This window comes from Bradyrhizobium campsiandrae, assembly GCF_014529705.1.
GTDB lineage: Bacteria > Pseudomonadota > Alphaproteobacteria > Rhizobiales > Xanthobacteraceae > Bradyrhizobium > Bradyrhizobium campsiandrae.
Window position 1 is genome coordinate 1 of sequence record NZ_JAANIH010000026.1, and the last position, 57,671, is coordinate 57,671.

At 64.1% G+C, this 57,671-nt stretch carries 48 protein-coding genes (1 of these 48 running past the window's edge); 21 read left to right on the forward strand and 27 right to left on the reverse strand.

The annotated features are described in order from the left end of the window. On the forward strand, positions 1-719 hold a 719-nt coding region (locus tag G8O24_RS20080; RefSeq protein WP_188102284.1), incomplete at its 5' end, for a transposase. 280 nt (positions 720-999) lie between these two features. Here the strand turns inward: G8O24_RS20080 and G8O24_RS20085 are convergent. Continuing rightward, positions 1,000-1,935, reverse strand: a complete 936-nt coding sequence (locus G8O24_RS20085; protein ID WP_188102288.1) for a LysR family transcriptional regulator — start codon at positions 1,933-1,935, stop codon at positions 1,000-1,002. A 116-nt stretch (positions 1,936-2,051) separates the two neighbouring features. Here G8O24_RS20085 and G8O24_RS20090 point away from each other — a divergent pair, with 116 nt between their 5' ends. Genes G8O24_RS20090 through wrbA form a run of 3 tightly spaced genes read left to right on the forward strand, consistent with a single transcriptional unit; the run spans position 2,052 to position 4,178 of the window. After that, positions 2,052-2,804: an SDR family NAD(P)-dependent oxidoreductase gene (locus G8O24_RS20090; protein WP_188102290.1), complete on the forward strand. Its 753-nt coding sequence runs from the start codon at positions 2,052-2,054 to the stop codon at positions 2,802-2,804. A 32-nt stretch (positions 2,805-2,836) separates the two neighbouring features. Then, positions 2,837-3,535, forward strand: coding sequence for a pirin family protein (locus tag G8O24_RS20095; RefSeq protein ID WP_188102291.1), 699 nt, complete (start codon positions 2,837-2,839; stop codon positions 3,533-3,535). Between the two features lie 43 nt (positions 3,536-3,578). After that, a complete protein-coding gene (gene wrbA, locus G8O24_RS20100) occupies positions 3,579-4,178 on the forward strand; it encodes an NAD(P)H:quinone oxidoreductase (RefSeq protein ID WP_188102293.1) in 600 nt (199 codons plus the stop codon). Positions 4,179-4,484: 306 nt separating this feature from the next. Here wrbA and G8O24_RS20105 read toward each other — a convergent pair whose 3' ends face one another. The 4 genes from G8O24_RS20105 to G8O24_RS20120 form a co-directional block, all read right to left on the reverse strand. Further along, entirely contained in the window at positions 4,485-5,369 is an 885-nt protein-coding gene (locus tag G8O24_RS20105; protein ID WP_188102294.1) for a protein-L-isoaspartate O-methyltransferase family protein, read from the reverse strand. Between the two features lie 79 nt (positions 5,370-5,448). Beyond that, positions 5,449-6,594, reverse strand: a complete 1,146-nt coding sequence (locus G8O24_RS20110) for a GNAT family N-acetyltransferase (RefSeq protein ID WP_188102296.1) — start codon at positions 6,592-6,594, stop codon at positions 5,449-5,451. Between the two features lie 151 nt (positions 6,595-6,745). Next, on the reverse strand, positions 6,746-8,098 hold the full coding sequence (locus tag G8O24_RS20115) for an O-antigen ligase family protein (protein ID WP_188102298.1): 1,353 nt from the start codon (positions 8,096-8,098) through the stop codon (positions 6,746-6,748). Between the two features lie 39 nt (positions 8,099-8,137). Further along, positions 8,138-9,202, reverse strand: coding sequence for a glycosyltransferase (locus G8O24_RS20120; RefSeq protein WP_188102300.1), 1,065 nt, complete (start codon positions 9,200-9,202; stop codon positions 8,138-8,140). Between the two features lie 303 nt (positions 9,203-9,505). On the opposite strand from G8O24_RS20120, the gene G8O24_RS20125 reads away from it, so the two are divergent. Continuing rightward, entirely contained in the window at positions 9,506-10,399 is an 894-nt protein-coding gene (locus tag G8O24_RS20125) for a glycosyltransferase (RefSeq protein WP_311972364.1), read from the forward strand. 7 nt (positions 10,400-10,406) lie between these two features. Here the strand turns inward: G8O24_RS20125 and G8O24_RS20130 are convergent, their stop codons facing one another. Further along, entirely contained in the window at positions 10,407-11,435 is a 1,029-nt protein-coding gene (locus tag G8O24_RS20130; protein ID WP_188102304.1) for a glycosyltransferase family 2 protein, read from the reverse strand. Between the two features lie 413 nt (positions 11,436-11,848). Here G8O24_RS20130 and G8O24_RS20135 point away from each other — a divergent pair, with 413 nt between their 5' ends. The 5 genes from G8O24_RS20135 to G8O24_RS20155 all read left to right on the forward strand — a co-directional run bounded on the left by G8O24_RS20135 (position 11,849) and on the right by G8O24_RS20155 (position 17,600). Then, a complete protein-coding gene (locus tag G8O24_RS20135) occupies positions 11,849-12,634 on the forward strand; it encodes a class I SAM-dependent methyltransferase (protein ID WP_188102306.1) in 786 nt (261 codons plus the stop codon). Positions 12,635-12,931: 297 nt separating this feature from the next. After that, the gene (locus G8O24_RS20140) at positions 12,932-15,226 is read left to right on the forward strand and encodes a GumC family protein (protein WP_188102308.1); all 2,295 of its coding nucleotides are present in this window, start codon (positions 12,932-12,934) and stop codon (positions 15,224-15,226) included. Next, positions 15,219-16,025, forward strand: a complete 807-nt coding sequence (locus G8O24_RS20145; RefSeq protein WP_188102309.1) for a WecB/TagA/CpsF family glycosyltransferase — start codon at positions 15,219-15,221, stop codon at positions 16,023-16,025. The genes G8O24_RS20140 and G8O24_RS20145 overlap by 8 nt, the downstream gene beginning before the upstream one ends. A 17-nt stretch (positions 16,026-16,042) precedes the next feature. After that, positions 16,043-17,035 (forward strand): UDP-glucose 4-epimerase GalE, encoded by a 993-nt coding sequence (gene galE / locus G8O24_RS20150; RefSeq protein ID WP_188102311.1) that lies wholly within the window; start codon positions 16,043-16,045, stop codon positions 17,033-17,035. Positions 17,036-17,258: 223 nt separating this feature from the next. Beyond that, the gene (locus tag G8O24_RS20155) at positions 17,259-17,600 is read left to right on the forward strand and encodes a hypothetical protein (protein ID WP_188102313.1); all 342 of its coding nucleotides are present in this window, start codon (positions 17,259-17,261) and stop codon (positions 17,598-17,600) included. On the opposite strand, the gene G8O24_RS20160 is transcribed toward G8O24_RS20155, so the two are convergent. Further along, on the reverse strand, positions 17,574-21,689 hold the full coding sequence (locus tag G8O24_RS20160) for a bifunctional diguanylate cyclase/phosphodiesterase (protein ID WP_188102315.1): 4,116 nt from the start codon (positions 21,687-21,689) through the stop codon (positions 17,574-17,576). The two genes, G8O24_RS20155 and G8O24_RS20160, sit on opposite strands and share 27 nt — an antisense overlap. 293 nt (positions 21,690-21,982) lie before the next feature. Here G8O24_RS20160 and G8O24_RS20165 point away from each other — a divergent pair, with 293 nt between their 5' ends. The 3 genes from G8O24_RS20165 to G8O24_RS20175 are packed head-to-tail and all read left to right on the forward strand — an operon-like array spanning position 21,983 to position 25,225. Then, positions 21,983-23,035 carry an Ldh family oxidoreductase gene (locus G8O24_RS20165; RefSeq protein WP_188102317.1) on the forward strand — a complete coding sequence of 351 codons (1,053 nt, stop codon included), beginning with the start codon at positions 21,983-21,985 and terminating at the stop codon, positions 23,033-23,035. A 21-nt stretch (positions 23,036-23,056) separates the two neighbouring features. After that, on the forward strand, positions 23,057-24,424 hold the full coding sequence (locus G8O24_RS20170; protein ID WP_188102319.1) for an LLM class flavin-dependent oxidoreductase: 1,368 nt from the start codon (positions 23,057-23,059) through the stop codon (positions 24,422-24,424). Between the two features lie 15 nt (positions 24,425-24,439). After that, positions 24,440-25,225 carry a fumarylacetoacetate hydrolase family protein gene (locus tag G8O24_RS20175; RefSeq protein ID WP_188102321.1) on the forward strand — a complete coding sequence of 262 codons (786 nt, stop codon included), beginning with the start codon at positions 24,440-24,442 and terminating at the stop codon, positions 25,223-25,225. Position 25,226: 1 nt separating this feature from the next. Here the strand turns inward: G8O24_RS20175 and G8O24_RS20180 are convergent, their stop codons facing one another. Then, a complete protein-coding gene (locus G8O24_RS20180; RefSeq protein WP_188102323.1) occupies positions 25,227-26,147 on the reverse strand; it encodes a LysR family transcriptional regulator in 921 nt (306 codons plus the stop codon). Positions 26,148-26,226: 79 nt separating this feature from the next. Here G8O24_RS20180 and G8O24_RS20185 point away from each other — a divergent pair, with 79 nt between their 5' ends. Then, entirely contained in the window at positions 26,227-26,637 is a 411-nt protein-coding gene (locus G8O24_RS20185) for a hypothetical protein (protein ID WP_244645918.1), read from the forward strand. Between the two features lie 55 nt (positions 26,638-26,692). Beyond that, positions 26,693-27,196 (forward strand): DUF8737 domain-containing protein, encoded by a 504-nt coding sequence (locus G8O24_RS20190; protein WP_188102325.1) that lies wholly within the window; start codon positions 26,693-26,695, stop codon positions 27,194-27,196. A gap of 75 nt (positions 27,197-27,271) precedes the next feature. Here the strand turns inward: G8O24_RS20190 and G8O24_RS20195 are convergent, their stop codons facing one another. Further along, on the reverse strand, positions 27,272-27,727 hold the full coding sequence (locus G8O24_RS20195) for an Lrp/AsnC family transcriptional regulator (protein ID WP_188102326.1): 456 nt from the start codon (positions 27,725-27,727) through the stop codon (positions 27,272-27,274). A gap of 153 nt (positions 27,728-27,880) precedes the next feature. On the opposite strand from G8O24_RS20195, the gene G8O24_RS20200 reads away from it, so the two are divergent. Continuing rightward, positions 27,881-31,312, forward strand: a complete 3,432-nt coding sequence (locus tag G8O24_RS20200) for an indolepyruvate ferredoxin oxidoreductase family protein (RefSeq protein WP_188102328.1) — start codon at positions 27,881-27,883, stop codon at positions 31,310-31,312. A gap of 12 nt (positions 31,313-31,324) precedes the next feature. On the opposite strand, the gene G8O24_RS20205 is transcribed toward G8O24_RS20200, so the two are convergent. Further along, a complete protein-coding gene (locus G8O24_RS20205; RefSeq protein ID WP_188102330.1) occupies positions 31,325-32,236 on the reverse strand; it encodes a LysR family transcriptional regulator in 912 nt (303 codons plus the stop codon). 142 nt (positions 32,237-32,378) lie between these two features. Here G8O24_RS20205 and G8O24_RS20210 point away from each other — a divergent pair, with 142 nt between their 5' ends. The 3 genes from G8O24_RS20210 (at position 32,379) to G8O24_RS20220 (ending at position 35,756) form a co-directional block, all read left to right on the forward strand. After that, positions 32,379-33,530: an HlyD family secretion protein gene (locus G8O24_RS20210; RefSeq protein ID WP_188102332.1), complete on the forward strand. Its 1,152-nt coding sequence runs from the start codon at positions 32,379-32,381 to the stop codon at positions 33,528-33,530. A 117-nt stretch (positions 33,531-33,647) separates the two neighbouring features. Continuing rightward, the gene (locus tag G8O24_RS20215; RefSeq protein WP_188102334.1) at positions 33,648-35,267 is read left to right on the forward strand and encodes an MDR family MFS transporter; all 1,620 of its coding nucleotides are present in this window, start codon (positions 33,648-33,650) and stop codon (positions 35,265-35,267) included. A gap of 27 nt (positions 35,268-35,294) precedes the next feature. Beyond that, the gene (locus G8O24_RS20220; protein WP_188102336.1) at positions 35,295-35,756 is read left to right on the forward strand and encodes a carboxymuconolactone decarboxylase family protein; all 462 of its coding nucleotides are present in this window, start codon (positions 35,295-35,297) and stop codon (positions 35,754-35,756) included. Positions 35,757-35,892: 136 nt separating this feature from the next. Here G8O24_RS20220 and G8O24_RS20225 read toward each other — a convergent pair whose 3' ends face one another. The 6 genes from G8O24_RS20225 to G8O24_RS20250 all read right to left on the reverse strand — a co-directional run bounded on the left by G8O24_RS20225 (position 35,893) and on the right by G8O24_RS20250 (position 41,639). Further along, positions 35,893-36,753 (reverse strand): D-amino-acid transaminase, encoded by an 861-nt coding sequence (locus tag G8O24_RS20225; protein WP_188102338.1) that lies wholly within the window; start codon positions 36,751-36,753, stop codon positions 35,893-35,895. Positions 36,754-36,942: 189 nt separating this feature from the next. Further along, positions 36,943-37,674 (reverse strand): amino acid ABC transporter ATP-binding protein, encoded by a 732-nt coding sequence (locus tag G8O24_RS20230; protein ID WP_188102340.1) that lies wholly within the window; start codon positions 37,672-37,674, stop codon positions 36,943-36,945. Between the two features lie 12 nt (positions 37,675-37,686). Further along, positions 37,687-38,379: an amino acid ABC transporter permease gene (locus G8O24_RS20235; protein ID WP_188102342.1), complete on the reverse strand. Its 693-nt coding sequence runs from the start codon at positions 38,377-38,379 to the stop codon at positions 37,687-37,689. A gap of 3 nt (positions 38,380-38,382) precedes the next feature. After that, a complete protein-coding gene (locus G8O24_RS20240; protein WP_188102344.1) occupies positions 38,383-39,114 on the reverse strand; it encodes an amino acid ABC transporter permease in 732 nt (243 codons plus the stop codon). Between the two features lie 116 nt (positions 39,115-39,230). Next, a complete protein-coding gene (locus G8O24_RS20245) occupies positions 39,231-40,142 on the reverse strand; it encodes an amino acid ABC transporter substrate-binding protein (RefSeq protein ID WP_188102346.1) in 912 nt (303 codons plus the stop codon). Positions 40,143-40,241: 99 nt separating this feature from the next. After that, positions 40,242-41,639 carry a M20 family metallopeptidase gene (locus G8O24_RS20250; protein ID WP_188102348.1) on the reverse strand — a complete coding sequence of 466 codons (1,398 nt, stop codon included), beginning with the start codon at positions 41,637-41,639 and terminating at the stop codon, positions 40,242-40,244. Positions 41,640-41,913: 274 nt separating this feature from the next. Between G8O24_RS20250 and G8O24_RS20255 the strand changes: the two genes are divergently transcribed. Next, positions 41,914-43,293, forward strand: a complete 1,380-nt coding sequence (locus G8O24_RS20255) for an LLM class flavin-dependent oxidoreductase (RefSeq protein ID WP_188102350.1) — start codon at positions 41,914-41,916, stop codon at positions 43,291-43,293. A gap of 20 nt (positions 43,294-43,313) precedes the next feature. Here the strand turns inward: G8O24_RS20255 and G8O24_RS20260 are convergent, their stop codons facing one another. The 11 genes from G8O24_RS20260 to G8O24_RS20310 all read right to left on the reverse strand — a co-directional run bounded on the left by G8O24_RS20260 (position 43,314) and on the right by G8O24_RS20310 (position 56,919). After that, positions 43,314-44,501, reverse strand: coding sequence for a polysaccharide deacetylase family protein (locus G8O24_RS20260; RefSeq protein ID WP_188102352.1), 1,188 nt, complete (start codon positions 44,499-44,501; stop codon positions 43,314-43,316). Positions 44,502-44,518: 17 nt separating this feature from the next. Continuing rightward, positions 44,519-45,757, reverse strand: a complete 1,239-nt coding sequence (locus tag G8O24_RS20265; protein WP_188102353.1) for a lytic murein transglycosylase — start codon at positions 45,755-45,757, stop codon at positions 44,519-44,521. Between the two features lie 141 nt (positions 45,758-45,898). Beyond that, complete coding sequence (locus tag G8O24_RS20270; RefSeq protein ID WP_188102355.1) at positions 45,899-46,999, reverse strand: outer membrane protein; 1,101 nt, start codon at positions 46,997-46,999, stop codon at positions 45,899-45,901. Beyond that, positions 46,989-48,416: a S8 family serine peptidase gene (locus G8O24_RS20275; RefSeq protein ID WP_188102358.1), complete on the reverse strand. Its 1,428-nt coding sequence runs from the start codon at positions 48,414-48,416 to the stop codon at positions 46,989-46,991. Before G8O24_RS20275 ends, G8O24_RS20270 begins: the two co-directional genes overlap by 11 nt. Continuing rightward, positions 48,413-49,294: a hypothetical protein gene (locus tag G8O24_RS20280; RefSeq protein ID WP_188102360.1), complete on the reverse strand. Its 882-nt coding sequence runs from the start codon at positions 49,292-49,294 to the stop codon at positions 48,413-48,415. Before G8O24_RS20280 ends, G8O24_RS20275 begins: the two co-directional genes overlap by 4 nt. Before the next feature lie 153 nt (positions 49,295-49,447). After that, entirely contained in the window at positions 49,448-50,794 is a 1,347-nt protein-coding gene (locus tag G8O24_RS20285) for a L,D-transpeptidase scaffold domain-containing protein (protein WP_244645920.1), read from the reverse strand. Between the two features lie 171 nt (positions 50,795-50,965). Then, positions 50,966-52,627 (reverse strand): thiamine pyrophosphate-binding protein, encoded by a 1,662-nt coding sequence (locus G8O24_RS20290; RefSeq protein WP_188102363.1) that lies wholly within the window; start codon positions 52,625-52,627, stop codon positions 50,966-50,968. A gap of 108 nt (positions 52,628-52,735) precedes the next feature. After that, the gene (locus G8O24_RS20295) at positions 52,736-53,239 is read right to left on the reverse strand and encodes a GFA family protein (RefSeq protein ID WP_188102365.1); all 504 of its coding nucleotides are present in this window, start codon (positions 53,237-53,239) and stop codon (positions 52,736-52,738) included. Positions 53,240-53,424: 185 nt separating this feature from the next. Beyond that, the gene (locus G8O24_RS20300) at positions 53,425-54,552 is read right to left on the reverse strand and encodes an alkene reductase (RefSeq protein WP_188102367.1); all 1,128 of its coding nucleotides are present in this window, start codon (positions 54,550-54,552) and stop codon (positions 53,425-53,427) included. A 125-nt stretch (positions 54,553-54,677) separates the two neighbouring features. After that, positions 54,678-55,712 carry an aldo/keto reductase gene (locus G8O24_RS20305; protein WP_188102369.1) on the reverse strand — a complete coding sequence of 345 codons (1,035 nt, stop codon included), beginning with the start codon at positions 55,710-55,712 and terminating at the stop codon, positions 54,678-54,680. 25 nt (positions 55,713-55,737) lie between these two features. Continuing rightward, a complete protein-coding gene (locus tag G8O24_RS20310) occupies positions 55,738-56,919 on the reverse strand; it encodes an MFS transporter (RefSeq protein WP_188102370.1) in 1,182 nt (393 codons plus the stop codon). A 106-nt stretch (positions 56,920-57,025) separates the two neighbouring features. Here G8O24_RS20310 and G8O24_RS20315 point away from each other — a divergent pair, with 106 nt between their 5' ends. Next, a protein-coding gene (locus G8O24_RS20315) for a LysR family transcriptional regulator (protein ID WP_188102372.1) crosses the window boundary here: on the forward strand, positions 57,026-57,671 show its 5' portion. 314 nt of this gene lie beyond the right edge of the window; only the first 646 of its 960 coding nucleotides appear in the window; it begins with the start codon at positions 57,026-57,028; the stop codon falls past the right edge of the window.

Sequence of the window (57,671 nt, forward strand, 5' to 3'; positions counted from 1 at the left end):
GTGCCTATGGCACGTTCCATCAGCTGCTGGCCAAGAACGACAAGATCGACGCGAAGCTGATCGCGATGTGCACTGCTGCGGTCAGGACGATCCATGCCGCTCCGGATCCGCGCCTTCAGCCCTTTGCCGAGCATCTGACAATGATCGACCAGATCACGGAGGACATCGCAAGGCTGAAGAACCGGCTCGAGAGTTGCCGCGACAGGCGGATTCAAGGGGTTTGGAAGGCGCAGATCGCGCCCCTGGCCAAGTCCAAACGAGCCGAACTCAAGGCGCTGCTGGCGGCAATCCGCAAGCATCCTGATCTGGCCGCACGGCTCGATTTGATCAACAGCGTCGCCGGCTGCGGCCTGCCGACCGCGGTGGCCGTGCTGGTCAGGATGCCCGAGGTCGGCAACGTCACGCGCGAACAGGCCGCAGCGCTCAGCGGGCTTGCGCCCTACGACGATGACAGCGGCAATCGCGTCGGCGACCGTCACATCGAGGGTGGCCGTGAACGCCTGCGCCGGGCGCTCTACACCGCGGCTCTTCCGGCATCCTTCCGCTGGAATCCGCAACTCATGGCCCTGTACGGCCGGCTCATCGCCGCCGGCAAGTGCCACAAATCCGCGCTGATCGCCTGCGCCAGGAAGCTGGTCGTCATCATCAACGCCGTCGTCGCCCGCGGAACTCCCTGGCTGGCCGAGGTGCCTCAACTCGCCAAGCTGCCCGCCCTCTGACCCGCGTTTCTTTGTTCGATCAGGCGACCGTTTCTTCGTCCCGACCTGCCGCCTCAACGACGCCGCGCGCAGCGGCCGTCAAGGCTGGCCGTCGCTCATATCTCCTCACATCTGCTGTCCCCAGGCCACGCCTTGACGGCCGAAAGCGCGGCGTCATGCTCAACGGCAATCGGGGCGGCGCTTTAATGGTTGCTACGATAGCTTGCCCGGCCGATAGACTAGTGAGATCTCGTAGGGTGCGCAAAGGCGCTCCTCGCGCGCCGTGCTCCACCAGAATTCTCTACCCCGCCCTGCCGCCCGTCTTCGGCTTCCGCTTGCAGGTGCCCGGCAGCTTCGCGGCGAGGAAATCGCCGAGCGCCTCGACGCGCGCGGGGCGCGGGCCGCCGGGTGGAGTCACGAGATGCACCGCGCCTTCGGCCTGCTTCCAGTCTTTCAGAATGACTTCGACCTCACCGGAGGAAATGGCGTCCCCGACGATGAATTCAGGCAACTCGGCGATGCCGAGGCCCGCGATCAGCGAGGGCATCACGGCTTCGCCGTTGTTGACGCGAAGCTGGCCACCAGGACGAACGCTGGCCTGCTCGCCGGCGGAATTGGTGTAGTGCCAGACGTTGGGCGTCGAGAGATAGGCGTAAGCGAAGCATTTGTGCTCGGCCAGATGCATCGGATGCGTCGGCCGGCCATGCTTCTTCAGATAGGACGGCGCCGCCACGGTGAAGCGCGGCATGGTGAAGAGCCGCCGCGCGATCAGCGAGGAATCCGGCAGCCGTGCGATCCGCACCGCCATGTCGAAGCCTTCGCCGATCAGATCAACCGTCGCATCGCTCAAATGAAGGTCGACGGAGACCTCCGGATAGGCCTCGAAGAATTCCGGCAGCAGCGGCGCCACCGCCTTGTTGCCGAAGGTCATGGGCACCGCGAGCCGCACCAGGCCGCGTGGCGCGACCGATTGCGCCAGCGCCTCGTTCTCGGCCGCCTCGCCGTCGGCGAGCAGCCGTGTCGCCCGATCGGCGAGCTTGTGGCCGGCGTCGGTCAGCGCGAGGCGCCGCGAGGTGCGGTTGAACAGGCGGGCCCCTAACCGCTCCTCGAGCCGGGTGATGGCCTTCGACACCGTCGCCTTGGACATCGTGAGCTCGCTCGCAGCTCCCGCAAACGACCGCAACTCCACGACTTTCGCGAAAATCGCGAGCGCTTCGAAATCGGGCAGTTTTGCCATGGATCCATCCATACAGTCAATTCTGGGAAACAATGTGTTTCGACAGTTTCTATTTCTATACCACAGACGGGCGCTTATCCAAGCGTCATCAGAAATTCAGAACTGGAGAAATCCAAATGACCAGGAAGCTCTCAGGCAAGGTTGCCCTCGTGACCGGCGGCTCGCGCGGCATCGGCGCAGCCTCGGCCCGCGCACTCGCCGACCAAGGCGCCGACATCGCCATCAGCTACGTCGCTTCGCCGGAAAAGGCCGAAGCCGTCGTTGCCGAATTGAAGGCCCGCGGCGTCAAGGCCCGCGCCTACAAGGCCGACCAGGCTTCGGCCAAGGACGTGACGAAGCTCGTCAACGACGTCGCCAGGGAATTCGGCCATCTCGACATCCTCGTCAACAATGCCGGTGTCGCCAATGGCGGCGCGATCGACGACGCCAATGCCGACACGGCCGCGCTGGACCGGCAGGATCAGGTCAACGTGCATGGCGTGATCGCGGCGATCCGCGCCGCCTCGCAGTTGATGGGTGAAGGCGGCCGCATCGTCACCGTCGGCTCGATGCTGGCCAACCGCGCCTCGTTCCCGGGCCTTGCCGACTACGTCGCCACCAAGGCGGCGGTGGTGGGTTACACCAAGGGCGCGGCGCGCGACCTCGGCCCGCGCGGCATCACCGTGAATGTGGTGCAGCCCGGCTCGATCGACACCGACATGAACCCGAAGGATGGCGGCGAGTTTGCCGAGACCCAGCGCAAGCAGCACGCGCTGCAGCGGTTCGGTCGCCCTGAGGAAGTCGCCGCGGGCGTGGTCTTCCTTGCCAGCCCCGAAGCCTCCTTCGTCACCGGCACCGTGCTCAACGTCGACGGCGGGTTTGGCGCCTAACGCCAACCCCCTCCAGCAAAGGACACACTCCCATGATCGAACTCAGACCTTTCGACAAACTCGGCGGCGCCGATCACGGCTGGCTGAAGGCAAAACATCATTTCTCCTTCGCCAGTCACTATGACCCGAACAATATGGGCCACGGCGCCTTGCGGGTGTGGAACGACGACGAGATCGCACCGAACACCGGCTTTCCCGCCCATCCTCACGCCAACATGGAAATCATCACCTATGTGCGCGAAGGCGCGATCACGCACCAGGATAGCCTCGGTAACGAGGGCCGCACCGAAGCAGGCGACGTACAGGTGATGAGTGCCGGCAGCGGCATTCGCCACTCCGAGTACAATCTCGAGCCGACCAAGACGCGGATCTTCCAGATCTGGATCGAGCCGACGCTGCGCGGCGGCCAGCCGACCTGGGGCTCGAAGCCGTTCCCGAAAGCGGACCGCTCCGGCAAGCTCGTCACCATCGCGAGCGGCATCGCAGGCGACACCGACGCGCTGCCGATCCGCGCCGATGCGCGGGTGCTCGCCACCACGCTGAAGGCCGGCGAGAGCGCGGAGTACGAGCCGCAGCAGGCGCGGCATCTCTACCTCGTGCCGGCGGCCGGCGCGGTCGAGATCAACGGGGTGCGCGTCAACGCCCGCGACGGCGCCGCGATCCGTGACGAGGACAAACTGAAGATCACGGCGCTCGAAGATTCCGAGCTCGTGCTCGTCGACGCGGCGTGACCCAACGACCGCCAATCACATCAAATCTGAAACGGAGACCATCATGACCAAAGTTCTCGTCCTCTATTATTCCGCCTATGGCCATATCGAAGCGATGGCCAATGCCGTCGCTGAAGGTGCGCGCGAAGCCGGCGCCACCGTCGACATCAAGCGGGTGCCTGAGCTGGTGCCGGCCGAGATTGCCAAGGCCTCCTATTACAAGGTCGATCAGGCCGCACCCGTCGCCAAGATCGAGGACCTCGCCAATTACGACGCGATCATCGTCGGCACCGGCACGCGCTTCGGCCGCATGGCCTCGCAGATGGCGAACTTCCTCGACCAGGCCGGCGGGCTCTGGGCCAAGGGCGCGCTGCATGGCAAGGTCGGCGGCGCCTTCACCGCGACCGCGACCCAGCATGGCGGCCAGGAAACGACGCTGTTCTCCATCATCACCAACCTCCTGCATTTCGGCATGGTCGTGGTCGGCATGAACTATGGCTTCGCCGGCCAGATGAAGCTCGACGAGGTCACCGGCGGCGCGCCCTACGGCGCCACCACCATCACCGGCGGCGACGGCAGCCGCCAGCCCAGCGCCAACGAACTCGCCGGCGCGCGCTATCAGGGACGCCAGATCGCCGAGACCGCGAAAAAGCTGCACGGTTGAGCCCGGGCACAGCGACAAGCTGCATGGCTGATGCGACGCGGGCGGCATTCTCTCAAGAGAATGCCGCCCCATCTGTCTCGGCAGAAAGGACCGGACTTACGACACGCAGGACCTATTGGACGCAGGACTCATTGGACGCAGGACTCTTTGGACGCAGGACTCTTTGGACGTATGGCTTTCGAACTTCTCCTGATCGCGCAGATGATCCGCAGGCCAGCCCAGGCCCTTGCGCGACGCTGGTACTGCCGCAGCCTGTTTCGCGCTTCGCGCGGCCGGTTTCATTGCGCCGGCTGCACGGGATCGTGATCAGGCCTGCGTGATGTCGCCGTGGGGCGGGATATTGTCCGCCGGCACAGAGGCGGGCGCGGTTGAGAGCCACCAGCCGTCGCCGGCAAACCAGCAGGTCTCGTCGGGCGCGTCCCCTCGCCGCAATGACTGCACGCTCTCCCAGCCCGTTGCGAACGCCTCGGCGAGGCGCCGCGCGGTCTCCGAATCCTGGAGTCCCGCACAGCCGATGAACTGCGCCCGGCTCAGGAATTTGGCCGGCCAGGCCGTCCCCTGCTCCGGGCGCGTGATCATCAACATGCCGCCGAGCATGCCCTCGGGCGCCAGGGGAAATACCAGGCGGCCGCGGGGCCGCAAGGCCTCAAGCCATTCGCTAGCCGGCTGCGCCGCGCCGGCACAGACATAGATCACGTCGACAGCAGGCAGATCGGGCGCAATGCCGGAGCGCTCGCGCAGCTCGACCGTGGCGATGCCCTTCAAATTCTCGCGTGCAAGCCCGGCCAGGCGTTCGTCGATCTCATAGGCATAGACCCGGCCATTGAGCCCGGCGAGCTCGGCCAGAATGGCCGTGTAATAGCCGGTGCCCGCGCCGATCTGGAGTACGGTCTCGCCTTCCCTGATGCCGCAGCCGCTGAGCCAATAAGCGTGCGCGCCGGGCATGCCGATGTTGACGCCGCGCGCCGGATCCAGCGCCAGCAACGTGTTCTGATAGAGAAAGGCGGGATCGTCATCGGGCGTCGCGACGTAAGCGTGGCCGCCGAGCGTGATCGACCATGGTCCCGGCCCGGCAAACGGTTCGCGCCTGACGTTGCGAAACGCCTGCTCGATGCGCGGGTCGGTGGTCTTGGCCGCAGCGCAGATCAGCTGCGCAAAGAATGCGCGATATTTGGCTGAACGATCGTCCATGTCGTCTCCATCCGAGGCGACGATAGCACAATCATTGCGATATTCGAGTGACCCTGCAACCGCGGGCCGTCGGGAGGTTCTAGCGCGTGCCCTTGCCCAGCATTCGCGCGGCGAGCGCGGCCAGCCTTGGATGGCGGCGCAGGCCCTGCGCGGCATGGTCGCGCAGGACGTAAGGCAGCCCGCGCCAGGACAGCGCGACGCTGGCGTCGGTCAGCGGTACCGGTTCGGCGCCGAAGCGGCGCTTGTAATCGTGGTTGCCGATGCTGAGATCGAACCGCCGCACGCCCTGTTGGTGCAGCGCCGCCATGGTGCGCTCCGTCACCAGCAGCCCCGGCGAGCATTTCGCCCACGGCTTGCCGGCATGGCCGATCCGCAGCAGGAAATAGGTCGCGCCATATCTGACGCCGAGCGTGGTAGCGACGATGCCCTCGTCGCAGACCAGCGCCGAGATCACCGCATAGCCGTCCGCAACGCCCTGGCGGGCCACTTCGCGATAGAAGCGGGCATGGGCTTCGTCGTTGAGGACGAAGCGCGAGCCGAGCTGCTGCATGCGCTCCTGCTGCTGGACGTCCATGACGTCGAGCAGCTCGTGCGCATGAATCACCTCGGTGGCGATCTCGAATCGCGCGCCGGCATGGCGGCTGAACACACGCCAGCAGCGCGGCATCTGCATGCGCTTGATCGACGCCAGATAGTGCGCATAGTCGTCGCCGGTCAGCACGAGATTGCCGTTGAGCGAGGAGGAACCGGAGCGGCCGAGCGACACCAGCGGGTTCATCTTCGCGCCGACATGGGTCGGCATCTTCTTCAGACGAAGCAGGTCGAAGCGGTCTGGCGAGGCGCGCAGCGCATCGACCAGCGCTGTGCTGATCGCCTGTGCGCCGGCTGCATCGAAATTCGCGTCGCAGGCCAGGATCGGAGCGTTGTTGTCGGAGACGCCGAGATCGGCAAACTCGACGACACGGATGCCGCGCCTGACGTGGCTGAACATCGGCACCATGGCGATGTCCCTGCCGGTCGCCGCATCGGTGATGATGGCGATCAGCGGCGCGACGCCGCGAAAGGCCTCGTACCAGGCATCGAGCCAGTAACCATGCTGAAAGGCGGTGCGATGGCCCGCGTTCAGGCGCAAGGCCGCCTGTCGCCAGTCACGCAAGAAATCGACCGTGATTCCCAACGTGCTGGACACCCGACCATCTAGTTGCTCGACGCTAAGAAACGCCATTCGCTGGGCATACAGTTACTGAACGTGTCCAGATAGATTATGTTTTGTCGCAGACCACAAGTTACGTCGCTGCTTATCGTTAAGCCGATACCGCCGGGTTTACACGCAATGTCTGGTGTCCCGATCCGGAACGGGCCACTACGACAAGCTGTCAGCGGTCGGGTTCCATTTGCGCGACGCACTGGAACCTGGCCAGAAAGTGCAGGCCGGCCACGGCGAGCGCGAACATGAACCAGACCGGGTTCTGCCGCTCGAGCAGGAAGGTCTCGGTCGTCCCAAAATAGAGGCCGAACAGCCAGATGGTCAGGAACAGCTTGCCCAGCGCATTGCTGTGGTTGTGTGCCTGGGTTTCCTGGAAATTGCGCAGCGGCGCCCAAACGAAGATGAGAACGACCAGTAGCAGGCCCGGCAGGCCGATGGTGATGGCGAGATCGAGATAGCTGTTGTGGCTGTGGGCGGCCGTCACCGCCCATTCGGAGCCCTTCGCGGTCTGCCGCGCGGTGACATCGTCCCAGAACGCCGAATAGCCATGGCCGATGATCGGCTTTTCCGTGACCGCCGCGAGCGCGAAATCCCAAATGTCGGAGCGGCCGGTGAAGGTCGGATCGACCGGAAGCGCCCGCGTGATGTTGCCGAGCGCCGGGCTCATGACACTGCCGACCGTCAGCAGGTTCATCAAGATCAGCGGCGCGAAGCAGATGATCCGCTTCAGCCACAGGCTTCGCGTGACATAGATCAGCGAGGCCAGCGCATAGATGGCAAGACACAGCACCGACGACGTCTTGCCGCCGGTGAAGACCAGGAAGATGCCGGCCAGTATGGTAATCGCGGGCCCCATCACGAAGGAGCCGACGGCAGAGAGATAGATGCCGACATAGACCAGAAGGGTCATCACCGGCGAGGCCACGTTCTTGTGGCCGAAGCTGCCGCGCCAGTCGCCCGCGAGCAGCGGCTCGCTGATGTCGAGCGAGGTATGGGTCGCATATTGCGGGGCGAGGAAGACGCCGAGATAGCACAGCGCCAGCAGCATCAGCGCAGCGCCACCAAGGCACAGGTTGAAACTCCGCTGCGTCGGCGGCAGCAACGGCAGGATCACCGCCAGCGACGTCACGCTCGCCGCGAGCGCGAAGCGCTGGATCGAGACCTCACGGCTTTCGGACAGAACGACATTGACCAACATCCAGCCGACGAGGCAGAGATGTAGCGGCGTCACCAGCGTCTTCAGCGAGGTCGCATCGGAGGCGAGCACGAACAGCACGCCGAGCGCGGCGAGCAGGCCGAACGTGACGTAGTTCAGCGCCATGCGTCCGCCGACGACGTTGGCGACGTCCTCGCTACGCAGGTCGGGGAACGGATCGAGCGTGATCATGACCAGCAGTATGGCCGCCACCATGATCAGGCAACGCGCCACCTGCACGACGTTGAGCCTGGCAAGCTCGTCACGCAGCGCATGGCCGAGCGAGCGGGCCTCGACGTCGATCATGTCTGCGGCGGTGCGATCCATGCCTGAAGGCCTGACGGGACGGAGGGGACCCCTATAGGTCTACCCCGCCCGCGTTAACCATCCGTTAACCAGCATGCCGGCGGCGGCTCCCTGCTGCTGCCGCGCGACGCTGCGCGCGATCTCGTAATATTGCAGCGCCCGCTGCTCCAGCGTGAGATTGTCCAGGATGTAGCCGCGCGGATCGAATCGGGACGAAGCGCAGCCGGCCCAGAACTCGGTCCAGCGCTGCTCGAAGCCGGCGTGGTCGGTGAACTTGAGACCGCAGCGATCGTCCCAATAGGGCACCGACGACACCGGCTCGAACTGGACCCGGTGCGGATAGTAGTCGGGATCCGGCCAGGGGCCGCCGGGATCCCAGGCGAACACCGGCACGCCACAGGACAGCGCCTGCTGATAGGCGATGCCCTGGCTCTCGTTCTGGCACAGGAAGATCATCGCGCGCGAGCGCGCCAGCGCGGCCTGGTAGTCTTCCTCCTTGTAACTGCCGTAACGCAGCTCGGTGAACGAGCGGCCCTCCTTGATCAGTCGCGCGCGAATCGGCTCGAGCAGCTCGGAGACGTGGCGGTCGCGATCCCAGCTGACCTTGTCGTAGAGCAGGACATCGACTGTCTTGTCGCGCGGTCGCGACGGCGCCCACAGATCGGTGTCGATGCCCACGGGCCAGGCTTCCGTCTCAGGCCAATGCGGCCTGTACATCTCGGCATACCACGGACCGGGCACCAGGAATTTCTTCACCGGCAACCGCTTGAACAGGTCAGGATCGTCGAACGGATGGTTGTAGGCGGCAACGCCGAGCAGGATCGGGTTTTTCCATGCGAATTTGTTCAGCAGGAAGGCACGGCCGATGATGCACGCGACCTCTTCCGGATGCTGCGCGATATAGCGGTAATCGTTGACGCGGTAGCGAATGCCGAGTCGGTCGAGCCCCGCGCAGAGATTGAGGAACACGCGCAGCTGACCGCTCATGCGCGGCTCTCCGAACAACATCCTGCGCGCCATGCGCCGCAGATGGCGGTCGCCCGGGAACCAGCGATCGTCCTTGTCCTCGTAGAACAGGTTGAGGACCATGTCGTCGGGATCGTAGTCGAATGTCTTTGCGGGCACCTTCATCCATCCGCGGTATCGAGGCCTCCCATTCTCGCATGAGACCGGCGGCCGCACCTCTCGAAAGCTGCGACAGACTTAACGCCAGTCCGTTTAACGCTAATCTACGAAACCGCCGCTGCAGGCCGCCTTCGCAACAACGATCCGGTCGTTATGCTTGTATCATCCGCATCGACCTCGCGGTGCCGCCTGGTTAACGAAACCTTAAAGACGACGAGCCATCGCTTGCCCCTCGCCGACGCCACGCTCGATGCACCGACCGCCGCGCCTGCGCCGACGGAGACGCGCGCGGCGGCGTCCGGGGTGTCGGTCATCATTCCCGCGAAGAATGCGGCGGCCTATATCGGCGAGACCATCGCAAGCGCGCTGGCGCAAGATGACGTCACCGAGGTGATCGTCGTCGACGACGGATCGACCGATGACACCGTGGCCATCATAGGCTCCATCCGCGATCCCCGCCTGCGCCTTGCGACCAACGACGCCACCGGCGTGTCGGCCGCGCGAAACCTCGGCGCCCGAGGCGCGCGGGGCAACTGGCTGATGTTCCTCGACGCCGATGACCGCCTGCGGTCCGGCGCGGTGGCGACGCTGCTGGCGACGGCGAAGGCCGCGCCGCAGGCGGTGCTGGTCTATGGCGACTACAACACCATCGACAGCGCGGGCCGGCCGATCGGCCGCCGCGCTCTGCTGAAGGGACGCCTCAAGCCTTCCGGCCACGTGCTGGAACGCCTCGCCGGCGGCAATTTCATCGTCAATGGCGGCATCATGCTGGTTCGCCTCGATGCCTTCCGCGCGGCCGGGGGCTTCGACGTTTCGCTGCGCTATTGCGAGGACTGGCATTGCTGGTGCCGGCTCGCCGCGCTCGGCGAGTTTGCCTATGTGCCAAAGCTCCTGCTCGACTATCGCCTGCACACCGCCAACACGATGAACGCAGCGGTGCGGACGCCGCAGGATTTCCTTCCAGCGGTCGCCCGCGTGTTCGACGATGAGTTGATCCTCGGCAAGCTGCCGTCAGGCGCGGCGCCCCGGTTACGGCAGGCGGCCGAAATCCATCTCGTCACTTACGCGGCGATGCAGGCCGTCCGCTTCGGACGATATCGCGAGGCACTCGGCTATCTCGGCATGGTCGGACGGCGCTCGCTCAAGGCGATGCCACGGTCTGCGGTCAGGATCGCGCTATCCTGCTTCGGCATCTAGCTGCCCGTCAGGAGGCGATCTTCGAGGCCTCATAGGGCTTGGGATCGAAGCCGAATGCCGCAAGCGCGGAGCCGACGGCCACCAGCACGGGATGCATCGCCACGACGGCTTTCGAAGACGTCAGCAGGTGAACCGAACGAACCAGCGACAGCGGCAATCGCCCGAGCATCTGCGCAAACACCCGCGCCCGCGCCGCCCCGCCCGAAGCCGCCTTGATCTGCACACGATAGTTGATGGCGCCGATCCGCAGGCTCCGCTTGACGATCCAGCCAAGGCTGGTCCGGCTTTGCGGCACGGTCTCGGTGACGACGGCCTCCGCGGTCCAGTGGAATATCAGGCCGGCATTGCGGCCGCGATAGAAAAAGTCGCAATCACCGCCGCCGAGGAAATTGAAGCGCAGATCGAAGGCGGGGCTGCCGAGCCGGTCGAACGCAGCGCGCGTGATCAGGCAATTGCCGCAGCCATAGATCAGCGGGACGGCGCCGGTGTATTCGTAAGTGGGACAAAAGGCGGGGTGATGCGCGAGCCAGGGCTGGCTGTCGTCGTCGAAGACCGGGAACACCGGTCCGCCCACCACGTCGGCACCGGTCGCCTCCGCGGTGCGAACCATCAGCTCGAGCCAATCGGGCGAGGCAATTTCGTCGTCGTCGATCATCAGGAAGCGGGTGGCTGCGGGGAAGAGCGCCTGCGCCGTCTCGAACGCGGCGTTGATCGCCCGGCAATTGCCCTGCCGCTTCTCGACCAGGCAGATGCCCTGAAGCTTGCCGGCGGCGAGATATTCAGCAGCCACCGGCGCGCTCGCGCGGCCCGTCGCATCGTTCTCGACCATCACCACCGCGAAAGAACGCGGGGTGCGCTGGTTGACGAGCGAATCCAGCGTCAGCCGCAGGTGCTCGGGGCGGCGAAAGCAGGGAATACAGACGACGATGCCGACCGAGAGATCAATGACGCGCGAACTCGCGGCAATCTCCCTGAAGGGATCGCACACGGCATCCGAGAGCCGGCTGGCGGACAGGTCGGTCGGGATCAGCGTCATGCCGTCCTCAATGTCCGATATTCATTGAAAAAGCCCTTGCATCGAGAGAGCCTTGCATCGATTGCAGCTGTCCCGCGGCGACACGGCCGCGCGGGACAGTTGCGTCCCAAAATGGACGAGCCGCTCTGCCGCTCAACCTGCACCGCGCCGTCGATCTGCCGGCCATGAGGCATCCCATCATGCGCTTAACCGCGTTTGCCTGTTTTCCCTGCGGAGTCCTTCATCCGTGATACTGCAATTCGCAGTCCATCGCCCGTCAACAACGCAACATGGACAATGCCGTAGTTAACGCAGGATCAGATTAACCCGACCGTAAGCACCGCGACCGGTGGAGCGCCGCGGCATCGGATTTGCTCTTCGGGCACGAGAGATTTTTCCTGTAAATTTGAGTCGAACAAGCGCGGTCAGAGAACATGAACAAGTCAGCCACGATCGATTTTGCGACAGCGAGCAATGCTCCCGCGCAGACCCAGGCGCTGCTCGAACTCGTGGCCGGCGAAGCCCGCGACAGCCTGCTCGGGGTTCACGACGTGCTGCGCCGCGAGTTGCCGCAAGGCCGCGTTGCAATCTACGAGGCTGGCGGCGGCTCCTCGAGCTTCCTGCCGATGGACGTGCTCGCCCGCAGCCACGTTACCGTCGTCGACATCGACGAGGACCAGGTCCGCAACAACACCTACGCCGATAAGGCGATCCTCGGCGACGTGCAGACCTATCGCTTCGGCCCTGAGACCTTCGACGTCGTGATCTGCTACAACGTGATCGAGCACCTGCCCGACGTCGAGGCGGCGCTGCTGAACTTCCGCGATGCCCTCAAGCGTGGCGGAATGATCCTGATCGGCGCGCCGAATCCGCACTCGCTGTCCGGCGTCGTCACCAAATACTCGCCGCACTGGTTTCATGTCTGGTTCTACCGGAACATCCGCGGTATCAGGAACGCGGGCCTGCCGGGCGAGCCGCCGTTCCCGACCTTCTTCCATCCGCTGGTGACGCTGCCGAAGCTCGAGGCCTTCGCGGCCGCCCACGGCCTGGAGACGATCTACCGCCGAGAGGTCGAGAGCCCGCGCTATCCCGAGATGCGCCAGCGCAAGCCGCTGTTCGCCGCCCTCGTCGACGCCGGCGCGGCGCTGATGAACGCCGTGCTGCCTGGGGGCACCGACGTCCGCCGCGGCGACTATCACATCATCCTGCGAAAGCGCTGACGGCCATGCGCACGCCTGCCGGCCATTCCGCAGCAAAGCCACGCGCGCGCGCGCCAAAAGGCGCGCCCGGTAACGAACCGTTAATCAACGAGGGAGCGTTGCCGCCGAAGCGCCACATCGACGCTGGCGATCATCGCTCGCGCTTAAACGCTTTGTTTGCCATTTCGGTGAATAGTCCCTCAATGAGTATGGTTAATTTTCCCTGTTGCGTTGATTGCGCGCCTATCTCCCTGGTGCGGGGCGTAAAGCGAAGAGTAACCCCTCAGCCCGCGGCCGTTGGAATGAAAGCTGGGGACTATGCTTGACTATAGCCAGCCAATAGATCGGGCCAGGAATCCGACCGGCTCGGAGGCCCCGCAGCGGAGATCCGAGGCCGGCTTCAACGTGCTGGAGCTCGCCAATCTGCTCTGGCGCCGCAAGGTTGGAATCGCGGCCGCGGCCCTGATCGGCGCATGCCTCGCCGTCACCGTCGGCAAGAGTCTGACGCCCCGCTACACCGCCACCGCCCAGCTCTATGTCGACCCGCGCGAGCTTCAGCTCGTCGACCGCGAGCTCACGCCGCGCGCGCAGGACGTCTCCGGCATGTCCATGGTGGTGGAGAGCCAGGCACGCCTGATCACCTCCAACAGCGTGCTGTTGCAGGTGATCCAGCAGGCGGGTCTCGACAAGGATCCGGAATTCGGCGGCGGCGGTGACAGCAAGACGCTGACCTCGTCCCTGCTCGGCCTGATCGGCCTCCAGCCCCGCGCGACCTCCGCTGCGGAAACCAAGGAGGTTCAGCTCGCCGCCCTCGACGCGCTGAACAAGCACATCACGATCCGCAAGACCGAGAAGAGCTTCATCGTCGACATCGAGGTCTGGTCGACGGATCCGGCGAAGGCGGCGATGCTCGCCAACACGCTCACCAATGCCTACCTCACGGAGTCCCGCAACTCGCAGGCCCTGGCGGCACGGCGCGCGACCAGCGAGTTGTCCGGCCGGCTGAAGGAGCTGCGCGAGCGTCTGCGCAATGCCGAAACCACGCTTGCCACCTACAAGGCCCAGAACAATTTCGTCGGCACCCAGGACTCGCTGATCTCCGATCAGCAGCTCTCTTCCAGCAACCAGCGGCTGTCCGCGGCCCGCGCGGCGACGATGGACGCACAGGCCCGGCTGGACCAGATCGAGGCGAACAAGCGCACCGCGGCGGATGCAGGCGCGATCCCCGAAGCATTGCAATCGCCGACGATCGCGAACCTGCGCGCGCAATATGCCGATGCCCGCAAGAAATATGCGGAGCAGACCGCCGAGCTCGGCCCACGGCATCCGGCGTTGCGCCAGACCGAAAAGCAGGTCGAGGATCTCAAGCGTACCATCAACGAGGAGATCGAGCGCTTCGCGCTGTCCGCCAAGAACGATTTGACCCGCGCCCGCGACTACGAAGCCTCGCTCAACCGGGCGCTGGAAGTTCAGAAGCGACAGAGCGTGCAGCTCAGCCAGGCCGCCGTGCGCCTGCGCGAGCTCGAGCGCGAGGCCGACGCCAGCCGCGACGTCTACCAATCCTTCCTCAAGCGCTCGCGCGAGACCGAGGAGCAGGAGACCCTGAACACTTCGGCGGCCCGCGTCATCGGCGAGGCCACGGTGCCGCAGCGCCGCTCGTTCCCGCCGGGAATGAGCCTGTTCGCCATGATCGGCTTCGTCTTCGGCGCGCTGGCCGCCGCCTGCTGGTTCGTCGCGGCCGAGCACCTGTCCAATGGCGCGTCCGCCCCCGAACCGGGCCGCCGCGTGCGCACGCCCGCGCCCGACCTCTCGCGACCCCAGCCCGAATCCCCCACGCCCTCACCCGCGCTTGCGCTGGTCGAGAAGCCGTTGATCGCCCGTCTCCAGGAGGCCGACGTGATCCGCACGCTCGGCGCCATTCTCGCCACCGGCAGCGGCATCGACCTGACCCGGATCGGCTGGCCGACGCTGCGGCCGGGATTTCCGCTGACGACGCTGCTCAACGCCTTGCGCGACATGCGCGCGGCGATGACTCGCCGCGCCGGCGGCAAGACCATGCCGGTGATGGCGCTGGTCGGCACCGGCGACACCACCGGACGGAGCGTGACCGCGCTGAATTTCGCGCTCGCCGCCGCGCGCGACGGCGTTCGTGTGTTGATGATCGATGCCGACCATCAGGCGCACACGCTCTCGAGCAGGATCAATCGTCCCGGCAAGAACGCGCCGGGCAAGCCCGGCTGGCTTTCGATCGGCAACAGGACCGTGCGCGAGATCAAGACCGTCAACGGCATCTCGATTCTTCCGGCGACCGAGAGCGATGCCGGCAAGGCCGCCGATGCCATCCGCAAGGCGGTCGCGCAGGCGCGCTCGGCCGGCGGCTACGACCTCGTCATTCTCGACGGCCCGGCGATGCCGCTCTCGGCCGCCGGCCGCAGGCTGCTCGACAGCACTGATGCGCTGGTGGCGGTGCTGCCGACCAGCCTCGACATCAACGACAGCATGGAAGAAATTCTTGCCGCGCTCGGCGGCACAGAGCGCAAGCTCGTCGGCGTCGTGCTCGACGAGCTCACCCCTGCAACCCAAACGCGCCAGCGAGGCAAACAATATGCTTGAGCGCCGCGTCAATCTGGAAGGTCGGGCCGCGACCGCCGAAGTGCCACGGATCACCGTCGGCGGCCTTCGCATGGCCGCGCTCGACCTGGAAGAGACTGCCGATTTCATGATCGAGGCGACCGATCAGAGCCACCGCATCGGCCGTCCGCTGTACCTGACCTCAGCCAATGGCGAAGTGCTGGCGCGCTGCTCGACCGAGCCGCAAACCGAGCGCCTGTTCCGCGCCGCCGATCTGATCAATGCCGACGGCCAGCCGCTGGTGGCAGCGTCGAAGCTGCAATCCTGGTTTCCACTGCCGGAGCGGGTTGCGACCACCGATCTCTTCCATGTCGTCGCGCGCAAGGCGGAGGTGTCCGGCCGCACCTTCTACATGCTCGGCGCCAGCGCGGAAGAGAATACGGCGGCGGTCAGGCGTGTCCAGAACATGTATCCGAAGCTGAAGATCGTCGGGCATAGTCACGGCTATCTCCACGGCGATGCGCTGCGAACCAAGGTCGAGGAGATCAACGCGCTCGCACCGGACTTCCTGTGGGTTGCGCTCGGCGTGCCGGCCGAGCAGGCCTTTGTCGAGGAGTTCACGCCGCTATTGACCAATGTCGGGGTCATCAAGACCTCGGGCGGCCTGTTCAATTTCCTGTCGGGCAGCCGTTCGCGCGCGCCACGTTGGATGCAGAAGCTCGGACTTGAATGGGCCTGGCGCACCTGGCTCGAACCGCGCCGCCTGTTCTGGCGCTATTTGACCACCAACCCTCGCGCGATCTATCTTCTCTTCAGCCGCAACCGGCCCTTTAACCGCTAACAAGAGCAAAAGACGACATGACCGATCGACCGACAGTCCTCGTCACGGGAGGCGCGGGCTATATTGGCTCGCACGCCTGCCGCGCACTGGCGGCCGCCGGCTATCGGCCCGTCGTTTATGACAATCTTTCGACGGGTCACCGCGCGTTCGTGTCGGGCGAACTGGTTACGGGCGACCTGCTCGATGGCGCGTTGCTGGCGCGCACCTTCGCCGATCACGAGGTTGCGGCGGTGATGCATTTCGCGGCGGCGAGCCTTGTCGGCGAGTCCATGACCGACCCGCAGAAATACTACATCAACAACGTGCAGGGAACGCTGTCGCTGCTGCAGGCGATGCGCAACGCCGGGTGCCACCGCATCGTGTTCTCCTCGACGGGCGCCGTCTATGGCAACGCCGATTCCAAGGCGCTGCGCGAGGACTTCCCCTGCGCGCCGATCAACCCGTACGGCGCCTCGAAATGGATGATCGAGCGCATGCTCGCCGACTACCGGGCAGCTTACGGCTTCGGCGCGTTCTGCCTGCGCTATTTCAATGCCAGCGGTGCCGATCCGGCTGGCGGCATCGGCGAATTGCGTGACAACGAAACTCATCTCATCCCACGGGCGATGATGGCGCTGCAAGGCCATGTCGAGTTTGCCGTGTTCGGCGACGATTACGAGACGCCCGACGGCACCGCGATCCGCGACTACATCCATGTCACCGACCTCGCCGCCGCGCATGTCGCGGCGTTGAAGCTGCTGGAGACCGGACATGCCGGGGGCAGCTTCAATCTCGGCAGCGGTTCGGGCTTCTCGGTGCGCGAGATCCTCACCGCCATCAAGCAGGAGACCGGGCGCGAGGTACCGCACACCGTCAAGCCGCGCCGCGCCGGCGATCCGACCTACCTCGTCGCCGATCCCTCGGCTGCGCGAAAGGTGCTGGATTTCGTGCCGCGCCATTCCGACCTGCAGACCGTGATTCGGACTGCCTGGGCCTGGCACCAGACTGCGCATCCGCTCAAGGCGCGTTAAGCAACCGTAACACCCGCACCTTGCCGGCCCGGCCTCGCTCCGGTAAGAATGCCTATTCGCCGTTGGCGGCTTTGCCGACGGCCGCATTTTTAGGCATTGCCGACGATGATGTCGGAATGCATGGCTCGACCCGTCGCACGAGCCGATTTCTCCAAGCGTCAAGGCCAAGATCGGATCCGCGCGTCGGCCGGTGATCAGGCGCGGATTCAGGGAGTATTGAGGGATGCATCAGGCGGCACGCCTGGAGTTCGAGCGCGTGATGGATGAATTCGTCCGCTGGCATGTCGTGCCCGAGGACGAACGTTCGCCCGCGCCTGCCTGGTGGTGGGGTCCCGCCATGGCGGAGGTCGACGACCGCGAACCGTTGAGCGAGACATGGCGCTGCTCGCTGCACCTTCCCGATGGCGCAAGCTTCGCCGACGGCGCGTGCACCATTCTCGCGCTGTTCGTCGAGCAGACCTCGCTGACGGCACCTCAGGATTTTCCGAGCAAGGCGGAGGCCGCCGATCACGACATCCGCGAATTGCACCCGCTGCCGTCAGACGACAGCGCCTTTCCGCCGTAGCGGGACGGCTTCGTCCACGGCCGGATCCGGCTCCGGCTGGAGCGGCGGCGCGACGGGCAGAACCATCGGCCGCAGCAGCTCGGCCATCTGCGCCGCCGGCAGCGGCTTCGAGATCAGAAAGCCCTGCATCTCGTCGCAGCCATGGGTGCGCAGGAACGCTTCCTGCTCGGCGTTCTCGACGCCTTCGGCGACCACGGTCATGCCGAGCGCCTTGCCCATGCTGATGATCGCCTGCGCGATCGCCTGGTCTTCCGAATCCTCCGGCAGGTCGCGCACGAAGGAGCGGTCGATCTTGATGGTGTCGATCGGGAAATGCTTCATCAGCGACATCGACGAATAGCCGGTGCCGAAATCGTCGATGGCAAGACGGATGCCGCGGCTCTGGATGGCGTCGAGCACCTTCAGCGCACGACCGACATTGCGCATCATCATGCTCTCGGTGACCTCGAGCTGGAGCAGCACCGGCGACATGCCGGAGGCCGCCAGCGCCTCGTCGACGTCCTGCAACAGATGCTCGTCGGCGAATTGCCGCGGCGACAGGTTCACCGCCATCGACAGCGGCAGCAGGCCGCGGCGCTGCCAGGCCATCGCCTGCGCGCAGGCCTCCTTCAGCACCCAGCGGCCGATCGGCACGATCAGGCCGGTCTCCTCAGCCAGCGGAATGAACTGCGCCGGCGAGATGTTGCCGAGCTCGGGATGGCTCCAGCGCAGCAGCGCTTCCACGCCGGTGATCTGGCCGGTCTCCATGTCGACCTTGGGCTGGTAGTTGAGCGAGAACTGCTCGCGCTCCAGCGCCCGCCGCAGCGCGCTTTCGAGTGACAACCGCTCGATCGACTGCGTCTTCACCTCCTTGGAGAAGAAGCGATAGCCGTTCTTGCCGTCTTCCTTGGCGAGATACATCGCCATGTCGGCGTTCTTGGTCAGCGTCTGCGCGTCGGCACCGTTGGCCGGATACATGGCGATGCCGATCGAGGCCGTGGTATGGCACTCGTGGCCGGCGAGCTCCATGGGCTCGGCGAGCGCCGAGAGCAGTCCGGTGGCGATGCGCTGGACGTCGTCGATCTCGCCGCACTGATCGAGGATCACCACGAACTCGTCGCCGCCGAGGCGCGCCACCACGTCGCTTGCGCGCAGCGCCTTGCGCAATCGATCGGCAACCTCGAGCAGGAGCAGGTCGCCGGCCTCATGACCGAGCGAATCGTTGATGACCTTGAAGCGGTCGAGATCGATGAACAGCACCGCAAAGCGGTGGTCGTGGCGCTGCGCCGCCGCGATCGCCTCCCGCAGCAGGCCGTTGAAGGTCTCGCGATTCGGCAGGTTGGTCAGGCTGTCGTGGGATGCGAGATACTCGATCCGCTCGTCGGCCTTGTTCTTCTCGTCGGCGCGATCGAAATTCTCCATCGCGAAGGCGACGTTGTCGGCAAGGCGTTGCAACAGCTCGACGAATTCGGCCGTGAAGGTGGCCGGCTCGGTCGACATGTAGATCATCACGCCGACAGGTTGACCGTGCACGATCAGCGGGAACGCCGCACCGGAGCGTGCGCCGTCGCCACGGACGATGGCGTGGAAGGCGCTGACGCGCTGGTCGTTGAGATAGTCATTGCTGATGCAGGGCTGCCGGGTCCGGAACGCCGTGCCGGCCATCCCACGGCCTTCGGGGCGCTCGGGATCGACCGAGAGGCGGACATTTCGAGTGGTGTCGGACGACGGTCCGGCGCTCGCGACGATCTCGATCTGATCGCTGTCGGCCTTTGCCAGCGCGATGGTGGTCGAGGTGAACTTGGCGCCGTTCGAGGCTGCGAGGCAGACGAGGTCGAACAGCTCGGCGCGCGATTTTGCGCGCATGATCGCTTCATTGGTCGCGCTCAGCGCGGCGAACATGCGCGTCAGGCGCTCCTTTTGCGCCTCGGTGCGGGCCTTTTCATCGGCGCGATCGAAATTATCGAGCGCGAAGGAGACATTCTCGGCCAGCCGCTCGAGCAGCTGGACCAGATCGGGCGTGAAGGTGTTCTGCTCGGGCGCAAGAAAAAGCAGCATGCCGATTGGCTGCTGACCTGCTCTCAGGAGCGGAAAGCTGGCTGCGGCCCGCGTTCCGTCCTCGATCGCCTTCGTCCGCCAATGGGCGGAGCGCGGCTCGTTCAGATAGTCGTTCATGACACAGGGTCGGCAGCTCCGGAGCGAGGTACCGATGATGCCCTGGCCTTCGGGATGGTCGGCGGAAATGATACAGGTCCGTCCGACCATCTGGCTTTGCATGCGTCCCTTCACTGCGACGACGCGAACCAGCTCATTGTCCTTGTCGATGATGCCGATCGTCGCCGACGCGAAGACATCGCCGAGGACGGCGGCCTGGCACGCCGCTTCGAACAGCTCCTCCCGTGTCTTGGCGCGCATGATGGCTTCATTGGTTGCGCTCAGCGCCTCGAACATTCCGCCAAGGCGATTGCGCTGCCTGTCGGCCTGCGCCTTTTCCTCGGCGCGGTCGAAATTTTCGAGCGCGAAGGCGACATTGGCCTGGAGCTTGCGCAGCAGCTCGACCAATTCAGGCGTGAAAGTGCCGCGCTCCGGAGAGTTGAACAGGAACACGCCCTCGACGCGATCGCCATTGAGAAGCGGCAGCGCCGCGGAGGACGCGATGCCGTTGCGACGGGCGCTGGCGTGCCAAGGCGCGATGCGATCGTCAGCGAGCACGTCGTTGCTGACTGCGGGCTCGTGCGTGCGGAACGCGGTGCCGGTCAAGCCGCGCCCCTCCGGCACCTGGTCGGAGGTGGAGAACGTGAAGTTGCGCACCTGGACCGCATTGGGCCCGTAGCAGGAAACGACGCGCAGCAGTTCGGCATGATCGTCGACCAGCGCGATGGTGGCTGAGGTGAACTTGGCGCCCTGTGCCGTGGCCTCGCAGACGAGGTCGAACAATTCACTTCGCGAGCGCGCGCGCAGGATCGCTTCGTTGGTGGCGCTGAGCGCCGCGTACATGCGCGCCAGCCGTTCCTCCTCCGCCGCGATCATGGCCTTCTCGGCTTCGCGGTCGAAATTCTCGATGGCGAACGAGACGTTCTCTGCCATTCGCAGCAGCAGCGAGACGATCTCGTCGTCTTTGGCCCAGGACTTGCTGATGAAGAACAGGATGACGCCGACGCTCTCGCCATGCTTGATCAACGGAGCTGCGACACAAGCAGCAACCCCCGTATTGATATTGGCCTGCTCCCAGGGCGTTCCCTTGGTGCGGCTGACAAGATCGTCCTCGACACAAGGCTCCTGGGTGCGGAAGGTCTGCCCGGAAATGCCTTGACCGTACGGATTGTCGGGGTCGACGGAATAGCTGGTCTGGGTGACGAGGTCCAGATTTTGACCGGTGCCGGCGACCGGCTTGAGCCAGTGGGACTCCCGCTCCTTGAGCAGAACGAACGTTGCCAACGACTTGCCGCCATGGACAGAGGCGTCGCAGACGAGCTGGTAAAGCTCCTGCTCGGTTTTTGCGCGCAGGATGGCTTCGTTGGTGGCGCTGAGCGCGCCGAACATGCGGTTGAGCCGCCGCGTCACCCGCTCGCTGTTCTGCCGCGCGGTCTCGCGCGCGAAATTCTCCAATGCATAGGAAATGTTGGCCGACATGCGCTCGAACAGCGACACCATCTGCTCGCTCAGCGAGCCGGCCTCGCTGCGAGTCACGAACAGCACGCCGACGCTTTTACCGTTGCACAGGAGCGGCAGCGCCGCCGCGGCACCGACACCCGCTTTGGTCGCGCCTTCGCGCCATGCCAGCGAGCGTGAATCGTTCAGGTAGTCGTTGCAGATGCAGAGCTTCTGGCTACGAAATGCCTCGCCGCCGACGCCCGAGCCCTCGGGTACGCCGGCTTCGGTGGTGATCTTGAGCGCGCGCAGGCGCGCCACGTCGTCGCCCCGCCCGGCGGCAAAACGTAAATGCAGGCCGTCCGGATCCACCAGGAACACGGCAACAGCCATGAAGTCCCCGCTCGAAAACCCGGCGTCGCAGACCATCTGGTACAGCTCGTCCGGCGATTTCGCGTAGAGGATCGCTTCATTGATGGCGCTCAACGCCGCAAAGGTGCGCGCGAGGGTCGTCGACACGATCTCAACTCCCGGGCATTTCTGCCTATTTCTCCCGGGGGCTTTATGAACGGGCATCGCCTAAGTGGTCGTTATTGCGAGCTGCAAACCGTCAATCAGAGTGAACGAGCAACGAATGACGGCTGGAAAACTTCCGGGAATACCGCCGCGCGGCAGGAATCCTCGACCTAAGGCTCTCTTTACGAATTTGCAGCCCTGTATTGGTTTACGGGAGATTGATATCGCAGCTCCGCTTTGAGACGATGGCGTCCAACAAACAGGCCCGTGAAGGGCACGACAGCCGAGGAAACGCCATGCCCATCGTCAAGGCCGACCGCCTCACACGCGTGAGCGCAGCGCTGCTCCGCGCCGCCGGCGCCTCCGAGGAAGAAGCCGATGCCGTCGCCGCCGGCTGCGTCAACGCCAATCTCGCCGGCCATGACTCCCACGGAATCATCGCGGTTCCGACCTATATCGACCGCATAAAGGCCGGACACATCGTCCCCGGCGCGACGTGGACAATTGTGCAGGAATCACCGACCACGACCGTGATCGACGGTCACTGGGGTTTCGGCTTCCACGTCAACGCCAAGGCGATGGCGCTGACGATCGAGAAGGCGAGGACGGCGAATGTCGCCGCCTGCACCGTGTTCCGGCAGAGCCATGTCGGACGCCTCGCCGCCTATCCACTGATGGCGATGCGCGAGGGCATGATCGGGATTGCGACGGCGGATTCCGGTCGCTCGCCGAAGCACGTCGCGCCGTTCGGCGGCAAGGAGGCGCGGCTCGGCACCAACCCGATCTCGATCGCGGTGCCATCCGATCTCGAGGCGCCGTTCTATCTGGACATGGCGACCTCGGCGGTAGCCGCCGGCAAGATCCAGCTCGCCGTCGCCCGCGGCGAGGAAATCCCCACCGGCTGGATCATCGATGCCCAGGGACGGCACACCACCGATCCCGCGCAATATCGCAAGGGCGGCGCGCTGCTGCCGCTCGGCGGCACCGAGGGCTACAAGGGAAGCGGCCTCGCTGCCATGGTCGAGGTGCTCTGCGGTCTCCTCACCGGCCTCGGCTTCGGCGTCGAACCGACCGGGCGGCACAATGACGGATGCTTCATGGCGGTATTCAACGTCGCCGCCTTCCGCCCGCTGAAGGAGTTCAAGCGCGAGGTCGCGGAATTCGCGCGCTATCTGAAATCGACGCCGCCGTCCGAGGGCAGCCGAGGCGTCTACTATCCCGGCGAGATCGAGGGCCTGCGCGAGCAGCAGCGCCTGCGGGACGGCCTCGAGGTCGAGGACGCGACCTGGGAGAAGCTGCGGGCGCTCGCCCGTGACTACGGGCTCGACACCACCCTCGATCTGGCTTGAGGCAATCCGGAGAACAGCAGCATGTCCAGGCAGATGGTCCTCGTCGGCTTCCTTCAGGCGCAAAACTGCACGAATCTGCCGAGCTCGTGGCGGCATCCGGACTCGCGCAGCGACTCGATGTCGGCGGATTACTACCAGGAGATCGCCAGGATCCTCGAAGCCGGCAAGTTCCACATGGCGTTCTTCGACGATCGCCTCGCGATGCCGGATCGTTACGGCAACGACCACGCCCACACCGTCGAATACGGCATCCGCTGCGTCAAGATGGATCCCCTGATCGTGCTGACCACGATGGGCATGGTCACGGACAAGCTCGGGCTGGGCGCGACCTGCTCGACCACCTACTATGAACCGTTCGACGTCGCGCGCCGCTTTGCCACGCTCGATCTGATGTCGGGCGGTCGCGCGGGCTGGAATGTCGTGACCTCGCTCAACGACGGCGAAGCGCTCAACATGGGGCGCGACTCCCATCCCGAACATGATTCCCGCTACGACAAGGCCGACGAGTTCATGGAGGTCGTGCTCGGCCATTGGGACACCTGGGAGGACGGTGCGCTCATCATGGACAAGAAGAGCGGCCGCTTTGCCGATCCGAGCAAGGTGAAGCGGCTCGATCACAAAGGACCGTCCTTCAAATCGCGCGGGCCCTTCACCGTGCCGCGCTCGCAGCAGGGGCATCCTGTCATCATCCAGGCCGGCGCGTCCGGCCGCGGCCAGCGCTTTGCCGGACGATGGGGCGAGGTGATTTTTACGGCTGCGCGAAATCTCCAGGGCGCCAAGGACGGCTATGCGGCCGTGCGCAATGAAGCTGCCAAGGCCGGCCGTGATCCTGATGAGATGTTCCTCTGCAATCTGACGACGCCGGTCTGCGCCGCGACCAGGGCGGAGGCCGAGGACAGGATGGCGCTGATCAACAAGCTGCCGCTCGAAATCGACGCGCTGTCGCTGCTGTCAGAAGCACTCAACTACGACTTCGCCTCCAAAGGTCTCGACGAACCGCTGACGACGGACGAGTTGAAGAGCATGCAGGGCATTCTGGGCATCCGCGACGGCGTGCTGAAGACGTCAGGCAAGAGCAATCCGAGCGCGCGCGACTTCGTCACCTTCTCGGGCCGCGGTCAGGTGCATGACGCCATGGTTGGCGGCCCCAAGGAGATCGCGGACAGGCTGGAGGAGATGTTCGTCGAGCGCGGCTGCGACGGTTTTGTGATTGCCGCGACCTATGTACCCGGCTCCTACGCCGACTTCGTGCAACATGTCGTGCCGGAATTGCAGCGGCGCGGCCTGTTTCAGAAAGACTATCGCGGCAAGACGCTGCGGGAGAATCTCGGCTTGAGGCGACCGGCGGCCGGCGCGTGGAAAGTGCAGCCCCGCGATGCGGCGGAATAACAAAGAGAGCAGATCATGCGCTGGCTGAAATTCACCGCCTCCGGCAAAACCTCCTGGGGGATCATAGAAGGCGATCAGGTGATCGCGGTCGAGGGCGATCCCTTCAGTGAGTGGCGGCGGACGTCGCGCACGCATCCGCTTGACGAGGTCAAGATCGAGCTGCCGCTGATCCCGCGCACCTTCTATTGCGTCGGCTTGAACTATCTGAAGCATCTGAAGGAAGCCGCCGACAAGGCCGGCACGGTACCGGCCGTGCCCGATCGCCCCGAGATCGGCTACCGCGCCCAGAACGCGCTGATCGCGCATGACGAGGACGTCGTGATCCCCGCGATCGCGACCGAGAAGATCCATTATGAAGGCGAGCTCGTCGTCGTGATCGGCAAGAAGGTGAAGCATCTCACCGAAGCGAACGCAATGGCATGCGTGTTCGGCTACACCATCGGCAACGACGTCAGCGAGCGCTCCTGGCAGAAGGCCGACCGCAGCCTGTGGCGCTCGAAGAACGCCGACACGTTCAAGCCGATGGGGCCGTGGATCGAGACCGACGCCGATCTTGCCAGGATGGAGACCATCGTCCGCGTCAACGGCAGGGAGACCAACCGCTTCCGTACCAACGACATGATCTTCGGCGTGGTGCCGTTCCTGGTCGAACTGACCAAGTACTTTACGCTGTGGCCCGGCGACGTGATCTGGATGGGCACGGACGGCGCCTCGCCCGACATCAAGCACGACGACGTCGTGGAGATCGAGATCAGCGGTGTCGGCACGTTGCGGAACAGGTTTGTGCGCGAGGGGCGGTAGCTTAGCTCGCGGCCCTCGATCGCCCCTTCACATGGTCGATGAAGGCTCGGAGCTTCGGCATGATTTGTCGATGGCTGGGATAATAAAGGAACACTCCCGGCGCCATCGGCACGAATTTCTCCAGCACGGCTACAAGGCGTCCCGCCCTGATAGCGTCAGCGGCCAGCGGCGACGGCACCTGTGCAAGACCCAGGCCTTCAACGGCGGCACCGAGCATGGTCGGGAAGTCATTGGCAATGAACGGTCCGGCAACGGCGATCTCGATCGAATGACCTTTGTCGTTGAGCGACCAGGGGGCGAGCGCACCGTTTGATCGCCGTAATCTCAGGCACGCGTGTTCTCGCAGCTCGTCCGGACGAGCGGGCCGACCGCGGCTTGCGAGGTAAGCCGGGCTGCCGACGATGACCAGAGGAAACGGCTTTGTCAGACGCACCGCGACCATGTCCGGCGAGATGAACTGCCCCATTCTGATTCCGGCATCAAAGCCGCCGGCCGCCAGATCGACCAGTTCCTCGCTTGCGGCGAGCTCGACCTCGATCTCCGGATAGGCCTGGCAGAACGAGGCGATCAGTGGCTCGAGCAGGATCGGGACGACCGAACGCGGCACGGTCAGGCGCAGCAGTCCGGCCGGGCGCTGGCCGAGCTCACGCGCGGCCCCGCTGGCTGCGACGAGCTCCTCGAAGGCCGGTCTTGCGCGCGCAAGAAATATCTCGCCGGCTTCGGTCAAGCCAACGCTGCGGGTCGTACGGATGAAGAGTGCAGCCCCGACGCGCGCTTCGAGTGCGCGCACCGCCTGGCTGATCGCCGACGGCGTCACCCCGAGTTCGGTAGCCGCCCGCCGGAAATTGCGGTGCTGCGCGACACTGAGGAAAGCCTCGACACCGTCGAGCGCCCCCTGCCTGACTGTGAAGTTCTGCTTCATAGCCCGTCAACATTATCGCGAATAGTCCCACACGGCCAGACGCCCTAAATCCCGTCTGCAAATGAGCCGCACCGGAGACATGAAGCCGATGAAGGCAATCCGCAACGCCGTCCTGACATTCGCCCTCACATTGACAGGTGTTACCGCCATGACCGAACCATCCGCCGCCCAAGCACAAGCGCCCTCATCCCTGACCACCGGGGTCATGGTCATCCTGACCGCCAAGGCAGGCGTCGCACGCGAGCAAATCATGGCCGTCATGCCTGATGAAATCAGACAGACCGTCCAGCTCTATCTCACCGGCAAGGTTCGCGAATGGTATTCGCGGTCAGATGGGCGAGGCGCCGTTTTCCTGCTGAATGCCAAGGACGATGCCGAAGCGCACGCAATCATGGATGCGCTGCCGCTCGCCAGGCAGGATCTCATCGATCACGAATACATCGCGGTCGGCCCACTCATGCCACTGCGCCTGTTGATGGCAAAACCCTGACCGGCCGCAGACCTGCCCCATCCGACCGGACGAAGCAAGACAAGGACATCCGAACGTGCCACCGGGATTCAATCTTCCGTTCGTCCTCAGTGTCGCTGGCGCCCTGCTGACGAGCGCAGTGGTGGCTTCCACCTATGTGTGGCCCTTTGTCCGTGCAATGCCGCGCCATGACGCCCTCAGGCTTCTCGCAGCCTTCCACGCGTTTCGCTTCCTGGGCATGAACTTCATGGTCACCGGGTTCGTCTCCTCGGAGTTGAGCCCGGATTTCGCCGGCGAAGTCGGTTGGGGAGATTTCATCGCCGCCACCCTTGCGCTCATCTCGATGGCGGCACTCTCCCGGCGATGGCCGATCGCCATTCCGATGGTCTGGATCTTCAACATCTGGGGTACGCTCGATCTTCTCAATGCGTATTACGTGGGCGCGACGAAGATTCAGAATCCCGGGCTGTTCAGCGCCGGCATCTATATCCCGGCGCTTTACGTGCCGTTATTGCTGGTCGGGCACGCTCTCATCTTCATGCTTCTGCTGAGGCCCGGCTCGGAAGAACACAGATCTTGACTGCCACAGTTGCATCGCAATCTGCGCAAGCCCTGCCGGAGCGATGTGAACGACGGCCGCGCGAACGAGCCATACTCAGAACGGCAGCGCGACGCTGGTCTTGATCTCCTTCAGCACCACGTTGCTGCGGACGGTGCGGATGCCGGGGATGCGGAACATGAACTCGTCGAGGAAGCGGTTGTAGGCCGCCATGTCCTGCACGACGACGCGCAAATGATAATCGGCATCGCCTGTGGTCGCGAAGCATTCCAGCACCTCGCGACGCGTGGTGACGCGAGAGACGAATTCGTCGACGAACTTCGTATCGTGGCGTTCCAGGGAGACGTGGAGAATGGCCGACATCGCAAAGCCCGCCTGCTCCCGCGCGACCAGGGCCGCATAGCCGCGGATGACGCCGCTCTCCTCCAGCGCGCGCACCCGGCGCCAGCAGGCGGAGGTGGACATGCCGACCTCATCGGCAAGTTGCTGATTGGTGGCGCGTCCATCCTTCTGAAGATGGGCAAGGATTCGCGTGTCCTGGTCTTCGATCATGGAAGCCCCTCAATTCGGGAACCTCTACCAGATTTGATGGCTTGATGCAAAATTCTACCGAATTTTTGATCAGGATAGGATGAAAAGGTAAGACCTACCAGCCTCCCAGGCATAACCTTCCATGATCGGGCAGGATGCCGCGCGAGGTCCACCATGGACGCCATTCCGTCACTCGACGCCTACGAGCTTTCCGACCGCTATGAGCGCGAGGAAGGCCGCGTCTTCCTCACAGGCACCCAAGCCATCGTCCGCATCGCGCTCGACCAGATCAGGCGCGACCGCGCCAACGGCCTCAACACCGCGGGCTTCATCTCCGGTTATCGCGGCTCCCCGCTCGGCGGCGTCGATCTCGAACTGTGGCGCATCCAGCAACGCCTCAAGAAGGATCGCATCGAATTCCTCCCCGCGGTGAACGAGGACCTCGCCGCGACCGCGGTGCTCGGATCGCAGCAGGTCGAGACGCAGGCCGAGCGCGAGGTCGATGGTGTGTTCGGGCTATGGTACGGCAAGGGCCCCGGCGTCGATCGCTCCGGCGACGCGCTCAAGCACGGCAATGCCTATGGATCCTCGCCGCATGGCGGCGTGCTGGTGGTCGCCGGCGACGACCATGGCTGCGTCTCGTCCTCGATGCCGCACCAGTCCGACGTCGCCTTCATGAGCTGGTTCATGCCGACGCTGCATCCGGCAAGCGTCGACGAATATCTTGATTTCGGCGAATATGGCTACGCGCTGAGCCGCTTCTCCGGCATGTGGGTCGGCTTCAAGGCGATCTCGGAGATCGTGGAATCAGGCGCTTCCGTCGCGCTGCGGCCGCCGCGCATTTTCCGCGCCCCCGACTTCGTGCCGCCACCAGGCGGCCTGCACTATCGCTGGCCCGATCTGCCGGGCCCTCAGATCGAAGAGCGGCTGGAAGCCAAGAAGCACGCGGTCTACGCCTTTGCCAAAGCCAATCCGATCGACCGTCACATCTACGACATTGCCAATGCCACCTACGGCATCGTCACGACAGGCAAGGCACATCTGGACCTGATGGAAGCGCTGCGGCTGATGGGGCTTGATGAAACGGCCTGTCGCCGCATCGGCATCGACATCTACAAGGTCGGCATGGTCTGGCCGCTGGCGCTGCACGACGCGATGGACTTCGTGAAGGGCAAGCGCGAGATCCTCGTGGTCGAGGAGAAGCGCGGCATCATCGAGAGCCAGTTCAAGGAATATTTCTACGACTATCCCGGCGCAAAACCCGAGCGCATGGTCGGCAAGCACGATGAGCGGGGGGCGCGTCTGATCTCGTGGATCGGCGAATTGTCGCCGCGCGCGCTGGCGTCCGTGCTGGCGCGGCGTCTCGACCCGATGTTTCCCGGGCTCAATCTCGCCGCCCGTGCGGCCGCTTTGCTTCCGGAAGCTGCGCGCACGATCAACGTCGCGGGCGCGACGCGTACGCCCTATTTCTGCTCCGGCTGTCCCCACAACACTTCGACAAAGGTCCCTGAAGGATCGCAGGCGCTGGCCGGCATCGGTTGTCACTTCATGGCGAGCTGGATGGACCGCGAGACCACCTCGCTGATCCAGATGGGCGGCGAAGGCGTGAACTGGGCGGCCTCCTCGCGATTCACCGGCAACAAGCACATCTTCCAGAACCTCGGCGAGGGCACCTATTACCACTCCGGCTCGATGGCGATCCGTCAGGCAATCGCGGCCAAGGCCAACATCACCTACAAGATTCTGTTCAACGACGCGGTCGCCATGACCGGCGGCCAGCCGGTCGACGGCCCCATCAGCGTGCATGCCATCGCGCACAGCGTCCGGGCCGAAGGTGTGCGCCGCATCGCGCTGGTGTCGGACGATCCAGCGCAATTCTCGTCCGCGGACCTGCCCAGCAGCGTCACCATCCATCCGCGCGAGGAGATGGATGCCGTGCAACGCGAGCTGCGCGACGTCGCCGGCGTCTCGGTCCTCATCTATCAGCAGACCTGCGCCACGGAGAAGCGACGGCGGCGCAAGCGCGGGCAAATGGCCGATCCCAAACGCTTTGCCTATATCAACGATCTGGTCTGCGAAGGCTGCGGCGACTGCTCGGTCGAATCCAACTGCCTCAGCGTCGAGCCGAAGGAAACGCCGTTCGGCCGCAAGCGGCAGATCAATCTGTCGGCCTGCAACAAGGACTTTTCCTGTCTCAACGGTTTCTGCCCAAGCTTTGTCACGGTGGAAGGCGCGACGCGCCGGAACAAGGCCGCAAGCCAGATCGACGCGATCGGCCGCGCGGCGACGCTTCCCCTGCCCTCACCTGCAACGCTCGAGCGTCCTTACGACCTGCTGGTGACCGGCGTCGGCGGCACCGGCGTGATCACCGTCGGCGCGCTGATCGGCATGGCCGCGCATCTGGAGCGCCGCGGTGTCTCGGTGCTGGACTTCACCGGATTTGCGCAAAAATTCGGACCCGTGCTGAGCTACATCCGCCTCGCCGCGTCGCCCGACGTACTGCATCAGGTCCGTATCGACCAGGGCGCGGCGGACGCGCTGATCGGTTGCGACCTCGTCGTCAGCTCCTCGCCAAAGGCATCCGGCACCTATCGTCGCGGCACGCGGGCGGCGGTCAATACCGCGGAAATGCCGACCGGCGACATCGTCCGTTTCCGCGACGCCGATCTCGCCTCCCCTGCGCGCCTGCACGCGATCCGGCAGGTGATCGGCGATGGCAATCTGGGTACGATCGACGCCAACGCTCTCGCCGAGAAGCTGCTCGGCGATGCCGTTTATGCCAACATCATCATGCTCGGCTTTGCCTGGCAGCGTGGGCTGGTGCCCGTCTCACTGCAAGCACTGCTGCGCGCGATCGAGCTGAATGGCGTTGCGATCGAGCGCAACAAGCAGGCGTTTGCCTGGGGCCGGATCGCCGTTGCTGATCCGGACTTCCTGCCGAAGGCGAACGGGAAGCCGGCGGCCGAAACGCTCGATCAGCTCATCATCAGGCGCGCCGATTTCCTCACGGCCTACCAGGACGAAGCCTATGCGGCGCGCTATCGGGCGCTTGTCGCGAAAGTTCGCGCTGCCGAGGCCGCGCTCGATAGCGAGGCGCTGACCGAGACAGTTGCGCGCGCCTTGTTCAAGCTGATGGCCTACAAGGACGAATACGAGGTTGCGCGTCTGCACATGAGAAGCGGTTTCCTCGACGAGCTGAAGCGCGAATTCGAGGACGGTTTCAGCGTGCAGTATCACCTCGCGCCACCATTCCTGCCGTCTGGCCACGACGCACGCGGCCGGCCGCGCAAGCGCGCTTTCGGCCAGTGGATCCAGCTGCCGCTCGCACTGTTGGCGCGGCTGAAGTGGCTGCGCGGGACGCCGTTCGATCCGTTTGGCTATGCCGCGGAACGTCGCGCCGAGCGAGAGCTGATCGTCTGGTACGCGGGCTTGATCGAAATCATGCTCCGCCGGCTTGATGCCCGGAATCTGCCTGGTCTCATTGCGATCGCCGGAGCTCCCATGGAGATCCGCGGCTATGGCCCGGTGAAAGAAGCCGCGATCGCGAAGGTCAGGGCCGAGGTGGACTCAATGCTGGCCCGACCAGGAGCGGCCAAGGCAGCCTGAGCCGCACCCGCTTCACGAATACGGGTTGATCAGCTTCTGCTGTTCGGCGCTGTGCTGCGCGAGCAGATCGATGAAAGTTCTCACCTTTGCCGACACATGATGGCGGTGGGGATAGACCGCGTTCATCGACAGCTCGACCGTCCGGTATTCAGGCAGCAGACGAACCAGCCTGCCTGCTTCGAGATCGTCCTGGATGAGAAAGCCGGCCATCAGGCACACGGCCGCGCCCTCCAGCGCCACCTTCCGCAACGCTTCCCCGCTATTGGTGACGAAGCTGCCTGAAATGCGCACCGAGGCCGGCGCCCCCTTGCGATCGAGGAACCGCCACTCGTCCCCGAACGGATAGTTCAGGTGACGACCGCAATTATGCCCGGAGAGCTCGTCGAGCTTCTGCACGCGGCCATGCTTCTCGAGATAATCATGCGAGCAGCACAGCACGTGACGCCAAGTGGCGAGACTGCGGACGATGAGGCTCGAATCCGGCGGCGGGATCATGCGCAAGGCCACGTCGTAGCCTTCCTCGATGAGGTCGACATCGGCTTCGCCCATGCGCAAATCCACCTTGAGCTCGGGGTAGGTGGACAGGAGCTTTGCCACCACAGGCGCGACGAGCGGCACCATATGCGTGGCAACATGGACGCGCAGCGTCCCGCGCGGGACCGACTGCAATTCATTGGCGATGTCGTCGGCCTGTTCGAGGTCGGCCAGGATCTGCGTGGCACGGTCGTAATAGGATTGACCGATCTCCGTCAGACTCACCTTGCGCGTGGTGCGGTTCAGCAGCCGAACCCCCAACCGGTCCTCCAGCGCCTGGACGTGATTGCTCACCATGGTCGTCGACATATCGAGCCGGCGGGCGGCGGCCGAAAACCCTCCGTTTTCGACTACTCGGACAAAGGCGGTGAGGCTGGTGAAGCGGTCCATGGTTCAGGTTTCTGATTATCCACTCCGGATGGACAATCCTTCCTGCAATTCGCGGATTATCGCAAGGGTCGGAATAACCCATCTTACCGGGGTGAACAGCGCCTTGTTCGGATGAGGGCTGTCGGGAATTTGCGAGGATGCCATGTCGAACGCCGCTTATATAACTGAAACAAATGATAAAATCCGGCTTCGCCCATCCCGCCAGGCAATCAAGCGCGCGGCTCTTGGGTTGGCCTTGACCCTCGGCGTCGTTGCCGCCGGCGATTATGGCTACGACTACCTGACGACCGGCCGCTACCTGGAATCGACCGATGACGCCTATGTGAAGGCGGATTCCACCATCGTCGCACCGAAGGTCTCCGGCTACGTCGCTCAGGTGCTGGTCGGCGACAACGAGAAGGTCAGAGCGGGCCAGGTGCTGGCGCGGATCGACGACCGCGATTTCAAGGCGGCGCTGGGTCAGGCCCGCGCCGACGTCGCCGCGGCCGAAGCGTCGGTCCGCAACCTCGATGCCCAGCTCGCGCTGCAACAGCCTGTTATCGAGCAGAGCATTGCTGATGTCGCAGCGGCCGACGCCAATCTGAAATTCGCGCAGGAGGAGCGCGCCCGCTACGACGACCTGATGAAATCGGGCTCCGGCACGATCCAGCGCGCGCAACAGACCGACGCCGCGCTCCGCGCCAGCAACGCGCAATTGCAGCACGCGAGATCGGGCCTGGTCGCTGCCCAGCGCAAGGTCGACGTGCTGACCACGCAGCGCGCACAGGCCAGTGCGCAGCTCGATCGCGCTCGCGCTGTCGCGGACCAGGCGGAACTGAACCTGTCCTACACCGAAATCACCGCGCCGGTTGACGGCACGGTCGGTGCCCGATCCTTGCGCGTCGGTCAGTATGTGCAGGCCGGCACGCAATTGATGGCCGTGGTTCCGCTGGATGCGGTCTATGTGGTCGCGAACTTCAAGGAGACTCAGCTCACGCATGTGCGCGCAGGTCAGCCGGTCGAGCTCCAGGTCGACAGTTTTCGCAATCGCAGGCTGCATGGTCATGTCGACAGTCTTTCGCCGGCCAGCGGACTTGAATTCGCGCTACTGCCGCCCGACAATGCGACCGGCAACTTCACCAAGATCGTGCAGCGCGTGCCGGTGAAGATCGTGCTCGACGACCACAGCCTCACCGGCCTGCTGCGGCCCGGCATGTCGGCGGTGCCGACCGTCGATACCAAGGCGACCGTGATGGCCGAACGCGAGAGCACCAAGCGCGTCGCCGACAACGCGCCACGCGCGAACGGCGGCTGACGCGGACAGGCGCCGGCGGGATCGTCGAATCCTGCCGGATGATCCTTCCCGAGCTTCTCCGATGATCGAACGCATCCGCCCGACGCATCCTGTCTCAGTCACCGAGACGAGGCTTCCATGAGCACGCTTCAACCGACCCTCAACGCCGTTTCCGCCGCCAATGTCCCCGCTCCCGCTGCGGCTCCGGCGGCACCCGCCGTCTCCGCAAAAACCTGGATCGCCGTGATCGGCGCCACGCTCGGTGCGTTCATGGCGGTGCTGAACATCCAGATCGTCAATGCCTCGCTCGCCGACATCCAGGGCGCGATCGGCGCCGGCATCGACGACGGCGGCTGGATCTCGACCTCCTATCTGATCGCGGAGATCGTGGTGATCCCGCTCTCCGGCTGGCTCGCGCAGGTGTTCTCGATCCGGATCTACCTGCTCACCAACGCGGTCCTGTTCCTGATCCTGTCGGCGGCCTGCGCGCTGGCGCAGGACCTGCCGCAGATGATCGTGCTGCGCGCCGTGCAGGGCTTTACCGGCGGCGTGCTGATCCCGATGGCCTTCACGCTCATCATCACCCTGCTGCCGCGTGGAAAACAGCCGGTGGGCCTTGCGCTGTTCGCGCTGTCGGCGACGTTTGCGCCGGCGATCGGCCCGACCATCGGCGGCTACCTCACCGAGAATTTCGGCTGGCAGTACATCTTCTACGTCAACCTCGCGCCCGGCGCGATCATGGTCGGCATGCTCTGGTACGCGCTCGAGCCCAAGCCGATGAAGCTGTCGCTGCTCCGCGACGGCGACTGGGCCGGCATCATCACCATGGCGATCGGCCTCTCCGCACTTCAGACCGTGCTGGAAGAAGGCAACAAGGACGACTGGTTCGGCTCGCCCTTCATCGTCAAGCTCAGCGTGATCGCGGCCGTGGCGCTGACCGTCTTCCTGATCATCGAGTTCACGGTGAAGAAGCCACTCTTGAACCTGCGCCTGATGGTCCGTCGCAATTTCGGCTTCGGCATGCTCGCCAATTTCCTGCTCGGCGTCGCGCTGTACGGTTCGGTGTTCATCCTGCCGCAATATCTGTCGCGCATCCAGGGCTACAATGCCGAGCAGATCGGCACCGTGCTGGCCTGGACCGGATTACCTCAGCTGGTGCTGATCCCGCTGGTGCCGCGCCTGATGCAGAAGTTCGACGCGCGGATCATCATCGGCATCGGCTTCGTGCTGTTCGCCGGCTCGAACTTCATGAACATCTTCATGACCAACGACTATGCCGCCGACCAACTGCTCTGGCCCAATGTCGTTCGCGCCATCGGCCAGGCGCTGGTGATGGCACCGCTGTCGGCGGTCGCCACCGCAGGCATCGAAGCGGAGAATGCCGGCTCGGCCTCCGGCCTGTTCAACATGATGCGCAATCTCGGCGGCGCCGTCGGCATCGCGCTCTTGCAGACCGTGCTGACCAAACGCGAGCAATATCACTCCAACGTACTGATGCAGTCGGTCTCGGTGTTCGAACAGGCCACCCGCACGCGGCTGGAACAGCTCACGCAGTATTTCGTCAATCACGGCGTGCTCGACCGTGCGGATGCATCGCATCGTGCCTATGTCGCCATCGGCCATGTCGTGCAGAAGCAGGCCTATATCCTCGCCTTCAGCGACACCTTCTATCTGCTCGGCATGGCCCTGATCGTCGCCCTGATCGCCGTCCTCTTCCTCAAGAAGCCCGGCCATGCCTCGGCCGGTGGTGCCCACTGACCTCACCTTGAAGCAAGGAGAACGACCATGAAGCCCCGCATGAATTTCTACCAGGCCGCCCCCGACACGATGAAGGCGCTGATGGCGCTGGAAGAGCACATCCAGTCCACCGGACTGGAGAAGTCGCTGATCGAGCTCGTCAAGATCCGGGCCTCACAGATCAACGGCTGCGCCTTCTGCATCAACATGCACACCGAGGATGCGCGCAAGCGCGGCGAGACCGAGCAGCGCATCTATCTGCTCGATGCCTGGCACGAATCCCCTGTTTATACCGATCGCGAGCGCGCCGCGCTTGATTGGACCGAGTCGTTGACGCTGATCTCGCGAACGCGCGCGCCCGACGACGTCTACGAGCAGGTCCGCGCGCAGTTCTCCGATGCCGAGATGGTAAACCTGACCGCGTTGATCGGCGCCATCAATGCCTGGAACAGGCTGGCGATCGCGTTCCGCGCCGTGCATCCGGTGAAGGTGAAGGCGTCGGTGGCGTAGGGCCACAAGGACAGGTCTCGTAGGGTGGGCAGAGCGCAAGCGTGCCCACCTTCAGCCAACGAGAGACAAGGACGTGGGCACGGCGCAAGTGCGCCTTTGCCCACCCTACGATAGCTACGATAGCGGAGCGTGCGGCCTAGACCGCCGTCGACTTCGCGAACTCGACGTAGATCTCACGCAGGCGCGTCGCCATCGGGCCGGGCTTGCCGTCGCCGATCGTCTTGCCGTCGATGGCGACCACCGGCTGCACGAACGACGAGGCCGAGGTGATGAAGGCCTCCTTGGCGGCAAGCGCTTCGGCGACCGTGAAGGAACGCTCTTCGACGCGGAGCTGACGTTCCTCCGCGAGCGCGATGACCGCCTTGCGGGTGCAACCGGGCAGGATCGCGTTGGAGTTCTGCCGGGTGACGATGACGTCGTCCTTGGTCAGGATGAACGCCGTCGACGACCCGCCCTCGGTGACGTAACCGTCTTCCAGCATCCAGGCTTCGCCTGCACCTGCTTCCGCCGCGGCCTGCTTCGCCAGCACCTGCGCCAGCAACGCGACGCTCTTGATGTCGCGACGCTCCCAGCGGATGTCGGGGACCGTGATCACGTTGATGCCTGATTTGGCCGAGGGCGCATTGATGATGTCCTTCTCGGATGTGAACATCACAAGGCTCGATTTGACGTCGGCCTTGGGGAACGGGAAATCGCGCCCCTTGTCCGCGCCGCGCGTCACCTGGAGATAGACGAGACCGCTTTCGAGCTTGTTGCGGGCGATCAGCTCCTTCTGGATCTCGGTGATGCGCTCGACGCTTTCAGGCAGCTTGAGCTTGATCTCGCCGACCGAACGCTCGAGCCGCGCCAGATGCGAGGCGTTGTCGACCAGCTTGCCGCCGAGCACGGCCGAGACCTCGTAGATGCCGTCGGCGAACAGGAAGCCGCGATCGAGCACCGAGATTTTCGCGTCCGAAAGCGGGACGAATGAGCCGTTGACATAGGCGATCGAGTCCAAGGCAGGTCTCCTGGCGGGATGGGGATTTTGGGGCGTTATACGCCAATTGAGGAGGGCAAGCACCCCACGTTTCGTCATTCCGGGGCATTGGCCTAGCGAATGAGCCCGGAATCCGTTTCACCTCATGGACTGCCGCCCGATGGATTCCGGACCCGGCCCTGCGGGCCATCCCGGAATGACGGCAGGGGGCTAGTGCGACAGAATCTTCGACAGGAACTTCTGCGCGCGGTCGCTTCTCGGCTTGCCGAAGAAGTCGTCCTTCGGCGCGTCCTCGACGATCTCGCCGCGGTCCATAAAGATGACACGGTTGGCGACCTTGCGGGCAAAGCCCATTTCGTGGGTCACGACCATCATGGTCATGCCTTCGCGGGCGAGGTCGACCATGACGTCGAGCACCTCGCTCACCATCTCCGGATCGAGCGCCGATGTCGGCTCGTCGAACAGCATCACGATCGGATCCATCGCGAGCGCGCGGGCAATGGCGACGCGCTGTTGCTGGCCGCCGGAGAGCTGCGCGGGAAATTTCTGCGCCTGCTCCTTCAGGCCGACGCGCTCCAAGAGCTGCATGCCTTTGGCGACCGACTTGTCATGCGCCCGGCCCAGCACCTTCTCCTGCGCAAGGCAGAGATTGTCGATGATCTTCAAATGCGGAAACAGCTCGAAGTGCTGGAACACCATGCCGACCCGCGAGCGCAGTTTCGGCAGATTGGTCTTGGGATCATTGACCTTGGTGCCGTCGACGGAGATGTCGCCGCTCTGGAACGGCTCCAGCGCGTTGACGCATTTGATCAGCGTCGATTTGCCCGAGCCGGAGGGGCCGCAGACCACCACCACCTCGCCCTTGGTGACGCTGGTGGTGCAGTCGGTCAGCACCTGGAAGGTCGGGCTGTACCATTTGTTGACGTGGCTGATTTCGATCATGACCGATACGCTCTACCGTATGATGGCGATGCGCGACTGCAGGCGGCGAACGCCGAAAGACGCGATACAGGAAATGGTGAAGTAGACGACCGCTGCGAACAAATACATCTCGACCAGACGTCCGTCGCGCTGTGCGACCTTGCTGGCGGCACCGAGGAAATCGGTGATCGACAGCACGTAGACCAGCGAGGTGTCCTGGAACAGCACGATGGTCTGCGTGATCAGCACCGGCAGCATGTTTCGGAAGGCCTGCGGCAGCACGACGTAGCGCATGGTCTGCGCGTAGGTCAGACCGAGCGCGCTGGCGGCAGCCGGCTGCCCACGCGAGATCGACTGGATGCCGGCGCGCATGATCTCGGAGAAGTAGGCCGCCTCGAACATGATGAAGGTGATGAGCGAGGAGGCGAACGCGCCGACGCTGATCGGGCGCGAGGCCCCGGTCAGCCACTGCCCGATATAGGGCACCAGGAAGTAGAACCAGAAGATCACCAGCACCAGCGGCAGCGAGCGCATGAAGTCGACATAGATGCCGGCGATGCGCCCGAGCGTCTTGAGACCGGAGAGCCGCATCAGGGCGAGCGCGGTGCCGAACACCAGGCCGCCGAGCGCTGCGAGCGCCGTCAGCGTCAGCGTGAACGTCATGCCCTCGTAGAACAGGTAGGGCAGTGCGCGGCGGATGACATCGAAATCGAAATTGGCGAGCATCGCTTACTTCCCCGTGATGTAGCCGGGGATCGCGACCCAGCGCTCGAGGAAGCGCATTCCGGTCACGACGACGGCGTTGACGAGGAGGTAGAGAAGGGTCGCGGCGGTGAAGGCCTCGAACACCTGGAACGAGAATTCCTGCATCGAGCGCGCCTGCCCGGTCAATTCGAGCAGGCCGATGGTGATGGCGACCGCGGTATTCTTGATGGTATTGAGGAATTCGGACGTCAGCGGCGGCAGGATGATGCGAAACGCCATCGGCAGCAGCACGTAGCGGTAACCCTGCACGGTGGTGAGACCGAGCGCGGTCGCCGCCATCTTCTGGCCGCGCGGCAGCGACGAGATGCCGGCCTGCAGCTGCACGGCGACGCGCGCCGACATGAACAGGCCGATGCCGATCGCGGCCGTCCAGAACGGCGCATTCGGCAATTGCTTCAGCCACAATCCGGCGGCCCGGGGCAGGATCTCCGGCAACACGAAGAACCACAGGAACAGCTGCACCAGCAGCGGCATGTTCCGGAAGAATTCGACGTAGCAGAAGCCGAACCAGGAAGCGCCTTTCGATGGTAACGTGCGCATGACGCCGACGATCGAGCCGGTGATCAGTGCGATGATCCAGGCCAACACCGCGGTTTTGAGGGTCAGCGCCAGTCCCGACAGCAGCATGTCGAGATAGCTGCCGGTCCCCATCGGGTTCGGCTGGAAAAAGATTCCCCAGTTCCAGTTGTAGTTCACGTGCCCCCCGCGCGAACGCGCCAGTGATGGATGTCCCGACGCCTATGCAAATGTCCGGCCACCCTGGTGTCAAGAGTGGCCGGACATGATCCCGATCGAAAGATCGAGGTTATATCTTACTTGTAGTCGTCCGGATTCGGCGAGTCCGACGGCTTGGCGAATTCATGCTTCAGCTCATCCGAAATCGGCGTGTTGAGATTCAGGCCCTTCGGCGGGATCTTCTGGGTGAACCATTTGTCGTAGATCTTCTGGCCTTCGCCGGAGGTGTAGAGCGCGGCGGTTGCCGCATCGACCACCTTCTTGAACGCCGCATCGTCCTTGCGCAGCATGATGCCGTAAGGCTCGGGCTTCGAGAACGCGTCCTTCGAGATCACGTAGTCGTCCGGCGACTTCGAGCCGGCAACGAGGCTCGCGAGCAGGATGTCGTCCATGACGAACGCGACCGCACGGTCGGTCTCGACCATCAAGAAGGCTTCGGCGTGGTCCTTGGCCGGAATGATGTTGGCGCCGAGGCCCTTCGCGACATTGGCTTCGGTGAGCTGCTTGATGTTGGTGGTGCCGGCGGTGGAGACCACCGTCTTGCCCTTGAGATCGTCGATCGACTTCAGGCCGCTCGACTTCTTGAACACGTAACGGCTCGCGGTCAGGAAGTGCGTGTTGGTGAACGACACCTGCTTCTGGCGCTCGGCATTGTTGGTGGTCGAGCCGCATTCGAGGTCGATGGTGCCGTTGGCCATCAGCGGAATACGCGTCGCCGAGGTGACGGGATTGAGCTTGACCTCGAGCTTGTCGAGCTTGAGCTCCTTCTTCACGGCGTCGACGATCTTGTAGCAGATGTCCATCGCGAACCCGACGGGCTTCTGGTTGTCGTCGAGATAGGAGAACGGGATCGAGGAGTCGCGGAAGCCCAGCGTGATGGCGCCGGTGTCCTTGATGTTCTTCAGCGTGCCGGTCAGCTCCTGGGCCCCGGCCTGGCTGACGACGAAGGTCGCGGCGAGCGCGAGCCCGATGTGACGGAAATGCTTCACTTTTTTGTCCCCTTTCAGGATGATGCGGCCGGATGCAAGCACAAATCGGCCCGGATTAGAATGTGACTTTTGGCGGGATCGCGGCTCAGGTTAACTGGCTCAGGTCCGCGGCTTTGTCAGCGGCCCCGGCAATTCCCCGAGATCCCAGAACAGCCCTGCCATGACCGTCAAGGCCTCTTCGGTCAATGGCAGCAGAATGTGCTCGTTCGGCGCGTGCTGGGAGCAGCCGGGATAGGAGTGCGGGACCCAGATCGTCGGCAGGCCAAGTATTTCGGAAAACACGTCATTCGGCAGCGAGCCGCCGAAATTTGGCAGCACCGCCGGCGCCTTGCCGGTGGTGTTCTGGACGGAATCGGCCGCCCATTTGATCCAGGGGCTGTCGAAATCGGTGCGCGATGCGGCAAAGCTCTGGGCCGCGCGTACCTCGACCATGGGAAAGCCGCGTTCGACCAGATGGGCCCTGATAGCATCGATCAGGCCGTCGACCTTGGTGCCGACCACGAAACGCAGCTGCAGCACGGCATTGGCGTGACCGGGAATCGCATTGGCCGGCTTTTCGATATTGCCCGACGACATCGCCAATACCTCCAGCGTGTTCCAGGCATAGAGCCGCTCCGCCGCGGACAGGCCCTCCTCGCCCCAATTGTCCGCCAGCGCAGGCTCGTCCTCGGTCGGCACCACCTGCACATCGGCCAGATAGCTGCGGATCTGGTTGGTCAGCCGCGGCGGCTTCAGCGCCTCGAGCTGAATCCGGCCATGGCCGTCGACCAGCGTCGAGATCGCATTGACCAGGATGGTCGCGGGATTGGCGAGCACGCCGCCCCAATTGCCGGAATGGTGGCCGCCGTCGCGCAAGGCGACGTCGAGATGAATGCGGATGCCGCCGCGGCAGCCCAGGAACAGTGTCGGCCGGTCCGCCGACAGCCGCGGCCCGTCGGAAGCCATGAACAGATCGGCCTTGAGCGCGTCGCGGTTGAGGTCGCAGACCTTGCCGAGATCTGGCGAGCCGATCTCCTCGCCCATCTCGACGATGAATTTGGCATTGAAGCCGAGCTTGCCGCCGCGGGCCTCGCGCACCGCGCGGAGCGCGGCCATGTTGATGCTGTGCTGGCCCTTGTTATCGGCGGTGCCGCGGCCATAGAGGCGAATGCCCGAGGCGGTCGTGCGCCAGGGATCGCGACCCTCGCGCCACTCGCCCTCCATGCCGTCGACGACGTCGCCATGGCCGTAGATCAGGACGGTCGGAGCCGAGGCGCTCTCGTGATGCTCGGCAAACAGGAACGGCGACTTGCCGCTCGGCGATTCCACGATGCGGCTGTCGAAATCGAGGGCGGCAAAGGACGGCACCATCTCCTGCTCCAGATAGGCGCGCAGCTCGGGGCCGCGCGAGCCATTCTGGCTCTCGGTCTTGAAGGCGACGCGGCGGTCGAGTTCAGCAAGGAACGCACCGGATTTGAAGTCGTCCCGGGCGCGGGCGATGGCGTCGGCTCTGGTCATTGGTATCGTCTTCAACTTGATGAAACGAGGCAGCGTAGCGGGCTATGCCGGCGCTCGAAAAGTGGCGGGACTTGCGATTTCGTTCTTGCTCTCTTGAGATTGGCTTGCCAAGGGGCTGCAGCCCGCTGATTTTGGCCTTGCCGATGCCAAGCCATCTATCCTTGGCCCTTGCCAAGGGCCAAGGATATGCAAGAACTTCGCCAGATTGGGGCGCACGTCTATCATTCGAAGAGCGCTCGGTACAGGGCGCCAAAGGGACCAGCAAGGGACCAGCATGGCCAAAGAGATCAGGCTCAACGCATTTGCGATGAATTGCGTCGCGCATCAATCACCGGGGCTGTGGACCCATCCGCGCGACCGCACGGCCGAATATAACCGCCTGCCCTATTGGATCGATCTCGCCAAGACGCTGGAGCGTGGCCGCTTCGACGGGCTGTTCCTGGCCGACGTGCTCGGCGTCTACGACGTCTATGGCAACAGCCCTGACGCGGCCTTGCGCAATGCAGCACAGACTCCGTCCAACGAACCGCTGCTGCTGCTGTCGGCGATGGCCGCCGTGACGAAAAATCTGGGCTTCGGCGTCACCAGTAACCTGTCCTTCGAGCCGCCCTACCCGTTCGCGCGGCGAATGTCGACGCTCGACCATCTCACCGAGGGGCGGGTCGGCTGGAACGTCGTCACCGGCTATCTCGACAGCGCCGCGCGTGGCGCCGGCAAGGACAAGCAGACCGGGCACGACGACCGCTACGACATCGCCGACGAATATATGGAGGTGGTCTACAAGCTCTGGGAAGGCAGCTGGGAGGACGATGCGGTGCTGCGCGATCGCAAGCGCGGCATCTTCACCGATCCCTCAAAGGTTCATCGCATCACTCACGAGAGTGCGAATTACCGCATCAACAACACCATCCATTTGAGCGAGCCGTCGCCGCAGCGCACGCCGGTGCTGTACCAGGCCGGCACCTCGCCGCGCGGCCGGCAATTCGCCGCCAAGCACGCCGAATGCGTGTTCATGTCGGGGCCATCGGCCAAGATCATTGCGCCGCGGGTCGCCGCGATCCGCGAGGAAGCGGCCAAGCTCGGCCGCAACCCGGCCGAGATCCTGATGTTCAACATGATGACGATCATCCTCGGCAACACCGAGGCTGAAGCTGCGGCGAAATATGCCGACTACCGCTCGCACATCAACCCGGAAGGCGCGCTCGCCCTGATGTCGGGCTGGACCGGCATCGACTTCTCCGGCTATGAGCTCGACCAGCAGGTGCGTCACGTCCAGAATGATGCCGGCCGCAGCGCACTCGACAACGTCACCCGCGGCGATCCCGATCGGGTCTGGACCGTGCGCGACGTCATCGAGCATGTCGGCATCGGCGGCGCCGGCCCGGTTGTAACAGGCACGCCCGAAAGCGTCGCCGACAAGATCGAGGACTGGTTCGAGAAAACCGACGTCGACGGCCTCAACGTCGCGTTTGCGATCTCGCCCGGCGATTTCGAGGATATCGCCGACATGCTGGTGCCGGAACTTACCAAGCGCGGGCGGTACAAGCCGGAATACGCGAAAGGTACACTGCGGGAAAAGCTATTCGGCGCGGGTCGCGCCAGGCTCGACGGACCGCATCCGGCGGCGGGGTATCGGGTGGGGAGGACGGGGTAGAGCCCACCTCGCGCACCAATCTATCGTGTCTCCGCTGCGACCCGGCGACAGTCGAGCCATTTGATGAAGTCGACCGCTGGTCGCTTGATGAGATCGACCATGACCACGCGCGCTTTCGCGTCGGTATCATGGAAGAGAATGACCCCGCGGCGCCAGAGCAGCATAAGCGCAAAGACGCGGCGTTCGATCTCAGCCGGCGTCAGACCTGACTGCCAATCTTGAGAATCGATATTCCAAAGCACGACCTTCAAGTTCTGCGCGGCAAAAAAGACTCCGCTTCCCGGCAGTCGCTGCCCGTAGGGCGGCCGGAAGAGCGCGACCCGGGAATTCGGCACGGTCGCTCCGACCAAGGCCAGGCTTCGCACAACCGATTCCTGCCATTGTGGCCAAGTGGTGTGAGGATAATGGCTCCATCCGTGTGAACCGACGCACATCCCCGCATAGAGATCGTCGAGTGTACGGACGGATGTCGTTTGCGCGCGGGCCCGCATCCGCTCGCCCAGGACAAAGAAAATTCCGTTGATGCCGCTTCTGCGAAGCCATTCGATCAACTGAATCGTGGTGTCAGCGCCCGACCCCATAACTTCGCTTGGGCCATCATCGAACGTCAACACGAATTGCCGGTCCGCCAGCTCCCAGCCCTGTAACTCCCTGTCGTTGTAAACGTCGATCTCGCTGCTGACACGTGGAAACAGTGCGGCCAATCGAAGAAGTTCCCTGAGATAAATCTTGTGAAACTTGATCGCGTCATAGAGCCATGGCCGGTAGCGCTCGTCGACGCTGCTTTCAGACAGCGCGAGTGCGGCGTTTCGTAGATCTTGAGCCTCAGTGTTCACGGGACAGAAGACACCGGAAATGCCGCATCCCTCGATCGCGATCGCATAATTCGCTGCAAGAATACGCCAGAGCCTGCGGCGCACGCGCTCGACCGACGGCATGTCTACGACATCGACATCCAGCTGCGCTTTCAGTTCCGGCACCGTGAGGTTTTCGCTCTCGGCAAGGGCGCGAGCGAACACCAACTCCTCGGCTCGCGATCTCCGGTCAAACGCGCCCGAGGAATCGATCGCATCCGGCCAAGTCTCCCGGCGATGGACCGCGACCTGCGACGGACCCGCGGCATTCGCGCTTGCGAGCGGAGCGACGATGCCCATGGCAATCAGCAAAACCGCCGCTGGTCCAAATAAGTTCGGCCGGCTCTGGCTCATTGGAACAGTCCGCAACCTCAGGGATGGCGCAAGCGTTCCAGCAATGCACCCGAGGCAAATCCATCCGGAACGAGATTGGCCTTCTTCTCGAACGCCACGATTGCGGCACTGGTTCGCGGCCCCAGCATGCCATCGCTCGGGCCCGGATCAAAACCGTTTGATCGCAGCAGCGATTGAAGCTCCGTCCGCTCGGCACTCGACAAGACTCGCTCATCGCGCGGCCAGGGTTTGGAAATCCCGGCGTCACCGCGAAGACGCCCCGCCAGCTGACAGACGGCCAAGGCGTAAGCGTAGGCCGGGTTGTATTGCTTGACGACGCCGAAATTCGGCAACAGCAAAAACGCGGGCCCGCGATAGCCGGCTGGCAAGGACAGGTGTGCCAATTGCCGCTGATCGATGCTCGCATCGGCCGCCAACGGCCTCACCCCCGATTGTATCCATTCCGTGATCGGTCTGCGGTCGAGCACCAAAGCGTAGTCGAAATCGGCCTGCAGCGCGACTTCGATGGCGCAGGGCGCATTGGCGCTCCAGCCATTGGCACGCAGAACGTTTGCGATCGAAGCGAGCACATCCGATACATCGTCGAGGATATCGGGCCTGCCATGCCCGTCGAAATCGACCGCATAGTTCAGAAAGGTCGTGGGCATGAATTGCCCGCCGCCAAAAGCGCCCGACCACGATCCCCGGAAGCGATCGGCGGCGACATAGCCCCGCTCCAATATTTCGAGCGCGGCGAGGAATTGATCGCGAAAGTAGGCCTGCCGCCGTCCGCTACAGGCAAGCGTTGCAGTCGAGCGGATGACAGAAAATGGCCCGGGTTCTGTGCCGTAATTGGTCTCCACACCCCAGATGGCGGCGATCACGTAGCGATCGACGCCAAACGCTTCCTCGACGGCATCGAATTGCGCACGAAGGCGCTCCAGTGCGGCTCGGCCAGCCGCGATCTTGCCATCGTTCACGATGACGTCGAGGTACTGCCAGAGCGCCAGCTCGAACTCTGGTTGGGACTGCAAACGTTCGAGAACCACCGGATCCGGTTCAAGCATCGCCGTCGCACCGACGAATGTCTGCCGCGAGACGCGACGCAACGCCTCCGGGGCGATCTGGTCCATGCACGCCTTGAACGCGCGCACGACATCCGGCGGCCCATCGGGCGCGATCGTCGCACTACTGGTGGCCGGTCGATCGTCCGCAGCGTTGGCATGGCCGCAGAGACCCGCCACGAGCAACGTCGCCGCGACAAGCCCGCGACGCATTGACGCGACGGAGGCAGGATTGACGTTTTGGCCTCGTTTCGGAAGCATCACGCATCGTCACCACAGCGCCGGCACGCCTCGACTCGGACGGAAGATCAAACGTGATCTCCCGGCGAGCCTGACAAATGGACCTGCTCTCGACTACGGAGGAGGCGGCGCCATGCCCGGATGATAGTTGAAACCAAACGCTATCCGCATCTGGTTGCTGCGGACATTGTAGTCGAATCCCGGAGAGAAGACTGGCGTGCGAATGGTGTCACCGCAGAACCATGAATATGTGGCCTGGCCAAAGGCGGTCCACTGTCCATTGCCCATATGCCAGTCCGGCCGTGTCAATTCTGCGCCAATCCCGACCAAGGCGCCAGTTGTCGTGCGATTCTCTCTCAGGACCGGGCCGGTGAAATTGCTCTGAAGGTCGTAGTTCAGGAACTCGACGCCGCCGAGCGCGTAGAGCTGCGCGCGTGGCGTGATCCAATATCCGGCCTTGACGCCCAGATCCGCGGTCCAGTTGTAGCGGGTGCCGATGAAGAAACCGCCCGGAAAGCCGTGATCCACGGACTGGCCGAGATAGTTGAACGACGCAAACGGGCCGAGCGTTGCACCCGGTATTCCAAATCCACCGAAATCATATCCTCCCTGAACTCCGATCCCACCTAGGACATCCGAATCGTTGAGCCGGTTGGTCGTGGTCATGGTCCCCGCGATGCGCTCACGGATCATCGGATTGGAGAAGGCGCCGGATCCGTTCATGCCGACGTAGAATCCGGTCCAGGTGTAGGGGACGGGGCTGATGGGCATCATCCCTCCCGCAGTGCTGCCGCCGGTCGGCTGGAATTGCAGCGTCGTGCCGTCGGGGAGATTGATGGTTCCACCGTTCTGAACCACCTCACTCGGGACCTGGGTTGTGTATGGCTGCTTGCCAACGGTCTCGACGAGAACGTCGAAGTAGGCAGTCGTCTTGCGTTCGTCAGTCTTGTTGTCGGCAGGAATGTGCTTCCTGGCGATCGAGTGGTGTTTGTCGAGATGAAGCTTGTAGGAATGATGCGTCGGCTGGCCGCTCGAGGTCTTTCCGGTCAAGGTGATTGTCGTACTGCTTTGCTCGGTGTCAGGCTTTTTCGCCGTCACATCCGTGTCGCTGACGACGGCATAAGCGGCGCTCGAGAGTGCGAGCGTCGCAAAGCACGCAAGTAGCATTGTCCTGAACCTAACCATGACCCCCTCCAGAGAAGAACTAACCAACATTAAGCTTGTATCGCACTTCGCGCTGCGCCCCATTGCCGTGCTGCACGATCAACCTGACATTCCAGACCTTGGCTCCCGCGAGAGCGGAAGCCGCAATATCGCCGAGCGGACCGTCTGACGAAACCGGCTTCGCGATCGTGCCCACCGGCTTCCACGCTTGCGGATTGTCGCCCTGCCCGATTTCGATGCGCGCCGACTTGAACGCGTTGGCATCTGCCGTTCCAAACACGCGCACGACAGTCGCGTTGCCCTTCTGGACCGGCGCGAGCCTGCTGATGCCGGCGAGGAGAAAATAGTCCTTGGGTGCCGCGAGCGCCGCACCGGCATCGACAATTCCATAGCCGGTATATTGGTCGACGCCCGGGATTCCGACGTCTCGCGCCGTGCTCTTGATGATCTGCATCACCTGGACGTTGGTCAGGCTCGGATCCTTCGCGATCATGAGAGACGCCAGGCCCGTCACCAGAGGCGCCGCGAAAGACGTGCCGCTTGCACGGTAGTAGCGCCTGTCAGGACCGACGAAATGCGATCCGGCGATGTATTTGCCGCCTGGGACCGACACCATCGTGTCGGTCCGGCGGGCGCGAAGGCTCATCACGTCGACGCCCGGAGCGGCAACGGAGATGTTCTTGCCCCAGTTCGAGAACGGCGCATGCTGGTCGTTGAAATCCGTTGCACCGACGACGAGCACCTTGTCGGAGGCGGCTATTCCGTAGTTGCTGACGTCGACGCCCTCATTCCCGGCCGCAGCAACGATGACCGCTCCCTTGGAAAAGGCGTGCTCGACTGCCGCGCGCTCGACCTCCGTGATCTTGTTGCCGCCAATGCTGAGGTTGATGACGCGCGCGCCGTGATCCGAGGCAAAAATGATAGCCTCGGCGATCTTGCTCGCCCGCGCGCGACCGAAATCGTCGATCCCCTTGAGGATCATCAGTCGCGCCAACGGATTGACCCCGGCCATTCCGTCCTTGTCGCTCCAGGCCGCGGCGATGATACCTGCGACCAGTGTCCCGTGTCCGTCGTGATCCCAGGGACGGTTGTTGTTCTGGATGAAATTCCAGCCAATGACATCATCGACAAAGCCGTCCTTGTCGTCGTCGATGCCGTTTCCTTGCGTTTCCGCAGGGTTGCGCCAGAGACTGTCCCAGCTGAAGTTTCGGTGATCCCAATCCAGTCCGGTATCGATCACCGCGACGATGACGGGCTGCGCGTCGCGCCGCACCAGACGCCACGCGGATTGCGGCGAACTGTCGAAGCCGATGCGCTGGAGCGCCCATTGATCGGCAAACTCCTGCTTCCATGAACCCTTGCTCGAGAAATAGCGCACCTCAGGCGGCGACAGCATCGCGTCGTCTGCACTGGCCGGCCCGCCGCCCAGCAGCAGGAACGCGAGAAGCCATGAAAAGCGCCGGATCATCGCGCGCCCCCGAGATCGATCCGGACAGACGGGAGTTCGCCTTCGTGATCCCTCATGCCTTCAACCGCAATCCTTGCCTGGCGAACGGGCGGCACCTGCTTGCTCCTGCAAGCGTCGTCACCGAGCGGCGGAGCGGCCGGATATTTGAAGGCTTTGAAATTCAGCGTCGTGTAAGCGTTGGAGAGACCGAGCTTGCCGAAGCCGTAGCTCGCCAGTTCACTCCGGTGCAGGCTTGCCGTGCAGGTGTTGTCGAGACCCGTCGTGCAGCCGGCGAATCCGAGATCGTATCCACCATCGAGCTTCACCGGGGAGGACCAAGGCAACATGTGCTCCGGCGACATCAGAGCAAGGGTCTGTCCGGGCTCGGATCCCGTATAGCGCAATCCGATCGTATCGTCCGGGGATGGCGTCTTCTTCTGAGAGTCATTCGGCGGCCCGCCAAGATCGCCGACAACCGGCACGACGTCGGTGCCATTGTCCGGAGGTTTCGGAGGATTGTTGCCAGAAGGATCATCCGTGTTCAGCGTCATCGTCGGCGGCGTGTTTTGCGCCGGATCGTCCGTATTCAACGTCATCGTCGGCGGCGTACCGCTGCCGGGCTGAAGGCCGATAAAGGGGCCGCCATAGAGCGTCGTCGGTGTTGGCGATGGATCCGGCAACGGATCGAAGCGGAAACCACCGAACGGGATCCAGATATGGATGTACGACGTTGGATTGTTGAAGCTGATGGGCCCCCGGTAACTGACCCACAGCGTGTATCCGCATCCCCAGGAACTATAGATTTCTGGCGCAGGCGCGCCCACGGGTTCTGCCGCCGTCGCAAACTGACTCTGCGCGGCAAGCAATGCGGAGAAAATTGGCCAAGCGAACTTGCGCATCAATCACAACCGCAAAAACTTCAATCAAAAAGCGAAAATCTACCCGGCAACCTTAGTACGGTTCCTTGTGACAAAAGCGGCACACCTTGAAATATTCGGACTGCATATTCCGGCAGACGACGGCACCAATTACGCGCAATTTGGCGCTTTTAGCTAAATCCGGCCAACGACTTGCGTCAGCCGCGACACCTTGCTGCGAGCATCGAGCGCAGCTTCAACTTTCGCGTCCAGGCCGTAGATGTCAGGCAGCAGAACGAGGGAGCCGTCGGAGTCCACATAGGCCGTTTGATAGGTCAGATGAACGGGAATCGGTTTGGGAAACCTGAACTCGATCTCGTTCGGGCCAAACAGGGAAAACAGGCGTTCAGGCGGATACTGCTCGCCGGGATATGCGCTCGCGAGCAGGAAGCCCGCATAATAGATCGCATTCTCGACGCGGACACAGCCGTGGCTGTAGGCGCGTGCGTCCTGATCAAAAAGGCGCCGGTCGGGCGTGTCGTGCTGATAGACGAGAAACTTGTTTGGAAAATTGAAACGCACGCGGCCTTCGGCGTTCCCGTCACCGGGGGCTTGATAAAGGCGCAACGTTCCGTCCACTCGCCGCTCTGTCTTCAGTCCCAGCCGGTCCAGCAGATCCGGATCCTGCTTCAATCTCGGCAGGATCTCACGTTCCACCATCTGGTCCGGCATATTCCAGATCGGATTGAGTGTGAGCGACGTCATCGAAGCGCTGAGCAGCGGCGTCGGAAGCGCGCGCTCACCGACGACTGTTCGTCCGATGAATTTCACCACGCCCTCTTGGGTGAACGTCAACCGGTATCGAGGAATATTGACGACGACGTTGGTTGCGCCGAGGTCGCGAGGGTACCAGCGCCATCGCTCCATGTTGTCGATGACGGTTCGCATCTTGCCCGAGCGTGAGGCGAGATCGTTCGCGCCAGCCGGGCTCGCACGCAGCTCAGCCAGCTTTGCCCTCAGAGCGCGGTATTCGACGGAGGGCGGCGCCAGCAAATTCAGCGCGCTGTCGACGTCGGTCATGCCGGCGAGTTCATCGAGCAATTTGCGCGCGTCGAAGCGCGGGCGCTCGAATTGGATCATGCGCTCGAAATCGCCGCCGGATATTCTCCCGAATTGCACATCTCGCGCATAGCGCAAGATCGCGGCGGTCAATTCGAGCTCCGAACGTGCCAGCGCGCCGTCGGAGATAAACGACAAGGGCGCGGTCTGGTAATCACCGGGATCAAGCCCTTCCAAACCCACTTGCGCCAGGAACTGGATGGCCGACGAACCGCGCGCGTGCAGCTTTCCATCGTCGATCCAGACAGGCGTGTAGTGCCGCGACCGATAGAAACCGAGAACCGCGGCGCGCTCAGACCATCTGGGAAGGAGCCGATCGGCTATTCGAGCATTCAGGAGAAGCTTCAGTTTGAGAGGAACGCTCCGACTCTGTTCAGGCAGGGGCGTCGGCAAATAGACTCGCCAACCCGCCAGCGCCGCCATCAAGAGAGCGACGACTCCCAGAGAGACGCTTGCGCGGCGACCGAGCATCTTGGCAATTTACTCCAGCAATCGTGTCCGTTCCGATGTTGGCCTGCGCTGAAATCCGATTGAAGCTGGCCACCGGACATCCAGACGGCCAAGGCTCGATCATGGCCTGCAGATTATTCCACCCTACACCCTCCCGTCCACCATCACTTCGATCAGCTTGGTGCCCGGCCTATTGAACGCTGACGTCAGCGTCGCCTTCAGCTCCCTGGGATCGCTGACCTTGATCGCCTCGCAGCCCAGCGCCTTTGCAAACCCGGCGAAATCCACGGGGGGATCGACAAAATCCATGCCGACGTAATTGTCATCGCCATGGAAGGCGAGCAGGCGCTGCTTGATGATGCGGTAGCCACCGTTGTTGGCGATGACGACGTTGAGCGGCAGCTTGTGGTGGGCCGCAGTCCACAGCGACTGGATCGAATACATCGCGCTGCCGTCGCCGGAGAAGCACACGACGGGGCGATCCGGATTGGCGAGGCTGACGCCGACCGACGCCGGCAGGCCCCAACCGATGCCGCCCGAAGCAAGGCCGTGATAGCCGTAGCGGTCGCGGTGCGGACGCAGGTTCGTGATCTGACGGCTGGAGGTGAGGCCTTCATCGACGAGAATGGCGTTGTCCGGCATCGCCTCGACCATTTGCAAGACGAGATAGTCGGGATCGATTGGCGCACGTTCAGCGCTCTTGCCGATCTGCTCGACCAGAGCTGCGCGTCGCGCGGTCCAGTTCTTCGGTGCGAGTTCGGCGAGACGCTGTTTTGCACGCTGCGCCAAAGCTGCGCCGCCCATGTCCTTCAGTACCGGTATCAACGCGCGCAGCGTTTCCCTGACGTCCGCCTTGAGCGCGATCTCCACGCCAGAATTCTTGGCGATCTCCCAATCGACCAGGCCGACCTGCAGAACAGGCAATCCATCCGGCAGCGGGTCGATCTCGCTATAGACCGACATCCGCACGGGATCGCCGCCGAGCGCGATGAGAAGATCGTAGGGCGCCAGCGTATCGCGGGCAAGCTTCTGCACGCGGGCCAGCGTGCCGACGAAGCTCGGGCTCTCGGACAGGAAGTGCGAGCCATAGGCCGTCGAGGATTGATAGGCAGCAGCGCCGAGCAATTCGGCCAATTCGGCGGCTTCCTTCAGCGCGTCGCTCTTGACCACCTCGTCCATGGTCACGATCACGGGGCGTTCGGCCTTGAGCAGGCGCGCGGCGAACGCCTTCAGCGCCTCGTCCGATGGTCTTGCGCGCGCGTCGATGCGGGTAGAGCGGCCAAGATCGATGCCGGCCTCGCTGTTGAGGATGTCGCCCGGCAGCGAGATGAACACCGGCCCGGTCGGCGGCGTCGTCGCGACCTTGGCGGCGCGACGCACGATGCGCGGCAAATCCTCCAGCCGTGTCACCTCGACCGCCCATTTCACCAGCGGTTCGGCCATGCGCACCAGCGGGCCATACAGCACCGGCTCCATCAGGCCGTGGCCCTGCTCCTGCTGGCCCGCAGTCAAGATCATCGGCGTGCCCGTGAATTGGGCGTTGTAGAGCGAGCCCATGGCGTTGCCGAGGCCTGGCGCGACATGGACGTTGCAGGCCACGAGCTTGCCGGAGGCGCGGCTGTAGCCGTCGGCAATCGCGACCACCAGGCTCTCCTGCATCGCCATCACATAGGTGAGGTCGGGATGGTCCTTCAGCGCATGCATGATCGGCAGCTCGGTGGTCCCGGGGTTGCCGAACAGATGCGTGATGCCCTCGTCCTTGAGCAACGCGAGAAAGGCGGAACGGCCAGTGATCTTGTTCTTCATGCTTCCTCCGGGAGCGGACGTTGCCGCATGGCTGAAAGCATGATGGCCGAAATCTTAGGGCATGCGCAAGGAAGCGCGGTCATGGCTGCCTTGCGTGCGCGAGACGCGCTACATCTCCTCGCGCCCCAGCTCGAACGGATCCTCGCCGCCGGCCCGCTTCTTCTTTTTCGAGCGCTGCCAGACCACGCCGGGAAAACCCTTCAGCGGCACCAGCGGCTCACCGGTATAGGCCCATTCCTGCAGCTCCTCGATGGCGATGTGGTAGAGCGGCTGGCGGCCGGTGCGCTCCCTGAACAGCGCGCGGGGAATGTTGACCATGTGCGGCCCGCGCGGGCGCTCATAGGCGATCGGGGTGCCACAATGCGAGCAGAAGCTGCGCGCGGTCCTGGTCGCCTTGTCCTCGTAGCGGGTCAGCGCGGTCTTGCCCGACGTGATACGAAAACGCTTCTTCCAGCTGCCGACATAGGTGGCGTAGGCCGCACCATGGGCGCGGCGGCTGGCGGCGGAATGGTCGTGCCAGGCCCAGCGCGCGGGAACGTCGATCTCGAAGGTGACCTTGCCGCAGAGGCACTGGCCGGTGGCTATACCTGCGGCGACTGCGGCTTTGGCCATCGTTTCTCTCCGTCGTCATTGCGAGGAGCTCGCGACAAAATTGCGGAGCAATTTTGCGCTGATGCGACGAAGCAATCCAGGCTGCCTCTGCGGAAAGATCCTGGATTGCTTCGCTGCGCTCGCAATGACGGAATTTGTGGTGCAGTCGGAGCAACACAATAGCTCCGGATGACTACGACGAACGCCTACGCCGGCGTCAGCTCGTCATAGACAGGATAGTCCGTATACCCCTTTTCCTCGCCGCCATAGAACGTGGCGCGGTTGTAGGGGGTGACCGGGTAGTCGTGTTCCAGGCGCCGCGGCAGATCGGGATTGGAGATGAAGATGCGGCCGAAGGCGATGATGTCGGCGTGTCCCTCGGCGATTGCGGCATTCGCCGTCTCGCCGGTGAAGCCACCGGCGGTCATCAGCACGCCGCTGTAGTGCGGGCGGAACAGCACCATGGCCGAGGGCACGTTGTCCCAATGAACATCGGCACGGCCGGCGCCGCTGGAGCGCGGCTCGATGAGATGCAGATAGGCAAGTCCGAGCTTGTCGAGCGCCTTCACCACGTGGGTGTAGAGCGGCATCGGATCGGGCTCGGCGGAATCATTGGCGATGCCGTGCGGCGACAGCCGCACGCCGACGCGGCTCGCGCCCCAGACGTCGATCGCAGCCTGGGTCACTTCGAGCAGCAGCCGCGTACGGTTCTCGATCGAGCCGCCATATTGATCGGTGCGCCGGTTGCTGCGCGACTGCAGGAATTGCTCGAGCAGATAGCCGTTGGCGCCGTGAATCTCGACGCCGTCGAAACCGGCCACGAGCGCGTTCTTCGCTCCTTGCCGGAACGCCTCGACGATCCCCTTGACCTCGTCGGTCTCCAGCGCGCGCGGCGTCTCGTAATCAGCGATCTTGCCGTCGGCCGTCATCGCCTTCATGCCTTCGGCCCGGATCGGGATTGCCGACGCCGAGACCGGCAGCTCACCGCCATGGAAGGAGGAATGCGAGACCCGGCCGACATGCCAGAGCTGGAGGAAGATGATGCCGCCCTTGGCGTGCACGGCATCCGTCACCTTGCGCCAGCCCGCGACCTGCGCATCCGTATAGATGCCCGGCGTTGCCGGATTGCCGCGCCCCTGCGAGAGCACGGGCGATGCTTCTGCGATGATCAAGCCGCCCTTCGTCGCGCGCTGGCCGTAATATTCGGCATTGAGCGGCCGCGGTGCAAAGCTCTCGCGCTCGGCCCGCATCCGTGTCAATGGCGCCATCGCCACGCGATGTGCGAGCTTGTACGGACCGACCTGCAACGGTTGAAACAACGCCGGAAATTTCATGACTGCCCCGGAATGAACGATAAGAGGATGAAGACCATAAGATAGCTGGCGGCGCCCGTGAAGCTCCAGCTGTTGCCTGGCGTCCGAGCGGAAAGGGGGGATGCGGTGGTTCCTCTGCGGTCGGATCACACCGGCGCCGGGTTCAAGCGGGCAAAACCCTGCTGAATGCGATAGGGGTAATAGGGATAGCTCGGCATCACGGCACTGGCCTCGTCCAGACGCTTGATTTGGGCAGGGCTGAGCGACCAGCCGACGGCCCCGAGATTGTCGCGCAACTGCGCTTCGTCACGCGCGCCGATGATCACCGACGACACACTGGGGCGGGCGAGCAGCCAGGCAATCGCGATCTGCGGCACGGTGCGGCCGGTCTCCTCGGCGATCGCGTCGAGCACATCGACGATTGCGTAGAGACGCTGCTCGTCCACCGGCGGTCCGAACTGCGCGGTCTCGTGCAGGCGGCTGGTCGCCGGCAATGGTTGGTCGCGCCGGATCCTTCCGGTGAGACGGCCCCAGCCGAGCGGACTCCAGACCAGCGCACCGACACCCTGGTCGAGCCCGAGCGGCATCAGCTCCCACTCATAGTCGCGGCCGACCAGGGAATAGTAGACCTGGTGCGCGGCGTAGCGCGGCCAGCCGTGCCGGTCGGCCACCGCGAGCGACTTCATCAATTGCCAGCCCGAGAAATTGGAGACGCCGACATAGCGGAGCTTGCCCGCGCGCACGAGCGTATCAAGCGTCGACAGCACCTCCTCGATCGGCGTGAAGGCGTCAAAGGCATGAAGCTGAAGCAGATCGATGCAATCGGTCCCGAGCCGGACCAAGGCGGCATCCACCGCACTCAGCAGGCGGTGGCGGGACGAGCCGGCATCGAGCGGACCGTCGCCCATCGGCAGACTCATCTTGGTCGAGATCAGCACCTTGTCGCGGCGGCCTTTGATGGCCGCCCCCAGAATCTGCTCCGAGGCGCCATTCGAATAGACGTCGGCGCTGTCGAACAGGTTGACGCCGGCATCGAGGCAGATGTCGACGAGCCTTCGCGCGTCCTCGATTCCGCTGCGGCCCCAGGCCGAGAACAACGGCCCCTGGCCGCCGAACGTTCCGGTGCCGAAGCTGAGGACGGGGACCTTCAGACCCGAAGCGCCGAGCTTGCGATATTCCATGGTCGAATTCCTTTCCTGATGCGTCTCATTCCGCAGGGCAGGCTGCGTCCTCAACCGGCGCGCCATCCAGACGAACACTCCACAGCGCCAGCACGAGGCCAAGCGCGGTGATGCCCGCGGCGACCAGCGGCAGCATGGACAGGCCGAGCCCGCGGTCGATGGTCATGCCCCCGGCCCAGGCGCCGAGCGCGTTACCGAGATTGAACGCCGCAATGTTGAGGCTCGAAGCGAGGGTGCGGCCCGCAGAGCCGGCGGCTTCGAGCACGCGAAGCTGCAGCGGCGCCACGGTCGCAAAGGCTGCGATACCGAGCAGGAAGATCAGCGCGATCGCAAGGCCCTTGACGGACAGCACAGTCGCCAACCCGACCAGAACGAGGGCGAGTGCGCCGAGCGTGCCGACCAAGGCGCGCGCGAGCCCGCGATCGGCAAGCCGACCGCCCGCGATGTTGCCGATCGACAGGCCGACGCCGAACACCAGGAGGATGGGCGAGACCGCGGCGTCGGAGAAGCCGGTGAGGCGCGTCAGGATCGGCTGGATATAGGTGAAGACGACGAACAGTCCGGCAAAGCCGAACACGGTCATCGCGAGGCCGAGGATGACCTGCGGGCGAGCGAGCACCGCGAGCTCGTCGTTGAGCGAGGCCGGTTTGTCGTCGGCGCCGACGTGCCCCGGGACCAGCACGGCCACCACCGCGAAGGCGACGAAGCCGATTGCGGTCACGGCCCAGAACGCCGCGCGCCAGCCAAGCATCAGGCCGAACCAGGCACCGAAAGGCACGCCGAGCAGCGTTGCGACCGTCAAGCCGATGAACATCGTGGCGATCGCGGAGGCGCGCTTGTCCTCGGCCACGAGGCTCGTTGCCACCACCGATCCCACACCGAAGAACGTGCCGTGGGCGAGCGAGGTGAGGACGCGCGCGGCCATCAGCAGCGCGTAGTTCGGGGCCAGCGCGCAGGCCGCGTTGCCAAGCGTGAAGATCGCCATCAGCGCGAGCAGCACCGCCTTGCGCGGCATCCGCCGCGTCGCCAGCGTCAGGATCGGCGCGCCCACGAACACGCCGAGCGCATAGCCGGAAATCAACAGTCCCGCGGCCGGAACGGAGACGTGCATGTCGGCCGCCACCTGCAGCAGCAGGCCCATGATGATGAATTCGGTGGTGCCGATGCCGAAGGCACCAGCGGCGAGAGCGAGAACGGCGGGAGGCATGCAAGGCTCCGGTCAAGACGAACATGATCGAGAACGGGGACATAGCCGCGTCGGCGCGAAACGATTAGAATGTCCTCAATCCAATCATTTGTGACCCGAATTCAACATGGCCCGCATCGACACCAACCGCTCCGCCGAGATGGAGGTCTTCATCCGCGTCGTCGACCTCGGCGGCTTCACCCCGGCGGCGAGGCGGCTCCGTCTGACACCCTCGGGCGTGAGCAAGCTGATCTCGCGTCTGGAAGCCCGGCTCGGCACGCGGCTCGTCAACCGCACCACGCGCAAGCTCCAGCTCACCGAGGAAGGCCAGGCCTTCTATCAGCGCGCGGTGCGCATCCTTGCCGAGATCGAGGAGGCCGAGCGCGAGGCGGCGTCCGGCACGGCGCCGCGCGGCCGCCTGACCGTCAACAGCAACATTCCCTTCGGCATGCTTCATGTCATGCCGCTGATTCCACGCTTCCTCGCCGCGCATCCCGAAGTCACGCTCGACCTCGTGCTCACCGACACCGTGATCGACCTGATGGAAGAGCGCGCCGACGTCGCCATTCGCGTCGGCCCGCTACGGGCCTCGCGCCTCATCGCGCGCAAGCTCGGCACGAGCCGGATGGTGGTGGTGGCGGCACCGGACTATCTCGATCGCTTCGGCGTACCGAAGACACCGGCCGATCTCGCCGACCATCGCGGCATCGGCTGGACCTTTCCGCGCAGCATCCGTGGCTGGCCTTTCCGCCGCGGCGATCGCAGCGAAGAGG

Bases quoted from the DNA above. Each gene is read 5' to 3' on its own strand.
- G8O24_RS20085 (WP_188102288.1), bottom strand. From the start codon at position 1,935: ATGGCAAAACTGCCCGATTTCGAAGCGCTCGCGATTTTCGCGAAAGTC.
- G8O24_RS20090 (WP_188102290.1), top strand. From the start codon at position 2,052: ATGACCAGGAAGCTCTCAGGCAAGGTTGCCCTCGTGACCGGCGGCTCG.
- G8O24_RS20095 (WP_188102291.1), top strand. From the start codon at position 2,837: ATGATCGAACTCAGACCTTTCGACAAACTCGGCGGCGCCGATCACGGC.
- wrbA (WP_188102293.1), top strand. From the start codon at position 3,579: ATGACCAAAGTTCTCGTCCTCTATTATTCCGCCTATGGCCATATCGAA.
- G8O24_RS20105 (WP_188102294.1), bottom strand. From the start codon at position 5,369: ATGGACGATCGTTCAGCCAAATATCGCGCATTCTTTGCGCAGCTGATC.
- G8O24_RS20110 (WP_188102296.1), bottom strand. From the start codon at position 6,594: ATGGCGTTTCTTAGCGTCGAGCAACTAGATGGTCGGGTGTCCAGCACG.
- G8O24_RS20115 (WP_188102298.1), bottom strand. From the start codon at position 8,098: ATGGATCGCACCGCCGCAGACATGATCGACGTCGAGGCCCGCTCGCTC.
- G8O24_RS20130 (WP_188102304.1), bottom strand. From the start codon at position 11,435: ATGACGCTGATCCCGACCGACCTGTCCGCCAGCCGGCTCTCGGATGCC.
- G8O24_RS20135 (WP_188102306.1), top strand. From the start codon at position 11,849: ATGAACAAGTCAGCCACGATCGATTTTGCGACAGCGAGCAATGCTCCC.
- G8O24_RS20140 (WP_188102308.1), top strand. From the start codon at position 12,932: ATGCTTGACTATAGCCAGCCAATAGATCGGGCCAGGAATCCGACCGGC.
- G8O24_RS20145 (WP_188102309.1), top strand. From the start codon at position 15,219: ATGCTTGAGCGCCGCGTCAATCTGGAAGGTCGGGCCGCGACCGCCGAA.
- galE (WP_188102311.1), top strand. From the start codon at position 16,043: ATGACCGATCGACCGACAGTCCTCGTCACGGGAGGCGCGGGCTATATT.
- G8O24_RS20155 (WP_188102313.1), top strand. From the start codon at position 17,259: ATGCATCAGGCGGCACGCCTGGAGTTCGAGCGCGTGATGGATGAATTC.
- G8O24_RS20165 (WP_188102317.1), top strand. From the start codon at position 21,983: ATGCCCATCGTCAAGGCCGACCGCCTCACACGCGTGAGCGCAGCGCTG.
- G8O24_RS20170 (WP_188102319.1), top strand. From the start codon at position 23,057: ATGTCCAGGCAGATGGTCCTCGTCGGCTTCCTTCAGGCGCAAAACTGC.
- G8O24_RS20175 (WP_188102321.1), top strand. From the start codon at position 24,440: ATGCGCTGGCTGAAATTCACCGCCTCCGGCAAAACCTCCTGGGGGATC.
- G8O24_RS20180 (WP_188102323.1), bottom strand. From the start codon at position 26,147: ATGAAGCAGAACTTCACAGTCAGGCAGGGGGCGCTCGACGGTGTCGAG.
- G8O24_RS20185 (WP_244645918.1), top strand. From the start codon at position 26,227: ATGAAGCCGATGAAGGCAATCCGCAACGCCGTCCTGACATTCGCCCTC.
- G8O24_RS20195 (WP_188102326.1), bottom strand. From the start codon at position 27,727: ATGATCGAAGACCAGGACACGCGAATCCTTGCCCATCTTCAGAAGGAT.
- G8O24_RS20200 (WP_188102328.1), top strand. From the start codon at position 27,881: ATGGACGCCATTCCGTCACTCGACGCCTACGAGCTTTCCGACCGCTAT.
- G8O24_RS20205 (WP_188102330.1), bottom strand. From the start codon at position 32,236: ATGGACCGCTTCACCAGCCTCACCGCCTTTGTCCGAGTAGTCGAAAAC.
- G8O24_RS20210 (WP_188102332.1), top strand. From the start codon at position 32,379: ATGTCGAACGCCGCTTATATAACTGAAACAAATGATAAAATCCGGCTT.
- G8O24_RS20215 (WP_188102334.1), top strand. From the start codon at position 33,648: ATGAGCACGCTTCAACCGACCCTCAACGCCGTTTCCGCCGCCAATGTC.
- G8O24_RS20220 (WP_188102336.1), top strand. From the start codon at position 35,295: ATGAAGCCCCGCATGAATTTCTACCAGGCCGCCCCCGACACGATGAAG.
- G8O24_RS20230 (WP_188102340.1), bottom strand. From the start codon at position 37,674: ATGATCGAAATCAGCCACGTCAACAAATGGTACAGCCCGACCTTCCAG.
- G8O24_RS20235 (WP_188102342.1), bottom strand. From the start codon at position 38,379: ATGCTCGCCAATTTCGATTTCGATGTCATCCGCCGCGCACTGCCCTAC.
- G8O24_RS20250 (WP_188102348.1), bottom strand. From the start codon at position 41,639: ATGACCAGAGCCGACGCCATCGCCCGCGCCCGGGACGACTTCAAATCC.
- G8O24_RS20255 (WP_188102350.1), top strand. From the start codon at position 41,914: ATGGCCAAAGAGATCAGGCTCAACGCATTTGCGATGAATTGCGTCGCG.
- G8O24_RS20260 (WP_188102352.1), bottom strand. From the start codon at position 44,501: ATGAGCCAGAGCCGGCCGAACTTATTTGGACCAGCGGCGGTTTTGCTG.
- G8O24_RS20265 (WP_188102353.1), bottom strand. From the start codon at position 45,757: ATGCGTCGCGGGCTTGTCGCGGCGACGTTGCTCGTGGCGGGTCTCTGC.
- G8O24_RS20270 (WP_188102355.1), bottom strand. From the start codon at position 46,999: ATGTTGGTTAGTTCTTCTCTGGAGGGGGTCATGGTTAGGTTCAGGACA.
- G8O24_RS20275 (WP_188102358.1), bottom strand. From the start codon at position 48,416: ATGATCCGGCGCTTTTCATGGCTTCTCGCGTTCCTGCTGCTGGGCGGC.
- G8O24_RS20280 (WP_188102360.1), bottom strand. From the start codon at position 49,294: ATGCGCAAGTTCGCTTGGCCAATTTTCTCCGCATTGCTTGCCGCGCAG.
- G8O24_RS20285 (WP_244645920.1), bottom strand. From the start codon at position 50,794: ATGGCGGCGCTGGCGGGTTGGCGAGTCTATTTGCCGACGCCCCTGCCT.
- G8O24_RS20290 (WP_188102363.1), bottom strand. From the start codon at position 52,627: ATGAAGAACAAGATCACTGGCCGTTCCGCCTTTCTCGCGTTGCTCAAG.
- G8O24_RS20295 (WP_188102365.1), bottom strand. From the start codon at position 53,239: ATGGCCAAAGCCGCAGTCGCCGCAGGTATAGCCACCGGCCAGTGCCTC.
- G8O24_RS20300 (WP_188102367.1), bottom strand. From the start codon at position 54,552: ATGAAATTTCCGGCGTTGTTTCAACCGTTGCAGGTCGGTCCGTACAAG.
- G8O24_RS20305 (WP_188102369.1), bottom strand. From the start codon at position 55,712: ATGGAATATCGCAAGCTCGGCGCTTCGGGTCTGAAGGTCCCCGTCCTC.
- G8O24_RS20310 (WP_188102370.1), bottom strand. From the start codon at position 56,919: ATGCCTCCCGCCGTTCTCGCTCTCGCCGCTGGTGCCTTCGGCATCGGC.